This is a genomic window from Ochrobactrum sp. C6C9, from assembly GCF_022627935.1.
Classification (GTDB): domain Bacteria; phylum Pseudomonadota; class Alphaproteobacteria; order Rhizobiales; family Rhizobiaceae; genus Brucella; species Brucella teleogrylli.
Genome location: NZ_JABXGB010000019.1, coordinates 1 through 57,671, shown reverse-complemented (window position 1 = coordinate 57,671; position 57,671 = coordinate 1). Strand labels below are relative to the sequence as shown.

Below are 57,671 nucleotides of genomic sequence, written 5' to 3'. Positions count from 1 at the left end.
TGCAACCCGCGCCCTCGCTTCGCCTTTGCCCATCATCTTGTGGGCCAGAATGGGTTCGGCAATCGCCGCGCCAATGCGGATGCGCGGATTGAGCGAGGCAAAAGGGTCCTGGAAAATCATCTGCGCATTGCGCCGCATTTCGCGCAACTGCGACGCACCAAGCTTGGTCACGTCCTGTCCATCAATGACGATACTTCCAGATGTCGGCTGCAGCAGACGCATGATCGTGCGACCGGTTGTCGATTTCCCGCAACCGGATTCTCCTACGAGTGCCAGTGTCTCTCCGGGGCGAAGGTCGAAAGAAACATCTTCAACGGCGTGAATGCGACCGTTTGGAAGTTCAAACCGAACCACAATATTGGTGGCTTCGAGAAGCGGTGCTCGATCCGCAGGCAGGGGCTTTGTCTGCGAGCCCTCGGCAGCTTGTCCGGTTTTCGGATCGACTGCCGGGAACCGTTTTGGAGCCGTTGCGTCTCCCATGGTTCTCAACCGGGGAATGGAAGCGAGCAGAGATTTTGTGTATATTTCTCTCGGCGCAGCAAAGAGTTCTTCCGTACGACCAGTCTCGACCATATCGCCACGGAACATGACCACTGTGCGATCTGCGACCTCTGCAACCACGCCCATATCATGCGTGATGAAGAGAACGGCCATGTTCTCTTCCTGCTGCAATTCACGAATGAGATGGAGGATTTCGGCCTGTATTGTCACGTCCAGCGCTGTCGTCGGTTCATCGGCGATCAGAAGCTTTGGGCGGCACGCAAGCGCCATCGCAATCATTACCCGCTGGCGCATGCCACCGGAAAATTTATGCGGATATTCTTTCAAGCGGGATCGGGCTGCTGGAATGCGAACGCGCTCCATGAGGCGAACAGCTTCCTCTTCAGCCTGCTTCCAACTCAGTTTTTGATGAAGCACCAAAGCCTCGGCCAATTGATTGCCAATCGTGAAGACGGGATTGAGCGATGTCATCGGTTCCTGAAAGATCATGCCTATGGAGCCGCCGCGCACCGAACGCATTTCCGCTTCCGATACTTGCAGAAGATTGCGCCCATTGAGCAGAATTCGGCCTTCTGACTTTGATTTTGCAGGCGGCAGCAATCGCATCGTGGAAAGCGCGGTGACACTTTTTCCTGATCCGCTTTCGCCGACAATGGCAACCGTCTCGCCAGCATTCACATGGAAATTGATATCGCGGATGACGGGCCGCCAACCCTCTGCGGTCTTGAACGAGGTCGTGAGGTTCTCAACCAATAAAACCGGGCGGGTATCACTGCTGGACTCTAGATGCATGGTCAGCTTTCCTTCGCGAGACGCGGATCAACCAGATCGCGCAGGCCATCGCCGACAAGTTGCAGCGAGAGGACGGAGAAGACGATGGCAAGGCCGGGAAACAGCATGAGCCAAGGCGCGTTGTTCATATATTCCCGTCCCGATGCCAACATGGTTCCCCAGGTCGGCATATCCGCCGAAACGCCAACGCCTAAGAACGACAGGCTTGCCTCTGCCAGCATTGCCGATGCGAAGACGAATGTTGCCTGTACCAGAATGGGAGAGGCCAGATTGAGCAGGACATGACGCAACAATATCTGCCAGGTGGGAAGTCCCAGCGAAATTGCCGCCTCGATATAGGGCATCTCGCGGATCACCAATGTCGAGCCGCGGACGATACGCGCAAGGCGTGGCGCATAGGTGATCCCAAGCGCAATGATAACGGTCATCAACGAAGGGCCAAGTGCTGCAACAAGCGCAATCGCAAGCAGAATATCCGGGAAGGACATCATCGCGTCGAGCAGTCTGGAGATAGGCGTATCCAGCTTGCGGAAATATCCGGCCGTTACGCCGAGTATGACGCCCAGAACGGTCGAGATTACAACCACGCCAAGACTGACGAGCAGCGAAACGCGTCCTGCAAAGATCGCGCGCGAGAAAATATCGCGTCCGAATTCATCAGTGCCGAAAATATGCTTCCAGGAAGGGCCCTGAAGCTTGTTCACGATAGAAAGTTTGTTCGGAGCATAAGGCGCAACCCAAGGTGCGAGAATAGCTGCCAGCACCACGGCGAGCAGGATCAGCGCACCGAGCAAGATCGCCCGATTGCCGAACAGACGTCGAAAGCCCGACGCAAAGGGCATGGAGAAAGAAGCGAGCGTCACAGGCGTACCCTCGGATCTACGAGAATATAGAGCATATCGACCACAAAATTGATCAGCACATAGATAGCGGCCACGACCAACAGCGTTCCTTGGATCACCGGATAGTCGCGGCGCAGCACCGCCGATACCACCAGATTTCCAATGCCCGGCAGACCGAATACCGTCTCCGTAACGACCGCCCCCGCGACCAGCATTGCGATGGAAAGTCCAATGACGGTGATGATGGGTACAAGTGCATTCTTGAAGGCATGCTTCAGGATCACGCGGCCTTCGGTGGCGCCCTTTGCCCGCGCCGTACGCACATAATCGTCCCCCAGCACATCAAGCATGGCTGCCCGGGTAAAGCGGGTGATGAGTGCGGAATTGACCACGCCAAGCGCCACGGCAGGCAAGATCAGATGGTGCAGGCGTTCCAGAAAGCTCGTGTCGGGACCACCATAACCGGATGCCGGGAACCAGCCATATTGAACCGCGAAAATCTGGATAAGGAGCAAGCCCAACCAGAAACTTGGCACGCTTGCAGCCACCATGGTCAGCACGACTACAGTCTGATCGAAGAAGGTTCCTCGTTTCACGGCTGAGAAAACCCCGACCGGCAAGGCGATCAGCACCGCGATCAATATGGAGAACAGCGTGAGAAAGAATGTCGGCTCCGCACGCGAAGCAAGGGCTTTCGTCACCGGCTGGTTGAGAAAGATGGACTGACCAAGATCGCCTTGGAAAATGCCCAGCACGAACTGGCCGTATTGCACCAGAAGGGGCGCATCCAGCCCCATCCGTGCTCTCAAATCTGCAATGTCCTGCGGGGTCGCGTCAGACCCCAGCATGACGGCAGCGGGATCGCCTGGCGTAACCCGGACAATGACGAATACAACTGTCACGACAAGGGCAAGCACGACGGCCATGCCTATCAAGCGGTGCAACAGTGCCCGGGCGATCCTCGACATGGTCTGCCTCACTTCTTCGGGACTACATTCCAGAAATGCGGCCAGTAGGTTGGCGTATAACCGGCAACCCCATCCGCAACACCGGAAACTGCATTGAAATTGCCGACCTTATAGAGCGGTGCGTCATCATAGATGACGGTCTGGATGCCTGCCCACGCCTCCTGCTTTGCTTCATCGGTCGTCGCATCCATATAGGTGGCGACGGCTTTGGCTTTCTGGTCCGACACATACCAGCCCGGATATGTATCCGTGATGGTGTTGATCGTTGTCGGATCGCCTGGGAAATTCGAATGGGTGATGAAGATATCCCATTCCTTCGGATCGGCGCGACGCGTCGTCAGCGTAGCCCAGTCGACAACCTGCATATCAACCTTGAAGCCTGCCGCTTCAAGATAGACTTTCGCCACCTCACCGATCTTGTAATGGAACTCATATTGACGGCTGGTCAAGAGCCGGATCGGCGTGCCATCATATCCGGCATCCTTCAGGAGCTTGGCAGCTGTTTCAGGGTCGCCTTCGCCATAGCGGGCCACGCCGGCTTCAGTGTGCCAGAACGACCCTTCAGGGAAGATGGAGCCATCGACGCTGTAAAAACGGTCATCGGAGAAAGCTGCGAGCATCATGTCGGATGCATTGAGCGCGGCCTGAACCGCCTGACGCAGTTCCTTTTTGACGAGCGCGCCTTCCTTCATGTTGATATTCATGGAGGCCCAGCCCGAGTTCTTGAAGATGACTGGTTTGGCCTTCCCGCTTGCTTCAACACGCTCATAGGCGCTGACGGGAAGCGAGTCTGCGAAATCAAACTGTCCGGAAATCAGTCCTTCAACGCGGGTGTTGGCATCGGGAACGGGCACAAAGCGCAGTTCCTTGGCAATGGCCTCGCGTTTGCCCGCATAATTGCTCGGCTCGCCTTCCGGAGACTTATAGTCGTCAAAGCGCACGAGCTGCGTATACTGATCGGGCTTGCGCTCCTTGAGCGCATAGGGGCCGGTGCCGACGAACTGCGTCAGCGTGTCGGCAATAGTCTCGGACGGAATGATGATCGACGCTTGCGACAAGGTCGCCAGCAATGGCGCATAGCGCGACTTGAGTTTGATGATGACCGCACGGTCGCCATCTTCGCTCAGGCTTTCTACGATGCCAGCAACCTGCTTGCCCTTGGAATTGATTTCCATCCATCGCTTCAAGGATGCGACGACGTCCTTGGAGTCAAAATCGCTGCCATCGTGGAACTTCACACCTTCTCTCAAGGAAATCTTGTAAGTCAAACCATCTTCGGAGATTTCCGGCATGCCAGCAGCGAGCAACGGAACCGACTTCCACTGTTCATCATAGGTATAAAGCGTCTCAAAAATATGCTGGTCAATCGTCAGGACAATATCGGTTGGGGTCTGCATCGCATCCAGTGTTGGCGGCTCGCCGATGGTTGCGATGGTCAGAACGCCATCCGACGATTGCGCGAAAGCCATCACGCTTGAACATAGAAGTGCTGCAGTAGCCCCCAGCAGAAAACGTTTTTTCATGGTTACTCCCCTTTTATGTAATCGAACCGACTGAGTGTTCGCTGTGGTTAGTCCAGCCCGAGCGGGTCGGCGACCCGTGGCCAGAGTTCCAGACTTGCTTTCCGATATGGTGTGACCGCTGGATTGGTCGGGTACGAAGTTGGAGCCGCTATATAGACAATCTCCGAGGCGACAGGCTGGAAACCGGCCTGAAAGTGGTTGGTCGATTTGACGACAAGGAAATCCTTTCGCGCAAAATCGATCCCCAGATTGGAGAAGATGTCCGGCTCATAGGTCTGTGAGCGGCTGGTAATCAGAATGATATCGATCTGTGTTCCGACAGGACGGATTACCGCGACACGTCCCAGATTGACCCGGCTGTTGCGAAAGCTTTGCCAGCCTGCGTCCACGACCTTCTCGATGGTCACACGCAGATCGAGCGGCTCGCCGCCTTGCCATGACGACTTTCCACCGACACGGATTTCGAGCTCAGCCCCCTCGCCTGCCGCATGACAGAAAGCCACCGCGACAGGATCCCAGATGGTGGCTACCGCGAAATTGTCGAGCTTGCGCTCCAACATGCGGCGCAGAATATAGGTAGCGTCGCCCGCCACGCCCCCGCCCGGATTGTCCCAGATATCGGAAACAACAACGGGACGCGATGGGTCACTGGCGCGACGTTCCAGGACGCGATCCAGACCGGTTTCCGTATCAAGCATCTCCATGGCCGTAAGCTTTCGCATACGGTACAGTTCATGGCCCAGTTGACGCGCAAGCTCGTCGCCTTTGGCTTTGTCATTATCGGTAACCACGATAATCCGTGTCCCCATGTCGGGCGTGTCGCCAGCCATGAAACCATGGATTACGGAAATGGAAAGGATGCCATTCTTGCCCTGCAGGGCCACAAGGCGATCCACATAAGACCGCATTGGCTCGCGATTGGTGGGATAAATGGTGATCATGCGGCAATCGAAGGTCGAAATGACAGGCTCGATTTCCCCACGCAGAGTCCGGAGAGCCAGATCAACGACATGTTCTCCGCGCTCTTCGAAATCCGTATGCGGGAACTCCAGAAACGTTGCCATGACGTCGAGATTGGCCACACGTTTTGCAGTTAGGTGACTATGGGGATCAAATTCCGCCGCGATCAGAACATCAGGGCCGACAACTGCGCGTACTTTTTCCAGAAAGTCCCCTTCCGGATCATCGTAGCCCTGCGCCACCATCGCGCCATGCAGTCCGAGAACAACCGCATTCAAGGGAAGCGCGGCCTTCAGTTCAGCCAGTATGGTATCGCGCAATGTCTCATAGGTCTGGCGTTGAATGAGACCCGCAGGCTCGGCCCAGCACGAGGTGCCTTCGACAACGGTAAAGCCCTCAGCTTTGCCGCGACGGCGCAAAATCGGCACAACGGATGAACACAAGGTCGGCGTTTCCGGGTGCTCGCCGGGCTTGGCGTAAAAGGCTGCCTTAAACGCCTCCATATCCGTTGGAACGGGTGAAAACGTATTTGTTTCCGTAGCCATCGAGGCCGTGAATATGCGCATGGTATGGTTCCAGGTGTATGGCTTGATCAAAAGTCGTGTCGGCATCTGTTCGCGCGGAAAACTCGACGCCCGTGCGCGCGCTCGTTTCAGGTTTGTCACTCACGTCGCGTCGCAAAAACAGTTCACGCAGACCGGCGACAATGCCGACGCAACAATTGAAATCGGGATATGATGGTGGTCTCCGCCTCGTGTTCGCCCTTTGATTATTTTTGTAATTTATTTTCTTGATAATGCGTCGAATAATGTCCATGTCAACAGGATATCGCGCAATGAACTGCGCCGTCGGCGTTAAGATGAAAAGTTATGAAATTGATTTTCATGAAGCGGCGGCGGATACACCGCGATGATGAGCGGAAAATGCATGCCCATTCAATGCCTTTCAGGCGGCTCTCAATGCTCCATGTGATATAAATTTACTTATCAGATGAAAAAGGAGCCGAAAAATTCGGCTCCTTTTTCATGTTTTCCGCGCACTTTTTTCAGCGTTAGGCCGTCATTTCACGCCACCATTGGCGCACAGTTCACCAAACGGTCCCACGTGCGGCAACATCTTCAACACGAGTCACCACACCGTCACGATGAAAAACAATGCGATCGAACAGGTTGCTGACGACACACGTGTGATTGGGGATGACCCGAACAACAGCCCGCACCGGCGCGAAATCTTGTTTGCAATCCGTCAGATCGACCACACCGTGCTCTTCCGAAAGGGAAACAATCCGCGCGCCCTCAAAGCCTTCGATAACACCATGGTCAACAAAATCAAGCAGGTCCGATGTCAGAGCTTTGGAACCGCAATCCAGCACGGCCCTGCCCGGCGCGGGTCTGGAAACTACAGTTGCAAGAATATGCATGGCAAGATTCTCATTGGTGCAGTGCCCTGCCCTAACCATGCTGCGGTCGTTATAGACATAGGTGCCAGCGCGGTGTTCAGTCGCTGACGGTACGAGATGCGCGGAATAGAGGTCCGGCGAGCCGCCATTCGACCGGATCGGGCAATCTATTCCTTTCGCGGCCAGCTTTTCCATCGTCTCGACGATGAAATTTTCGACTTGCGCCGCGCCTCCCGCCGCCGGGTAAGTCAGGATGCCTGCAAAACGAAGACCGGGCTTGGCGGAGATCACTTCAGCCAATGCCACAACGGCATCCGGCGTCTGGGCACCGCATCGCTTGCCACCTGTGTCGCATTCCACCAGCACCGTCAGCGGTCGCTCGGCATCAAAGATTTCAGCAAGTCCCTTGATCGTGACTTCACTATCGACAGTCACTTTTAAAGCGCCGATTTTCGCATTGAGCACTTTCAACCGCGCGAGCTTTGCAGCTCCGAGAATATTGTAGGTTATCAGAATGTCATCGAAACCGGCCTCGGCAAAAACCTCCGCCTCGGTGATCTTCTGGCAATTGATGCCTTTGGCGCCCGCTTCAAGCTGTAGCCTTGCGATGGAAGGTATCTTGTGCGTTTTGATATGCGGACGAAAAGCCTTCCCGTGCTGGTCGAAATAAGCCTGCGCGCGCGCAATATTCGAGGCCATACGGTCTTCATCGATGATGGGCATTGGGGTCGGGATATTTTCAACAGGCGTGCCTGCTTCTGGCCAAGGGAACGTCATGGATTGCCTCTTCGGGTACGGTGCGCGATTGTTGTCGACGGTGTATATTATTTTCTTGATTAACCTCGTGTGAGAGATAACCATTGATCAGAACGTGGAAAATTTCCATAGTCATGTAATTATTTTTCATCAGCAGGGATATGGAAAAGAGACCGCAAAGCGCTGTTTCCTTCTCGACCGGAGTTCCAATGGACGTCATTCACGCATTGTCGGACAAGGAAGGCAAACTTTCCGGTCTCGAAAAAAAGCTCGCAGCCGTGGTGCTGGAAAATGTCGATTTTGTCGTCAATTCCTCGATTGGTGAACTGGCGGAGAAGGCAGGCGTTTCTCCGCCAACCGTAACACGGTTTTGCCGGCGGATAGGCTGTCAGGGTTATTCCGACTTCAAGGTGCAACTGGCAAAGATAACCTATGTCGGATTGCGCTATCTGATGCCGGAAACCGAGACCAGCTCGGTGGAAGAAGTCGCCGAAGACATTATAACCAAGGCGCAAAATGCGCTCTTCCAGTTACACCGGCAACTCGATCTCGCCGCAATAGAACGGGCCGCCCACCTGATCCGTGGGGCTGAGTTTATTCAGGCCTTCGGCGCGACGGGCAACTCAGCCATGATTGCCAATGAACTCCACAACCGGTTGTTCCGCCTCGGTTGTCGCATCAATGCATCGACGGACCACAGCATGAACCACATGCTCTCAGCTGCTGCGCAGCCGGGAACGGTTGTCATCGGCTCATCGATTACAGGGCGAGATCGAGAGCTGGTGAATTGCATGAATTTGCTGCGCGCCCGGGCCATTCCCACCATTGCGATAACGCAGAGCAATTCGCCTGTCGCACAGGCTTCCGATGTGTTGATTGCAATTGATCTGGACGAAGGCAAAAATATCTTCCGTCCCACATCCACCCGCTACGCCTATCTGGCCACAATCGACATTCTGGCAAACATGGTTGCCTATGCAGACCGTAACCGCTCCGCGCATGTTCTCCGACAGATCAAGGAAGAGCTTGTCCGCTCCAGGGATGGCGACGACAAACAGGTGCTGGGAGATTAAGCGTTTGTCTCTCAGGCCGCAGTGGTTGCGGCCTGAGAGTTTTAAAATGCGCAGGCGTTAGCGCTGCGCCACCGGCCTGACCAGCGGTGTCACTCGGCGAATGGTAACACGGCGGTTTTCCTGCTCTGGCCCGTCGGTCTTGATCTTCAGAAAGCGCTCACCATAGCCCTGCGTGACTAGATTTTCGGCAGGAATATCATAGACTTCCGTTAGCAGGCTTGCGACTGACTCTGCGCGCTTGTCGGAGAGAACGAGGTTCGATCGATCAGAGCCGACAGCATCCGTGTGGCCTTCGATGAAGAAGGTTTCACCCGGGTCCTTGGAAAGAACCTTCTGCATGGCATCAGCCACTTTGCGCAGCGTCTTGGCCTGTGAAAGCGAGACTTCCGCGCTCCCGGTGGCAAAGTGGATGGTGTCCAGATCAATGCGGCGCACCTTATCGCGCAGACGTGCCGAATGACGCACCTCGTCAATCGTATAGACGCGTTCAACCCGTTCTACCGGAGGCATGGCCAGGAAGTCATAGAAATCGCGGTCGCGGTCGTCTGTGACGTCAATGATATAATCGCTGACAGGAATTGTGAGACGCATCGGCGGTAGCTCGTAGCCGACATCGGCAATAGCTGCACGGGGTGTATCTTCATAGTCGGGTGCGTAGACCATGAGATATTCGTTGCCGTCGCGATCAATACGGGAACGTTGCACAACATCACCATAACGATCATAAACAGTCACCACGCGATAGCCGCCGGGGCGCACAATCGTTTCGCGCGTGCGGCCGCGCGGAAGCTCATCATAATAGGCTTCTTCAGCGTTGCGGCGCAGACGTGGGCGGTCATCGCCGCGCACAAAAATTCGATCTCCCACATTCATAACAACGCGGTTGTCGATTTCTTCAAGCACTTTCACATTGCTGACGTTGTTCGTCACATTGTTGACTGTCGTGTTATTGACGACCGTGTTGTTAACAACGGTGTTGTTCACAATGTTTGTGGTTTCCGGGACAACGAAAGCGGGTGCTTCGTCGACGCGCTTTCCCTTTTCCTTCAGATTGGCTTCAATCTTCTTGGGAAGATCGGCTTTGATTTCTGCAGGAATAGCAACCTGAGCGGATGCGTCGTCTGCGGGGGGCGGCGCTGAGGCTTCGGCTTCGCGCTGTTGTCCACGCTGCTTGCGACGTTCCTCGCGAGCCTGATTGCCACCGCTATTGTCGGCATCCTTGTCGCTGTCGAGAATCGCAGCACCGTTCTCGACCGGAAGAACCACCGTTTCGTCCGTCTTCGACGGATCTTTCGCGATCGCTTCCTTTTCTGCCGCGGAACGCTCGTCGACGATTGCAGGAACAGGCTCTCGCTTCTTCTCAGCCTCCTGCGGCTCCTCCGCTGGTTGCTGTTCTACCGGCGACGGCTCGCGCTTTTGCTTTCCACGCGGTTCTTTGACGGGAGGCTTTTCGGATGGCTGAACGGGGTTCGTTTCGCCGGTCTGCGGTTCGGTCGGTTGCACCGAAACAGGTGCAGATTCCGGCTGTGGCGATGGCTTCTGGGCCTGTGCATCGTCGGCAGGAGCGGGCCTCTTCTTTGGCCGTTCCGCAGGCTCCTTCGTGGTCTCTTCCGATGCATCGTTTGCATCGGGCGTCTTCGCTGCTGGCTTCTTGTGGGCAGGAACCTGTTGTTCTGGTTCAGCCTCGCCTTTCGGCGCGCTTTCTTCCGATGCAGGCTTCTTCTCTTGGGCTTGGCGCTGCGTCTCTTGCTCTGCCGCCTTCTTTTGCTCGACAGCCTGCTTTTCAGCTTCGTCGGCAGCAGCCTTCGTCTCAGCCTGGCGTTCCGCTGCTTCCTGCTCAGCTTTACGCTGTGCCTGTTCTGCCGCCTTCTGCTGTGCGGCAGCTTCTTCTTCGGCCTTTTTCTGTTCAACCGCCTGATGCTGCGTTTCCGCTTCAGCCGCCTTGCGTTCTTCAGCCTGCCTTGCAGCCTCTGCCTTTTCCGCCTGCTGCTTTTCTATTTCCTGGCGCTGCGCTTCCGCACGTTCAGCCTGCTTCTGCTCCTCAGCCTGACGATGCCCCTGACCTTCCTCAGAAGGACGCTCGCCTTCTGCCTGTGGCTGTTCAACGGGCTGTTCCTGCGGCGCTTGCTCCTCGCTGTTTTCCTGAGCCACTTGATAGGACTGCGACAGCCTATCCGCGAAAGATGGCTGCGCCAGAACACAGACCGATATCACCGGGATCGCAACAGTAGTGCGAAGCTTGGAACGAATAGACATATATCCTTCTCCTTCTGGAAGGCAGAACTGATAAGCAAAAGGGCCTGCTTCCGATTCCGCACATGCTGGAATGCGAATAGAGGCAAATTGCGGCAACTTCACAGAAGCGTTACCGCTGTGATCATGAACCGAGGCTGAATGCCGTTTTGGGAGCATTATGTTTGGCAACCGATGCACATCGCATCGATTTACGAGGCGCGGCGATGGCCACATCGTGCTTTCGTCATGGTCATCAAAGTGTGAGAATCTGCTCCGCGTGGGAGCAATCACCGACCCAGCAACTGATGTTCCGTTGCGCCATTAATCAAATGTCTTTTTTGTTTTAGCTGCATGGCCGTTCGCTGCCATGCCCGCAGAAAAATTCTGCGCAATATCCGCAAGGGTCACACCCTGCAATCGGCTCAAAAGCAGTTGCTCTGCTTCCTTGAAGACACTTTCAAGCTTTTTATTAACCGCTTGTTCTATAACGCAACCGGGCATGTCATAGGCGGGGCCGACAGCGAAAATAGAAGGTTCCCCGACCGCGCGGTAAATGTCCAAAAGTGTCAGCTGGTCGAGTGGCCGCGCCAGTGTCCAGCCGCCTCCGTGCCCCTTCTCTGAATGCACATAGCCCTCTTTACGTAACCCTGCCATCGTGCGTCGGATCACCACCGAATTGGTATCCAGCATCGCTGCAATTTCTTCAGACGTCATCGCGCCATCATGATGATCCATGTGGATCAAAACATGCAACATGCGAGAGAGCCGACTATCCTGCCTCATATGCGTTCACTCTTTATATCTGCCTGATAGGACTGACCCGTTTATCGAACATTTCCTGTCAGAAAGCAATTTGACACACCGTAAGTTACATGACTATTGACTCGAGGATATCATGTAACTTATGGTGTGCCATGTCCATTTTAACCCGCTTGATGTCCTGCCGAGGAGGTTCGTGCAGACAGCTCTGGCGCGCCATCGTCAACGGCTATCAAATGACCGGATAAACAATCATGCAAAATTACGAGACCATCATCATTGGCGGTGGCCCTGCGGGGCTTTCCGCAGCCTTGATCGCAGGACGCGCTCTGCGCAGAGTGCTTGTCATCGACGGAGGCGAGCCTCGAAATCAGAAAGCTCCCGCCATGCACAGTTATCTGTCGCGGGATGGGATTCTGCCACAAGAATTTCGGAAGGTGTCGCGTGGAGAGCTGTCGCGTTATGACACAGTGACCTATCGCGACGGTCTTGCCCAGGCGATCTGGCCAACAGATGGGGGCTACTCAGTAGAATTGGTCGATGGAGACATTGTTTCTGCGCCCAAAATTCTCCTCGCTCTTGGCGTGATGGACCAGCTTTCGGACATTGAAGGCCTTGCGAACAACTGGGTCCGCGGCGTTCATCATTGCCCTTTCTGCGATGGCTTTGAGCATCGCGGCGAGCATTGGGGTGTACTTGCGGAAACAACAGCAATGCTGGATCACGCCGGTTTCTTCAAGAACTGGGCGAATCGCCTGACCGTCTTCACCAATGGCGCTGACCTACCAGCCGATAAACTGTCAGATCTGTCACGCGCAGAGATCAATTTGGTAACAATGCCCATCAAAGAAGTTCTTAGCGGTGATGGTCACACCATCGGCGGCATAATGCTCAAGGACGGTCGTCGAGAGGATATCCAGTCGCTATGGATCAGACCATTTCAAAGCCAAGCACCCATCGTCACGGGACTGGCACTCAATTTGCGCGAGGATGGGGGCCTGTGGCGCAATGAGATGAATGAGACTTCGTTGAAGGGAGTCTATGCCGCGGGTGATTGCGCGGCAGGGCCAATGCAGCAGGCCATCCTTGCCGCAGCCGATGGCGCCCGCACGATGTTTTCGATCATTCATAGCCTTGTGACCGCGCATTAAAGACATGCTTCACGAAGGCAGCTTGAAACGGCTGCCTTCGGGTCAGATAATGCTTGAACTTAATCCAGCACGTAGCAGGCTTTTCCTTTGCCCGGTGCCGGATCTCCGAACGAATAATTGTCGCAATCGACTCCGTCACGGAAAGTCCGTTCGATAAAGCGACCTTTCGCGCCATAGCGAACCCGTTTGCGCCCGTAGAAGTCGCAATATCCGCCTTCCTTCGCGCAAGGCCGCCAATCGCGATCCCGATCATAACGGTCGGGGCGATCCGGACGACCGGGGCGGTCGTAACGGTCACGGACAACGAAAGAGCAGCTCTTCTTCTTGCCCGGTGCTGGATCGTTAAAGACGCGGTTCGAGCACGGCACTTCCGGACGATCGATAAAGCGAGAGGTGTTGCGTCCGCCTGTCCCATAGACCACTTCAGCCGGGTAAGGCAGCCGGCAAATACCGCCTTCACTTGCACAACGCTGCAATTCTGCCGCCGACGCGGATGTTGCGAGCAGCGGCGAAACCATTGTCATCACACCGCCCAGACATAGCGATGCAACCATCTTTTTAACTACAGATACCATACTGGGGTCCCTCCATATGCGCCGGACTATGCTTTAAATCCAACAGTTTGAATAGAGGATGAATGAGGTCGTACGCTTTGCGCTTAAGATAATTGCATCGCCATATGGCGCAGACCTTTTACGGCACCTAAAACAGAAAAAGCCCCGCAAAACGGGGCTTTCCTGAAAAGACTAGAGCTGAGTTCGCTTAGCCCTTCGGGCTCAAATTCATGGAGAACCACTTTTCCGACATCTTGGCGAGCGTGCCATCTGTCCGCATTTCGCCCAGTGCATTGTCGAGCTTGGCTTTCAGTTCTGGCTCTTCCTTGCGCAGGCCGATGCAGACATTGGTAGCCTGAATGCCACCAACCAGAAGCGGCCCGGTGATCTTCAGCCTGCCATTGCTCTTCTCAGCACGGTCACGCGCGAAAACCACATTATCGTACTGACCGTCAACACGACCGGATTCGAGATCCAATTTAACCTGTTCCGATCCCTTATAGGTGCGGACCTGAACGGCATCACCGAAGTTCTGTTCGACAAACTGCAACTGGCTGGTCGAAAGCGACGCACCAATTGTCTTGCCTTTCAACGCTTCTTTGAGATCAGCAATCGCCTTTTTGCCTTCATCTGTATCTGTGGAAAGGCTTTCACCCGTATGCGGCAGATTGGCCAAAGGTCCATCAGCTGGCACCAGGAACGTATTCGGCGTAATCACATAAGGATCGGAGAAATCGATGACCTTGCGACGCTCTGGGTTTGGGCCCATCGTCAGTACTACGTCGAATTTTCCGGCCAGCAGCGACGGAATCTGGCTGTCCCAATCCTGCGCGACAATATTGCATTCAAGCTTGGCGCGCTTGCAAACTTCCTTAATGACATCGAGGTCAAGGCCCTGAAGCTCTCCGCCCGGGCTTGTAAGGTTGAAAGGCGGAAAGGCGCCCTCGACACCAACGGTCACAGCTTTCCAGTCTTTCGCCAAAACGCTGCCACTGTAAAGCATCGATAAAGTGCAAAGGCCAATGGCCGCAATTTTCTTCAGCATAGTTCCCTCATGCTTATTTGTGTTTTTTATCTGCAATGCGGGCGGCGATTACGCGCTTTTCTCTGCCCGGTTGCAAAGAGTTTGAACCCGCTGATCAGCGATGAAAAGCGGAATTTGGTTCATATATATGAACTTTGTTCTGCTTTATGAAATCCCTGCATGACCGGCACACGTAAACACACCCGGTCCAAAAATCGGGCCAAAGTTAGTTTCAGCTGCACCGCAAAGTTCTACTTATCAACCATTTAGCTTGGCATAGCATGCAATATCCGCGTGGGTCGCAAACCATATATCCTTATGGGTGCTAATATGCGCAATCAGTTCTTTCAGTATCCAGATTCTCGAACGGTGCCCGATGATATCCGGATGCATGGTCAGCTGGAAAATGCCACCCTCTTCGTAAGCTGCATCGAACTCCCGGAGAAATATCTGGAGAATATCGTGCGGTGCGATCTGCGGGCGTAACCCACCCCATCTGTCCATGACGAGATAGGCTGCGTCATCTCGAATCCATTCCACAGGTAGTTCGGTGACACCACACGGCTCGCCATTAAGCAAAAGCTCGTAGCAATCTACATCCGCCATAAGCGATGAATCGTAGATCAATCCCATTTCAGAAGTGATCTGCAATGTGTTGTCGCTGAAATCCCAGGACGGCGTACGAATGCCGACCGGGCGAACACCGGTGATCTTTTCCAGCGTATCAGCGGCACGATGTTGAAGATCGCGCTCTGTTTCACCGTCAAGCAATGTGTTGCGCTCGTGTATCCAGCCATGAAGGGCAATTTCGTGCCCCTCGCCGATCAGGGCGCGTTGCTCATCAGGATAATGCATGGCCGAAATGGCAGGCACGAAGAATGTGGCCGGGATGTTATCGCGGCGCAGAATTTCGCGGATACGAGGGATACCCTGCCTTGGGCCAAACTGCCCCTGCGACAAAGCCGATATCGATTTTCCGCCATCACGCAGTTCAAACGTGTCATGGTCTGAATCGAAGGACAAAGCGACTGCGCATCGAGCGCCGCCTTGCCAGGAAGACGGTTTGAAACTGCGGCCAGCGCGGGCACGATTCATGATGGTCTGAAGCCGTTCTTCAGACCATGTCCAGGTTGGAACAGGCGCGTCAGTTGTCATGATGTCGGCCCTCCACTGACCGATAATGTCTGGCCCGTGATCCAGCTCGCAAAAGGAGATGCGAGAAAGAGCACAGCATTCGAGATGTCTTCCGGCAGTCCGATCCGACGCAACGGAATTTCGTTTAGCATTGCGGCCTGCCCCTCATCACCATAGGAAGCCCACTGACGCTCATAGTCTGGGCTGGTGCGCAAAAAGCCGGGAGCAACGGCGTTGACGTTGATCCCGAATGGTCCAAGCTCGTGACCCAGCTGGCGGGCAAGACTGATCAACGCAGCCTTCGCGCTCGCATAAGCCTGAATGCCAGTGAGGCTAACGCCAAGACCGGCGCCGCTGGAAATGAAGACCATTTTGCCCGTGCCCCGCCGCTTCATGGCCGGGACAAGTGCCCGCGCGACCAGAAATGCCCCGCGCACATTAATGTCGTAGATGCGATCCCAATCAGCGGCTGGAACGTTTTCCACCGCACGCTTCTTCTGTCCGAGGACACCACCGGCAACATGGACGAAGATATCAAAGCCTCCACTGGCCTCTTCTACCGCCGCCAATGCGGCTATCGCGGCTTCATCGGTCACATCCAGATGTACTGTTCTGATCGAGCCGCCACGCCCGGGCTGTGCCTCACGGGCCAATTCTGTCAGTTCATCGTCCAAAACATCGGTAGCCGTGACGATTGCACCGTCCGCAGCAAATGCCTCGCAGATAGCCCGCCCAATTCCCCTTGCGGCTCCGGTCACCAGAACCCGCTTTTCTTTGAATTCTATATCCATGTTATTGCTTGTCTGCTGTTGTTGGTTTGTATCCAAGGCGCGCGCTCAACTCTGCCGCATGCTTGACGACAGCGTCGATCATGCGCTGACGGCATGCGGTAAAGCGCGATGAGATGGTGGCCATATTGAGCGTTGCGACCACTTCGCCGCTGGCATCAAAAACTGGAGCAGCGACGCCGGACCCGCCGACAACCGCCTCTTCGTCACAAATTGCAAAGCCGTCCTCACGGGCAACTTCAATGATACGACGTATCTGTACGCGATCGATCACGGTCTTATCCGTCAAAGGAACGATCCGTTCTTTGGCCAGATAGGAAGATGTCTTTTCCGGCTGCCAATGCGCCAGAAGAACCCGCCCCATTGCCGTGCAATAGGCAGGATCAGACCCTGTCAGATCGGAATCGAAGCGGACCGCCTGATGACTGACGCTCTTGGCGAGAAGCTTAACCCGCCCATCCTTGCGGCGTGTGCCGAGAAAAACGGTTTCGCCCTCACTGTCACGCATGGCGTCCATAATCGGCTGAGCCGTCGCGATCAGATAGGCATCGCTGCCGCTCGACCAGCCCGGCCCGTCACGAAACGTCTCATGGATGCGATAGGACTCGGTATCGTCCCGCACCACATAGGCGCGGGCTACCAATGTAGCCAGCAGATTGAACGTGCTGCTTTTGGGATAACCAAGCTCAGCGACAATTGCTTTGAGCGTCACCGGCTTATGCGCACGACCGAGGAATTCGAGGATCTCGAGAACCCGAACGGCCGACTTAACTTCACCACTGTTTTCAATGTTCATATATGTGAACCAAATTCCTATTGTGGAATAATGTGGCAGACATACGATCAAGTGGCAATACAAAAAGGAGCGCATCTGGAAATGAACTCACAAAACAAGGTTGCCATTGTTACTGGCGGGGCAAGAGGCATCGGAAAGGCTTGCGCTCTCGATCTGGCGCGTGCGGGCTATGACATTGCGCTGGTTGATCTGCTGGAAGTGGAACTGGCGGCAACCGCAGCCGAAATTGAAGGCCTCGGCGTCAAGGCGATCTCCTGCGTGGCCGATGTTTCCAGCCACAAGCGGGCTGGTGAAGTCGTCGCACAAACCGTTGAAACATTTGGCCGTCTTGACTTTCTGCTCAACAATGCAGGCCGTTCTGCCCCGGTTGGCATTCTCGACATTTCGGAAGATGAGTTCGACCGCGCGATCGCCATCAACCTGAAAAGCTGCTTCAATTATATCCAGCATTCGGCGCCACATATGCTGAAACAGGGCGGCGGCCGCATTGTTTCCATGTCGTCGCTCAATGCACTTTCCGGGGGTGTGACCGCAGCCGTCAGCAGGTTTGCCTATGCTGCCGCAAAAGCCGGCATTCTGGGCATGACCCGCTCGCTCGCCAAGGAACTCGGCCCGAATATCGCCGTAAATGCGATCTGCCCCGGCGTCATCCGCACCGAGATCGACACGAATGTTACCGAACGCGCCGATGAAGTCATCAAGGGCATCGCGCTCGGTCGCCTTGGTTGTGCTGACGACGTGGCACGCCTTGTCACGTTCCTTGCCACATCCGAACCGTGCTTCATAACCGGTCAGGCATTCACGGTTGATGGCTTTCAATTCAATGTTTGACATGAACGCAGAAGGAAGTAATCAGCACCACTTCAGATTACTCCCTTCGACGGGATTGCGCTGAAAAGCGCAATCCCGAACATAAGGGCGACAATAACGGACCTCAATACAATGGGAGCCAGACGATGGAGGGTCGAGCTATGGCGAAGAACCATCACGATATCTGGGATATTGTGAACGGCAAAAGTGCCGCTTATTTCGAACTCAGCGACACGGTTTGGGATCATCCTGAGACCAATTATGAAGAATATGAGTCCAGCGCAGCTCATGCTGCAATGCTTGAAGCTGAAGGGTTTCGCGTCTCGCGCGGCATCGCAGGACTGCCGACCGCCGTCATGGGCGAAGCAGGTGACGAAGGTCCGGTCATTGCCATTCTTGGCGAATTCGATGCCCTTCCCGGCTTGAGCCAGATCGCGGGCATTGCAGAAGAACAGCCCATCGAGGCAGGCGGACACGGCCATGGCTGCGGCCATAATCTGCTTGGCGCCGGTTCACTTCTGGCAGCGGCGGCAGTGAAGCAGTATCTCAAAACACATGGGATTAAGGGACGTGTGCGCTATTACGGCTGCCCGGCGGAAGAAGGCGGATCAGCCAAGGGCTTCATGGTGCGCGAAGGCCTTTTTGACGATGTCGACGTCGCCTTTTGCTGGCACCCGGCACCTTTCGCAGGCGTCAACGACCCCGTATCGCTGGCCTGTAACGAAATAAGCTTTCATTTCACCGGTCGCGCGGCCCATGCAGCCTCCGCCCCCCATTTGGGACGCAGCGCTCTCGACGCCGTTGAGTTGATGAATGTCGGCGTCAATTACATGCGCGAGCACATGCCTTCTTCGGCCCGCATTCATTACGCTGTGACGGATACCGGCGGTTTCGCGCCCAATGTCGTGCAGGCCAAGGCCAGCGTGCGCTATCTCATCCGCGCGCTGAGCCTGCCCGTGATGCAGACCTTGTTGGAGCGGGTTAAGAAGATCGCCGACGGCGCAGCGCTTATGACGGAAACGACGGTACGCAGCGAAATTGTTAGCGGCGACGCCAATCTGATCGGCAACAAGCCGCTGGAACGGCTTATGCAGCGCGAGCTGGAGCGTTTGGGACCACCCGTATTCGACGCAAAAGATCAGGAAATGGCACAGCGTTTTCAGGCCACGCTGACCAAGGAAGACATTTCTGACGCATTTCGCCGTTTCGGCGTCGAACCGAAGGAAGGCCTTGCTCTTTGTGAAGATGTTTATGAACCCTATAAGGGAGACAATTCCCTCGTTGGTTCGACAGACGTTGGTAGCGTGAGCTGGGTTGTCCCCACCGTGCAGATGCGTGGCGCTACCTGCGCTATTGGCACGCCGCTCCATTCGTGGCAAATGGTGGCGCAAGGTAAATTACCTGTGGCTCATAAAGGAATGGCTCATGCTGCAAAGGTCATGGGAAGCACGGCAGTGGAACTGTTTTTGCATCCCGAACGGATTGTAGAAGCCAAACAGGACCACGTGAAAAGGCTTAACGGCGATGTTTTCGTCAATCCTATTCCAGATAGTGTGCAGCCTGCCCTGCCCGTCGCAGCGAAATGAAACATGGTCCAGCGCGACCGCCGGAAAGTGAAATGAACTTCAATCAATCCTTCAAGAATTGGCCTCTCGCATCATGAAGGCTTTTTTCGACATTCTAAGCTTCGGCCCCGACGGCTGGGGCTATGTTCTCGTGATGGCGGCTTTGGTAACGGTCTCGCTGGCCGTTGTCGGTTTCCTGCTGGGTGCAACCATTGGCGTATTCGCCGCCTGGGCAAAGATTTCCGGCGGACGCACACTGCGCGGCGTTGCTGATGGCTACACCACCATCATTCGTGGCGTTCCCGATCTTCTGGTGATCTATCTGTTTTATTTCGGCGGCAGCGCCGCCGTTACGGCGCTTGGAAAGTTCTTCGGCGCTCAAGGCTTCATCGGCTTTCCCGCTTTTCTGGCTGGCGTGCTGGCCATTGGCATTTCCTGCGGTGCGCATCATACGGAAGTGTTTCGCGGCGCATTCAGAGCCGTATCCAAGGGAGAGCTTGAAGCTGCATCGGCCTGCGGCATGGGTCAGGCGCTCAAATTTCGTCGTATTATCGCGCCACTGGCCCTGCGCCATGCGCTGCCCGGTCTTGGCAATGTCTGGCAGGTTGCGTTGAAAGAATCTGCTCTGATCTCTGTTGTCGGCGTGGTCGATATTCTGCGTCAGGCGCAGATCGGCGCAGGCTCGACTGGACTCCCTTTCAACTTCTTCCTGATTGCAGGCGCACTCTATCTGCTGATTTCCTCGGTTTCCGGCAGCATCCTGCAAGCTGCTGAACGTCATTTCTCGCGTGGCGTCAGGAGGGCAAAATGAACCTTCAATTCTACACAGAATCCTTTCTGGCAATGATGGGCGGGGTGCCATTGACGTTGCAGCTTGCGGCCATATCCATCGTGTGCGGCGCAATTCTTGCCCTGCTGTTTGCTATGATGCGGTTGTCGGGAATAAAGGTCCTCGACTGGATTGCTCGGCTCTATGTGTTCGTGTTCCGTGGAACGCCGCTTCTAGTGCAAATCTTCATCATCTATTATGGTCTCAGCCAGTTTTCGACGATCCGCTATTCGTTCTTGTGGCCCATTCTCCGTGAGCCATACTGGTGCGCAATCATCGCGCTGACGCTGAACAATGCAGCCTATGCCAGCGAGATTATTCGCGGCGGTCTGCTGTCTGTGCCGCACGGCCAGATTGAGGCGGCAAAAGCCTGTGGCATGTCGCGTTTCACCTGCTTCCGCAGGATCGTGATGCCGCTTGCTATCCGACAGGCGCTACCCGGCTATGGCAATGAAATGATCTCGATGATCAAAGCAACCTCGCTTGCCTCCATCATCACGCTCATGGAAGTCACCGGCATTGCAGCCAAGCTCATTGCCGAAAGCTACCGCGTGATTGAGGTGTTCGTGATTGCGGGCGCGATCTATCTTGCTATCAATTTCGTTCTGACACGCTTGCTGCTGATCGCCGAATACAGGCTCACGCCCTATTTGCGCCAGCCCGTCGCTCGTATCTCCACCGAAGGAAAAACATCGTGAGTAAAGCCATCTCTCCCAACGCACCGGTGGCGCTAAAAGTCGAAAACCTGCGTAAAAGCTTTGGCGCGAATGAAGTGCTGAAGGGCATTTCGCTTGAAGCGCGCGAAGGCGAAGTCATTTCTATCCTTGGCTCTTCCGGCTCCGGAAAATCCACTTTGCTGCGTTGCATCAACCTTCTGGAAATTCCAACATCCGGCACCGTCACCGTTTCTGGCGAAACGATCCGGATGGCCAAGAACTCCAAGGGCGAAGCCTATCCCGCAGACAAGAAGCAGGTCTCGCGAATCCGCTCCGAACTGGGCATGGTATTCCAGAGCTTCAATCTCTGGTCACACAAGACTATTCTTGAAAACATCATCGAAGCGCCGATCTATGTTCAGGGTCGGCAGCGCGCGGAATGCATTGCAGAGGCCGAAGCGCTACTCGCCAAGGTTGGCATCGCAGATAAGCGCGACTTCTACCCCTCACATCTCTCCGGTGGTCAGCAACAGCGTGCCGCCATTGCCCGCGCATTGGCAATGAAGCCAAAGGTGATGCTGTTCGACGAGCCAACCTCCGCGCTTGATCCCGAACTCGTCGGCGAGGTACTGCGTGTCATGCGCGGCTTGGCCGAAGAAGGACGCACCATGCTCGTCGTCACCCACGAAATGGGCTTTGCCCGTGATGTGTCGAACCGGGTCATCTTCGTCCATCAGGGGCTGGTCGAAGAAGACGGCGCGCCCGAAGATGTGTTTACAAACTCCAAATCAGAGCGTTTTCGCAAGTTTATCAGCCATGAAAACGCTGGCTGATTATTTCAAACGTCACTGATTTATGCCAAAAGACCGCTCAGCACTTAACTGCAGTAAGGTAATTAAGATGAAGACCAAGGGATTGTTCAAAGCCCTTCTCGTTTCGGCCCTCGTTGTGACCGCTGCTTCGGCCCATGCCGAAGAGAAGAAGTGGACCAAGCTCACCATCGCGACCGAAGGCGCGTTCCGTCCATATAATTTCACCAAGCCAGACGGTACGCTGGACGGTTATGAAATCGAACTGAGCAAAGACCTCTGCGCCCGCATGAAGGTTGAGTGCACCATGATTGCACAGCCTTTCGACGGCATCATCCCGGCCTTGAATGCAGGCAAGTTCGACGCGATCATGGCTGGCCTTACCGCTACGCCGAAGCGCGAAGAAACCATCGACTTTTCCGTCTCTTATGGCTTGACCCCGCAGACCTTCGCCACGCTGAAGGATAGCCCATTCGCAAAGCTGCCACATACGGGCGAAACGCTCTATCTGGCCAAGGACGAAGCTGCGGCTCAGAAGGCGATTGACGACGTCAAGGCTGAAATCAAGGGCCGCACAATCGGTGTACAGACTGCCTCGCTCGGCCTCTCGCTGCTCGACAAGTATTTCAAGGATTCTGCCGATATTCGTGAATACAAGACCACCGATCAGCACGACCTCGACCTCAAGTCGGGCCGCGTCGATCTTGTCGTCGCTTCATTGGCTTATCTGAGCGATGCGGCCAAAAAGCCCGGCAATGAAGATATTGTCATGACCGGTCCTTTCTTTAAGGGCGGCATTCTGGGTCGCGGCGTCGCCGTTGGTCTTCGCAAGAACGAACCTGAACTTCAGAAGATGTTCAATGAAGCCATTGAAGCCGCTAAGGCCGATGGCACCATCAAGCGTCTTTCTGAGAAGTGGTTCGGTTTCGACGTGACACCGTAATCGATTCGTCAGCGATACTGTTGAAAGGCCGCCTCAAGGGCGGCCTTTTTTATGTCAAGAAGCCGCTTGATCAGGCGCCGTATTTCGACTCCACCGGCCACACTGACTGGAGCTTTTCACCACCTAGAATACGGTCACGGGCCGAAGCTTCGTTTGCGCCCAGCTTGTCGGCCTGATCCGCGACTGCAGCAACCATGTTCTTAGGGATGACGACAACGCCATCGATATCCGCGAAGATGACGTCGCCCGGCATGATCTTCACGCCGGCGATTTCGATTGGAACTTGCGAGAGCTTCGGTTCCATCTTGCCGGATACCGAAACCGGAGACCGCGCGCGACCGAAAAGCGGATAGCCAAGATGGCGAACCTGCGCGATATCACGCACCGTTCCGTTGACGATCGTGGCAGCCGCGCCCCGCGTTTTCGCGCCTGTGCTCATCAGCTCTCCCGAGCAGGAACCCTGCGCGCAGGACGCATCAACGACAACAATACCGCCCTTTGGCGCGTTGTCGATGGCATTGTGATAGACATCCTGCGGCTGATTGCGTCGTTCGCTTGGCGCAAACTGCACCGTGACTGCGGGACCGCAAACCACTTCGCCCGGCTTCAATTCACCCTGTAACGATATACCGTCCAGATAGCCCCAGCCACCCAGTTGTTCAAGACTGTCATGGACATCGCCGGAATACCATTTCGAAAGACGCTCGATCGACGCCCAGTCTGTATCGGAATAATCGAAGTTGCTCATTTGGTTTTGACCTTGTTCTTGAGATTTGAATTGTCTAGCGCCACCTTGAGATAACGCGAACTTTCATCGATCTGTCTGCGAATGGATTGCCGGGCGGTCTCGGGTTCTCTGGCCTTGATGAGGTTGTAAATTTCCTCATGCTCGGCAAACCCATCTTCCAGCGATTTGTTCGGCACGCGGCTCGTGACCCGGATGACGTCGATGATGATCGAGAAAAGATTGTCATAAACGACATTGAGGATTTCGTTGCCCACGGAATGTACGAGCCCAAGATGAAAAGCGGCATCGCTGTCGGTAAAACGGGCCATGTCATTGGCGTCAGCCGCAGCCCTCATACTGGCAAGCGCTTCGTCAACTTCCGGCGTCATCACCAGGTCTTCCGAACTCAGTCGCGTCACGACTTCCGTCTCGATGATCCGGCGCACATCCATGAGTTGGACGAGATAGTCGGAATTATTGGCAAAGAGCTGTTTGACAGTCGTTGCAAGCGAACCGAGAAATTCTCCGACATCGTCACGTACAACAAGCGCTCTTTCACCGTGTTTGCGGCGAACGAGCCCCTTTGTTTCGAGGATTTGAAGCGCTTCACGAACAGATCGCGTGCTTACATTGAATTCACGCGCCATTGCGGCTTCGGCAGGCAGACGATCGCCAATCTTGAGCTTGCCGGAAAGTATCTGAGCTTCCAGCGCCTCAACGACCGAGACGTGCAGCTTGTCACGATCAGGTAACGCGCGCCTCGTCAGATATCGATTGTCTGCCTGTTCTGTCACCATGCCGTAAAGCCTCCATCCACAACGACATTCGAACCTGTCATATAGGACGAGGCATCGGATGCCAGAAACTGTATCACGCCATTATATTCATCGATCTCTGCTTGTCGGTTCATCGGAACGCGTTCGAGAAACGCATCCACAAATTCCTTGTCAAAGTTTGCAGTTTTCACGCCACCGAACGAAATCAGGTTTACTCGGACATTTTTGGTTCCCCAATAGGTGCCAAGATAGCGGGTCAAGTTGACAAGACCGGATTTGGAAGCCGCATAGGAGACGGCCTTGATGAAAGGCTCGCCATCTCGTGCTTCGCGATATGCATAGAGCGCCTGATTGGGCGACACGATGCCGTAGATCGAACCGACATTGATGATGCTGCCGCGTCTGGCGTCGGCCATCTTCGAGCCGATGACCTGACAGCACAGCATCACACCCGTCAGATTGGTCTCGATGATCTCGTTCCAGTATTTCTGCGGGTAAATTTCAAAAGGGCTGTTCTGGTCGGCAGAGCCAGACGGCTTTGAATCAATGCCAGCATTATTGACGAGAATATGCGGTACACCCCAATCGGCGATGAGCTGTTCGGTTGCCTGCTCAAGGCTGGCCTTGTCCGTAACACTCGCGACATAAACGCGAATGTTCTTCGTCAAGCCCGGAAACTTCGCTTCGAGATCGGCAGCGTCGATTGCCCGACGGCTGAAGATCGCCACCTTGGCGCCAGCTTCGGCAAGCGACTTGCTGAACTGGGTTCCGAGCTGCCCCAACCCGCCTGTTACAATGGCGATCTTGTCTCTCACACTGAACTTGTCTGTCATAATTTCATTCCTGCACCTTAGAGCTCGTTTCGATCTGACCGGATCAGATCGGCGCTCTAAATGTTTGTTTTAACGCGCATCTTTTCCAAAAGCTGTTTCATGCTTTTCGGGATGCGCTCCAATCTGCTGGCTTCGGGGTCGTCCAAGTTCTCAAGAGCAAGGTTCCGTTCCATCAGTATTCAGACCAGCACCGTGGCGGGTCGTGTCTTTCACAGCCCCGCCACGGCAGTTGTGTCACGACCGAGGCAAGTCACTGGCCAGCAGTTTCTGCGGGTCCAGACGAGCGCCATGATATTTTTCGTAAATGTCGATCAGCTTGCCGTTGTCGAGATTGGTCTTGATCCACGCGTCGATCCATTCCTTGAGCTTCGGCTCGTTCTTGCGGAGTGCAATACCCAGCGGGTAAGCCTTGGCTACAAACTTTTCTTCGAGGTCGAGCTTGGGATTGGCCTTGATCAATTCCGTCAGAAGCGGGCGGGACGTTGCATAAATTGCAATCTGGCCGCTGGTGACTGCCGCACTCGATGTTGGATCATCCTCAAACCGCACGATCTGCACGCCGGCAACATCCGCCGTCTTTTCCGTCAGATTGGTGTCGTTGACCGTACCGCGCGTGACCGCAACCGATGCATCGGTTAGATCCGCATAGGATTTCACTTTTGCTTCTTTGGGTGCTGCAACGACAATTGCGGTTTCAGCATAGGGAATGCTGAAATCAACAACCTCCAGCCGCTCCTTTGTTATTGAAAGCGTGGACACCGCCAAATCTGCCTTGCCTGAGACAAGAAACGGAATGCGACCTGAGGTTGGAACTGTCAGGAACTCCACATCCACGCCCAGGTCCTTGGCCAACAGCTTCGCTGTTTCGACTTCCGAGCCTGTCGGCTGGAACTGTGCATCGCGCATCGCATAGGGCGGATTGCCAAGATCAATGGCGACCTGCAGTTTGCCTTTCTGGCGGATCGTATCCAGTTGATCGGCAAAAGAGGTCTGGGGCATCATGGCCGCCATACCGATGCCAAGTCCCATTATTGCCAGAAATCTTCTCTTGTTCAGAATAGTCATATTTCCTCCTCCTGTTGTTGATGATGTCGCTCCTCATCGACACCACATGCTTATGATCGGATGTTCAGTGATGCGCGCCAACGAAGCTGCGCAATTCAGGTGTTTGCGGGCTTGCCAAAATTGTCGGCTCGCCCTGTTCGCAAATCTGGCCCTGATGCATGAAGACAATTCTGTCTGCCACGCGCTGGGCAAAATCCATTTCGTGGGTGACGAGCAGCATCGTCATGCCACCCCGCGCCAGATCTTCGATGACCTTCAGCACTTCTCCGGTCAGTTCAGGGTCCAGCGCCGAAGTGACCTCGTCGAACAGCATGACCTTCGGCTTCATCGCGAGTGATCGGGCAATGGCTACACGTTGCTGTTGTCCGCCGGACAATTGCTCGGGATAGGAATCTATCTTTTCCGCCAGTCCAACCTGCCGCAAAACCGTCTCGGCTATTTCGCGCGCGGCGGGTCTTGTCAGTTTCTTGACCCAGCGCAGCGCCAGAGTGATATTTTGTTCAACCGTCAGATGCGGGAAGAGGTTGTAGCTTTGAAAGACAATGCCAACATCCTGTCGGAGCGCGCGCAGATTGATATTGGGATCACTGACACGATGATCGCAAACCCAGATATCCCCGCTGTTGACGGTTTCGAGCCGATCGACACAGCGAAGCGCTGTGCTTTTGCCGGAACCGCTTCGTCCGATCAGAGCAACAACCTGTCCCTTCTCAATTTCGAGATTGATACCTCTGAGCACTGGCAGCGAGCCATAGCTTTTATGAACATCAACAAACTTAACGACGGCTGACACTGTACATCCTCTCGAATTTCCGGCTGGCCGCTGAGAGCGGGAAGCAAATGCAAAAGTAGAAGAATGCGATCACGAGATAGGTCGTGAAGGGCTGGAACGTCGAAGCGTTGATTTCCTTGCCGATATAGGTCATCTCGGCCATGCCGATGATCGATGCGAGCGACGTGTTCTTGACGATCTGGACCATGAAGCCGACTGTTGGCGGCGTTGCGATGCGAATAGCCTGGGGCATGATGACGAAGAACAGCCCCTGCAATCCAGTCAAGGCCAGACAATCCGATGCTTCCCACTGCGTGCGTGGCACGGATTGCAGGCTACCTCGCCAGATGGCGCCAAGGAAGGCGCTCGCGAAGATCGTCATCGCAACGCTGGCCGCAAAAAGTGACGAAACTTCAATGCCGAAGACCGGCAAACCGAAGTAAACGATGAACATCAGGATCAGAACCGGTGTGCCCTGCACCAGAACGGTATAACCATCGACCAGAGCAACCAAAGCCTTGTTCTTTGCTATTCCAGCCAGCGCCACGGCAAAGCCAAGCAGGCCGCCGAATATGAAGGCGATGATCGAAAGCAGAACTGTCCAGACCAAGCCTTGAAGCAGAACTTCGATGTGAATCCAGGAGAAATTCGTAAACATCCCGACCTCCTAAAGATTGGTGCCAAGACGGCGTTTGCGTGGAAACAACGCCAACCCCAGAAGCTTGAACAGTCCCCGCATCAATAGGGAAAGAACGAGATAAATCACCAGAATGACGAGATAGACTTCAAAAGAACGAAAGGTCGTCGACTGGATTCTGGACGCAGCTCCGGTCAGCTCTTCAGCCGATATCTGCGATGCAACACTTGTTGCCAGCATCAACAGCACATACTGACTGACGAGCGCGGGATAGACCTTCTCAAGTGCTGGCGGCAGCATAATCCCTGCAAGCATTTGCAGCCGGGACAGTCCCAGTGTGTCAGCAGCTTCCAGCTGGCCGGGGTGAATGGCCTGCAAGCCCGCGCGAATGATCTCGCTGGAGTAAGCGCCAACATTGATGGTCAGGCCGATTAGCGCCGAGGTCTGGGCGGAAAATTTGACGCCCATGGAAGACAGTCCGAAATAGACCAGAAACAGCTGCACGAGCAGAGGTGTATTGCGGATCGCCTCGACATAGATCGCCACGAGAATGCGCAGGAACTTGTATTTGCTGATGCTGGCAACCGCACAGATCGTGCCCAGCACGAAGCCCAGCGCCGTGACAATCAGGGACATTTGGATCGTCGCCAAAGTACCTTTGAGCAGCAGCGGCCAATACTGGCTGAGGAAGCTGAAACTGAACTCGTAACTCATAGAAACTTCACCAATTCGGACGAAGAACCCTGCAAGGCACAAGTCAGTTTCTGATCCACGCCCTGCCACAGACAGGCAGATGCTGCGCCTGAAACACAGCCGCACGCGATCACGCAATCCAAGATTGCAGTGTACAATCCAGTCACAAATATTTCCTCCCAAGCTCGATGTGCTCCACCCTCACAAGGGTCTCCTCGAAGCGACATCTGCTCAATTTCAACCAAGCTAATTCCAACTTATGACATATGTCAAGATCGCGGGCGGATTTCTTTGCTATGGGGATGAAACTTACATTTCCACCCGAAACTTATTCCGCTTTTGGTCGAAAAATCGCCGTGTGCGCCATAGGCAGACGGTACAAAAGCAAACCAACCGGCAATAACCGGTTGGCTTACTTTGCTAACAACTCATTGAAATATTTTAGTAATAGCGTATCCGCCATCAATCACAACGGCTACGGACGAAAAAGAATATCGCCCGTTTTCCGTTCACTCCCATTTAGGCAAGTGCGGCACTTAAATCATGGGAGAGATCATTGATTTCCCGCAGGTCGAGCTCGGATTCCACATGTTCAAGGTGGTGTGCCATCAGATCGGCGGCCTTTGTGACGTCGCCATGCAGAATCGCTTCCACAATCTCCGCGTGTTCATCAGGCCCGCAGTTGAAGCGGTTGGTATTGCGGTAGACAGCCGTGATGAGAGAGGTGCGCGAAATGAGATCGCGCATCGTTGTGAACAGAAAATCAGAGCCCGTCAATTCGGCCAGCAGCAGATGAAAACCACCTGACAGCTTGATAATATCTGTCGTGACATTGTTCTTGTTGGCGACACGTTCTTTCGCAACATGTTCGCGCAAAATCTTGATCTTGTCCTTTGACGGAGAACGCCCAAGGCGCTCGACCACACAACGCTCAACAGTCCGGCGTACGAAGAACACATCCCGCGCTTCTTCCACGGTCGGCTTGCAAACAAAAGCGCCGCGATTGGGAATAATCGTGACAAGCCCTTCCCGTTCAAGCGCGGCAAGCGCCTGACGGATACGCGCACGGCTGACGTGAAAAATCGTCGCCATCTGCTCTTCTTTAAGCTGCACCCCCGGACGCAGACGGCGCTCGGCAATGGATAGCCATACTTTCTCAACAATCTGCTGCGTCGAGACACCTGTCTGATCAGTCATGGTCTTGCTCCCGTTCCGATTCAGGAAGCGTGATGCGACCGAAAAAGTCAACTATTGCAACCGCAAAGCGCCTACAAAATTGTCAACAATACATCGTGATGCATCTAATTCAGGCACAAATTCCGCAGATGGCGTCCGTATTGCCCGTCTTCACACGCGGATAGTCATAGGTGTTCACCTTCGAAGTCGCGTAGCCCGCTCCGACCAAAGCTTCGGCAAGCTTCACCGCCGCCGCAACGCCGTCGATCACCGGAACGCCCGTTGCATCCCGCAACCGGTCGCACAAGGACGTCATGCCCGCGCAGCCGAGAATGATCGCCTCTGCCCGATCTTCGCGCTTGGCGAGTTCGATCTCGTTGATCAAAAGCCGTTCTGCTTCCGCAGGATCATCTTCCAAGCCGAGTACCGGCAAATTGATCGCACGCACTTTTCTGCAATGACGTTCTGCGCCGTAATCACTGACCAGATCTTCGATGATCGGAACCGACCGCGGCAAGGTCGTGATAATTGAAAAGCGCCGGCTGATCGTCATGGCCACCTGTACCGCCGCCTGACAAATACCCAGTACCGGACCCTTCGCGATCTCTCGCGCCGCATGCAGGCCGGGATCGTCAAAGCAGGCGATCACATAGGCGTCCACACCTTGCGCTTCACCTTTTCGGATTTCCGCAAGCATGCCCGGCACAGCCAGTGCTTCGTCGGTTCCGCCTTCAATGCTGACAGGCGTGTCGGCAGGATTTGAGGCTGAGACCGTGGTGCTGCTGTGTTTGACGAGCAGAGCACTATCAAGAGCTTGCGCTGTCATAGACGCTGTTGAGTTAGGATTGATCAGATGAATGTGCATGGTAAAAATTCTCGAAGAACCGTCGTTCTGGCCTAGTTTTCCGGCTTCACGAAATCGGCGATGGTCGGTGCCTTCAAAACGAACTGACGATCTGAAGTGATGTAATTGTCGGCGTGAAGCCGGGCAATCGGTTGATAGAATTCGGGATCGACGTAGTGGCCGTCGGCATCCAGACAATTGCGACGAACGTGCATATGCACCACCTCACCCAGGATAAGCGCGCGACGCGGATAATCGATCACACGTTCGACACGGCACTCGAAGGTGCAAGGTGCCTGCTCAGCAAAAGAGACATCGATTTTCTGGCAGGGTGTCGCTGACAGCCCGGCCATCTCAAGCTCATCGACTTCGCTGTCGAAACCCAATCCGCAGATCAGCATCTGTTCCGACAATGCCATGTCGACCATGCTGATTGCGAACTCGCCGGTGCGACGGATATTCGCCAGCGTGTCCTTCTCCTCACCGGAAAGACGTGGTTGAATGCCCAGAACGACAATGGCCGGGTCGTGCGAAAACACGTTGAAGAAACTCATCGGCGCGGCATTGCTATGGCCTGCTGGTGAACGGGTTGTCACAAGTGCTATCGGTCGTGGACCGATGAAATTCGTCAGGAGCCTGTAACGGCTTTGAGGGTCCAACTCTTCAAAATCGAATTCCATCACGTCCCCAGAACCTGATTTATTATCTACAATAATGTTTCATATTGTCGACAATTTAACAACCCGCTTTAATCCCGACTGGAGCACTTATCCGCAGATCTCGGCACCTGCTTTAAACGTGCAACAGTAGCCCAATGCGGTGCCTGAACACCCTACCTATATCAGGCAGCTGCTGCGGCCTCTTCCACCAAATGACAGGCGACGCGTGTGCCATTCGACAAAGTCTGCATCTTCGGCGCTTCTTGCGCACAGCGCGCCACCGCAAACGGACACCGCGGATGGAATGTGCAACCCGAAGGCGGTTTCAGCGGGCTTGGAACTTCACCGCTTGCCGGTGTGCGGTTGCGATTGGGAGATCCAATGTTGGGGATCGTCTGCAACAAAAGCTGCGTATAGGGATGACGCGGCTGCGCGAAGAGTTCTTCCGTATTACCCTCTTCAACAATCCGCCCCAGATACATGACCGCGATACGATCGGACATGTGGCGAACGACGCTCATATCATGGCTGATGAAGAGGTAGGTCAGGCCCAGCTCATCCTGCAAGCGGCGCATAAGATTGAGCACCTGCGCCTGCACCGAAACGTCCAGCGCCGAAGTCGGCTCGTCGCAAACAAGAAACTCAGGCTCGCTCGCCAAGGCACGCGCAATTGAAATGCGCTGCCGTTGCCCACCGGAAAACTCATGCGGAAACTTTTCGCCGTCGGAGGGTGAAAGCCCGACAGTACGCAGAAGTTCCTCCACGCGCTCGGAGACTTCCGCCGCTGTTTTGCGCAGTTTCAATTCGCGCAATGGTTCAGCGATGATGTTCTTGACGCGCCAACGAGGATTGAGCGAGGCATAAGGGTCCTGAAATATCATCTGCGCCGTCAATGGCGCACCACTTTTGCCGGGCGCAAACCGCATTTGGCCGCTTGTTGCACCATGCAATCCGGTGACCAGTCGGGCCACGGTTGACTTTCCGCATCCACTTTCACCAACGATACTCAGACAACCACCTGCTGGCACCGTAAAGCTGATATCGTTGACAGCCTGGAGGTACTGGCGCGGCTTGCGCTCTATCACTCTGTTGAGCCATGGAGCCGAGACATCAAATGTCTTGACCAGACGCTCGACGGTCAAAGCCGCAGTTTCTTTCGACGGGTTCGTCATACGCTGCTTCCTGTGTTGAGCCAACAAGCGCTAGCGCCAAGATTGGGGTTTTGACTGATAAAGTTGAGTTCGGGACGCTCCTGAAGGCAACGTGGCACCGCCACCTTGCAACGTGGATTGAAAGCGCAACCCTTGGGAATAGCGTCAAGACGCGGCATTGAGCCATCGATCTGATTCAGCTTTTCCACGCGCGCACCAAGCGACGGGATCGAGGCCATCAAGCCCTGTGTATAGGGGTGACGCGGCTGATGCAGAACCTGTTCGACAGGCCCGATCTCAATCAGTCGCCCCGCATACATTACGGCAATGCGATCAGCGGCTTCGGCAATCACGCCCATATCGTGCGTAACGAGCATAACAGCGGTTTGCTTTTCCTTGCAGAGTTTCCGCAGGAGCGAAATGATCTGTGCCTGGATCGATACGTCCAGCGCCGTCGTCGGTTCATCGGCGATGACGAGCTTAGGGGAAGCGGCAAGTGCAAGTGCAATCACCACGCGCTGCCGCATACCGCCAGAGAACTGATGCGGATACTGGTTGACGCGGTCCTCCGGCGAAGGAATGCCAACATCGCGCAACAACTGGATAGCCCGTTCACGCGCCTGAGCCTTGCCAAGACCAAGATGCCGCCGGATTGTTTCGACAAGCTGCGCGCCCACCGTGAACAGCGGATTGAGCGAGGTGAGCGGATCCTGAAAGATCGCGCCGATTTCACGTCCGCGAATTTTCTCCATGGCGCGGTCATCCAGTGTGTCTATCCGGCGCTTGCCAAGCCACACTTCACCGTCGGCGATATGCCCAGGCGCTTCCAGCAGGCCCTGAATGGCCAGACCGGTCATCGACTTGCCAGCACCGGATTCACCCACAACACCAAGGATTTCACCGGGCCGGATCGACAGGCTGACATCTGACAGAGCGGTAACCGTGCCATGACGCCCTGGAAAATCCACGCGCAGATTGCGCACTTCCATGATTGGTTCTTGCATGTCATGCATTGAAATCACCTTCTATCGGATAGCTGGAAGGGAAGATTTCCGCGACAGGAGGATGGTTCCAGCTGCGCTCGGGATATTTGGCGATAAGTCCGTCGAACTGGGCCTGTGCCTGACGACGAGCTTGTTCCATATCCAACCCTGCAAGCTTTCGATTAATCATGGAAGCGCGGCCATCGACAAAGACCGCGCGCGTGATCTTGCCCGAACCGCCTGTGACAATGGTCGTGATGGGGTCAACCGTCGCGGCCATGATGGTATCGCCGAGATCGAAGATCGCTATATCCGCTCTCGCACCCGGTGAGAGGTGACCGAGATCACCGCGTCCGAGTGCTTTCGCGCCACCTATGGTCGCCGCGTCAAAAAGATCCGCTGACCGCAAACGATCCGGCGCGCCATCGGCGATGCGGCCAGCGATAAGGCCCGTCAGCAAATTCATGAGCATATCTGGCGGCGTGGTATCTGTGCCCATGGCAATATTGATCCCCCGCTTGCGGCAAGCAGAGAAGGATTTGAGGATCGAACCGCTGCGTGCCGATACCAGCGGACAATGCACAATGGAAACGCCATTGGCCGCATAGAGGCCCAGATCTTCATCCGTTGCGTTCGTCGCGTGAGGTGCAATCATCTGGTCGCTGAGCAGACCATGTTTCGCAAGCCAGACCGGAGCAGTCGAGCCATGCAGCATCCGCACAGTATCGACTTCCATCGTGCCTTGAGCCATGTGAAGACGGAACTTGCAGCCAAGATCGCGCGCCGCTGCATCAGTGCGTTGCAACAATCCAAGTGTCGAAGTCTCGACCCGATCCGGGGCCAACATACCGCGCACCAGATCGCCGTGACGCCCATTCTGGCGCTCGATATAGGCAATGGCGTCTTTCAGCCCCTGAAAACCACGCTCTTCGTCGAAAACCGGAATAATCTTTCCCGGTTCTTCCAGAACCATACCGCCGGAACGGTAGGCAGGACTCAGGTAAACGCGTAGCCCCAGTTCACCAGCCGCCTCGGCAGCAGCATCGAACTCGGCAACTGTTTCGCCCCATTCTCGATAGAATAGAGAGGCGATAGGCGCTGCCGTGGTGATCCCGTTCAACAGGAGTTGGCCGAACGCAAAGCGCTTTTGAAAAGCCAGCTCGTCCTGACTGTACATCTCATAAGGGCCAGCCTCGACATAAGACCGTGGCCAGACGCGACCCTTGGCCCAACCAGGATGGTTGTCTATGCCAAGAATGGTGGTGTCGAGGTCCGACAAGGCATCAAGATCAATGAGACCCGGCGAGATTAGCGCATTGCCGAAATCGATGCGGCGCGCCAGTTCTCCGGTGAAGCCATGTCCAACAAAGACAATCTCGCCATTGTCGAAAACGACTTCACCATTGCGTAAAAGCGTATGGTTGCCATCCTTGTGCCCAACCACCCAACTGGCGGTAATCAGAGTCCGTCCATCAGGACGCTGACCGAGGGTTAATGTGTCAATAGCATTGTTCATCACGGCATCTCCACCACAGCAACGCCGTTGCGTGCAGTGACGCGACCGTTTTTGACCACCAGAGGGCGCGGCGCGATATCCACCACGGCATGGGCCAGTGTTTCACCCGTCAAAAGGGTGAAGTCGGCATTGCAGCCCACATCGAGACCATAGTTTTCAAGACGCATCACATCCGCGCCGCCTTGAGAGACGATGTACAGGAGATGTTCGAGATCATGGTCCGAGCGGACACCGTTTTTCATGCCAATGATCTTGGCACGGTCTAGCATATCCGGCTGGCCCCAAGGTCCCCAGGTGTCGCGAATGCCATCACAACCACCACCAACGCGCACGCCCGCTTCCTTCAGGCGTTTGATCGACGGCACCGTGGCCGATGGCGCGCCGGTCGTCAAAATTGCGACATCCAGAGCCGCGATCTGTTCGATCAACTGGCCGACGCGCAAATAATCATTCATGCCGAGCGCGAAAGCATGGCTGATCGCCACCTTCCCTTCCATACCGTTGGCGCGGATACGCTCAAAGATGAGTTCCATCGTGAACGCGCCAAGATCGCCGGTCTCATGCAGATGAATATCAATCGGTACGCCGTGCTTGAGTGCGAGCGCGAACAGAATATCGAGCTGACCCTTTGGGTCGCGATCAATACCGCATGGATCAATACCACCCAGAACTTCACAACCCTGACGCAAGGCCTCATCGAGCAATTCTTCCGTACCAGGCATGACCATCAGACCCGACTGCGGGAATGCAACGATCTCGATATCGATGATGCCTTTCAGCTTCTCGCGTGTTGCCCAGACGCCTTCGACCAATGACAATCCATGAGTGGGGTCGATATCGACATGGCTGCGGATATGCGTTGCGCCATGGGCAGCAAGACCGATGGCATGACGCATCGACTGGCGATGCGGATCAAGGCCGATTTCCAGCCGGTGCTCGCGTTCGAAGTCGATACGTTCGCGCAGAATCGCGGCACGATTATTGACATGCCAGGGCATGCCCCAGGTCGTCTTGTCGAGATGCGTATGCGCATCAATCAGGCCGGGCGCCATGATTGCATTACCACCATCTTCGATGGCCATGCCCGGCTCTGCCTCGAACCGTCCGAAACCCGCAATCTTCCCATCCTTGATCAAAACGTCGCACGTATCGCCAGCCTTAGGGCGCACATTGCGGAGCAAAAGATTGTTCATCAATATTACCTCAGTTTCGGATTGAGAGCATCGCGCAGCCAGTCGCCAAGCATATTGACGGCCACGACCAGCAGGCAGAGCTGAATGACGGGGACGAGCACGATCCACCAGGAACCGGAAAACAGGAACTGGTTGCCGATACGGATCAGTGTCCCGAGAGAAGGCTGGCTCGGCGGCATGCCGATGCCGAGGAAGGACAGCGTGGCTTCGGTAAGAATGGCCATGCCGAAATTAAGCGTAGCCGCCACCATGATTGGGGTCAGCGTGTTCGGCAGGATATGTCGCGCCATAATGCGGCGCGCCGGAACGCCGATCAGACGGGCGGCGGACACATAATCCTTGCCGGTTTCAACGATGGCCTGAGCGCGGACAGTACGGGCATATTGCACCCATGCGGAGAGCGCGATGGCCAGAATGAGAACCGCGGATGCTCCGACCTCGCGCAGGCTGACAGGCAACATCTGTCGCACGACGGTTGAAACCAGAATGGCGACCAGAATGGTCGGGATCGACAGCGTGATATCGCCGATGCGCATCAATAGATTGTCGATAAAACCGGCGAAATAGCCGGAGACCAAACCGGCACTCATGCCGATGAGCAAGGAAAGCACAACGGAAGCGATGCCGATAACGATGGAAATGCGCGTGCCATAAAGAATGGCTGACAGCATATCGCGCCCTTGCGTGTCGGTGCCCAGCAGGAAGGGCCATTCGCCGCCGTCTTCCCAGATAGGCGGCAGCTCTGCTTTCCACATATCGAGTGCAGCGCCATCATAGGGGTTTTGCGGTGCAATGAGGGGTGCAAACAATGCCGTCAGGATCAGGATTGCGAGCAGTGCTGCGCTGATCATTGCGGTCTTGCTGTGTGTGAACGACCACCACAAGTCGCTTTTACGAATCCGCTGTACAACCGACGGGCGGGAGATGGTAGTGGTTTGCGTGGTTGGGGTGCTCATCGGCTTTGACTCCACAATCGGTTCCATGGGCAACTCAACGCGCCGTGCGCAGGCGTGGATCGATCACCGCATAGGCAATGTCCACGAAAGTGTTGAGTACAACGAAGATGAAGGAAATGATGCAGAGATAGGCTGCCATAACCGGGATATCGAGGAAGGTAACGGCCTGAATGAACAACATGCCCATGCCCGGCCATTGAAACACGGTTTCGGTGATCAGCGCGAAGGCGATCAGCGAACCGACATTCATCGCTGTCATCGTCACAACCGGCATAAGGCAGTTGCGAAGAGCATGACGGAAATAGATACGCCAGCGCGGAATACCGCGGGCACGGGCGAATTTCACGTAGTCCGAACGCAGCACTTCCAACATTTCTGCGCGAACCAGACGCATGACAAGCGTGACTTGATAAAGCGAGAGCGCAATGGCCGGTAGCAAAATCGCGATACGACCGGAATGCGTCAACAATCCCGTGGACCACCAGCCAAGCTGTACGACATCACCCCGTCCGAATGCCGGGAACCAGCCAAGCGTGACCGAAAAAACCAGAATGAGCAGTATACCGACCACAAAACTTGGCAGCGAAACACCGACAATGGAGAGAAACTGCAATCCCTCCGTATACCATTTGCCACGTTTAATTGCTGTTAGCACGCCAAGAGGAAGGCCAAGCAACAACGAGATCAAGGTGGCCACCAGCACCAGTTCCAGTGTTGCCGGAAACCGCTCGGCGATAAGGCCAAGCACATCCTGACCATTGCGATAGGAAATGCCGAAATTGCCCTGAGCGGCGTTCACCACGAACCGGGTATATTGTGTCATCAGGCCATCGTTAAGCCCCAGACGCTCACGCAGATTATCGCGGTCGGCCTGTGTCATCTGTTCGTTGGCCATCATCTCGACGGGGTCGCCCGCCAGACGAAAGATCAAAAAGGCCAGCAAGGCAACAGCCAGCATGACCATGATGGCATTGGCCAGACGCTTGATGATAAAAACCAGCATGTGAATTCCTTGGGAACAGGACGCTCCGGAACGGCGTGCCCCGGAGCGTCTTGATGAGACTATTCGGCAAAATGCGTCAGCCAGTGACGCGGCTTGTTGTCTGGCAACTGGACGATATGATCAATCTTATTCGACATGACCCACGCCATCGGCTGTTGATGCAGCGGCAACATGACGATCTCGTCCTTGACCATTTGCAAGGCCTTTGTCTGCAACGCTAGCCGCTTGCTGCGATCCATCTCCGTGGATGCCTCAATGATCAGCTTGTCGATTTCCGGATAGCTCCAGCCACCCCAGTTGAAAACACCAGCATTGTCTGTCTTGGTTTCAATCATTTGCAACAGAATGGAATAGCTGTCGAGCATGGGCTCTGTCGCCCAGCCTATGATATAGACATCGGCCTTGCCGCCCGTGCGTTTCGGTGCCTGCGCAGCCGTTGGTGCAATATCAAGCTGCGGCTTGAAACCGCCCCGGCTCAGCATGTTCACGAGCCCCTGGCACAGTTCTTCCTCGTTCACATAGGCATCAGTTGTACAAACCAGTGTGAACGGAAAATCCGTGGCGCCAGCCTCGGCCAGAAGCTTCTTGGACAAGGCCGGATCATAGGCCAGAGTGGTATCCAGTTCCGGCGTGTAGCCCGGAATTTCCGGCGCAACCACCGCACCTGCCGTGCGCGACTTGCCGCGCATGATGCGCTTCTGTATCAAATCACGATCAAGCGAATGTGCGAAAGCCTGACGCACACGCAAATCGTTGAATTTATTTTCCGATCCATTATCGAGCTTCGGCTTGCGATTGAAACCCATCATGACCGTACGCAAATCGGTACGTTCCATGACCTTCAGGTCAGGCTGTGCCTGAAGGCGCGGCAAATCCTGCGATGGCGCACTTTCCGTAAAATTGACTTCTCCAGAGAGGAGCGCCGCCACGCGTGTCGCAGCCGAAGTGATCGGATTGAACTCGATGCGGTCGATGTTTGATTTCGACGTTTTGTCCCACCAATCCGGGTTCTTAACCAGAATGGTTTTGGAATCCGGTACGCGGCTTTCCAGCTTGAACGGACCCGTACCATTGGTGTGGTAGGTTGCATAACCTTCAATCTTGGCACCAACGTCAGTCGGCTTTTCCGAATTATTGGTCTTCAGCCAGCCCGCATCGAAGATGTGAATATTGGTGAGGTCGTTGAGGAGCAGCGGATAAGGGCCGCTCAACTCGATATCGATTGTGTAGTCGTCCACTTTCTTTGAGGACTTGTAGGCAGGCAAATTACCACGCAGCGGCGAAACCGGATCGCTCACGCGCTTCAATGAAGCAAGCACATCGTCGGCATTGAAATCAGCGCCATCATGAAACTTGACGCCCTTGCGCAGATGAAAGCGCCAAACCGTCTCGGAAACATTTTCCCAGGATTCAGCAAGGGCAGGCTCGATCTTCAGCTCGGCGTCGTAGCGCACGAGGCCTTCATAGATGTGATTGAGGAAGGACAGTGTATAGCTGTCGCCATAAGAATAGGGATCAAGCGAATAGATATCGCGCGCAGCGCCCCATTTGAGCGTTTCGGCGTGGCCAGCCAAAGTCAGCCCGGCCAGCATTGTGGCCGCGAGGCCAAGTTTTCTTAACATAGATTTTGCTCCGCTTCTGGAAATTTGCGCCTCCTTTTTGGAGGTCTGTTTTCATGCATCGCCGCATCCGTTTCGGTGCTGCGTTTCAGTGTCTGCTCACGCCATGCAGGCGGGTAATACTGATTTCTCCTTTTTTGGGGTGACCTGCCTCCCAGATCACGAAATGGAGTATTGCCAGTCGATATAAGGTTGTCAACGTAATTGTAGACAATTTTTTGGGTTTCAATAACCTATTTGTCGACAACTATGCTCTACAATTGGTCAGGCGCTGCCACATTTCTGAGCAGCAATCAAAGTGCGGCTTTTGAATGAGCGTCGTCGCATCTCCAAATTGTGCGCCACATAAAAAAAGCGCCTCACCAAGGTGAAGCGCTTTTCGGTTTTCTCTTTGCTGGCCTTACTCGGCCATTTGCGTGCGCCAATGACGCGGCTTGTTATCGGCCCGGAAATCCACGCTCTTGACCTTGTCCAGCATGCCCCAAGCGATAGGCTGCTGATGAAGCGGGATCAGAATAGCCTTGTCCTTGGCAACTTTCAGCGCCTGTTCTTCCAGCGCCAAGCGCTTCGCCGTATCCGGCTCCTGCGCCGCTTTTTTCATCAGCTCATCGAGTTCAGGATAAGACCAGCCACCATAGTTGGATACGCCGGTCGAACCGCTGCGCGTAGAAAGCACCTGCGAAAGCAACGAATAGGCATCGAGCGTCGGCTCATTGGCCCAGCTCAGATTGAACATATCGGCCTTGCCATTGGTGCGCTTAGGCTGCTGAACGGCACGCGGCCCCATATCGATGGACGGTTCGAACCCGCCACGTTTCATCATATTGGCGATGCCCGAGCAGATATCTTCCTCGTTGATGCTCTCATCATTCATGCAAAGATAGTTGAAAGTCAGGCCTTTCTGACCAGCATCTTCAAGCAGCTTTTGTGCGAGCTTGGGATCGGCTGGCTGATAAGTGTCGAGCGCTTTCGAATAGCCTGCGATTTCCGGCGCAATCAGCGAACCGGAAGGACGCGCCAGACCGCGCATGATTTTCTTGTTGATGAGATCACGATCGATACTTGCCTCGACGGCCTGACGCACGCGGACATCGAGAAACGGGTTCGGACGCCCATCCTCAAGCTTCTCCTTGCCGTTAAAGCCGATAAACACCGTGCGCAGCTCGGTGCGTTTGTCGACCTTGATGCCCGGCGTCGATTCCAGACGCGGAATATCCTGAATGGGTGCTGAATCGACCAGGTCAATTTCACTAGAGAGAAGCGCCGCAACGCGTGTCGCAGCCGAAGAAATCGGAATGTATTCGATGCGATCCAGATTGTGCTTTTTCTGGTCCCACCATTGATCATTGACGATCAGAACCGTCTTTGAATCAGGTACACGGCTGTCGAGCTTGAACGGGCCCGTGCCGTTGGTGTTATGCGTAGCATAATTCTCGGTCTTGGACGCGATATCGGTCGGCTTTTCGGCGTCATTATCCTTCAACCACTTCGCGTTGAACATGAAAATATTGGTCATGTCATTGAGGAACAGCGCCGACGGTGCCGAAACCTCGATATCCACCGTGGAATCGTCCACTTTCTTGACACCAACATAGAGCGGAATATTGCCGCGCAGAGGTGATGTCGGGTCGGAAACACGGTTCATCGAGGCCACAACGTCATCAGCCGTAAAATCTGCGCCATTGTGGAACTTCACGCCCTTGCGAAGCGTAAAACGCCAGAACTTGTTATCGACGAGCTTCCATTCGGTAGCCAGCGCGGGCTCGATCTCGAAGTTCGGGCCGTAACGGATCAGACCTTCGTAAATGTGGTTCAGGAAAGCCAGATTGGATGTGGATGGAACAGAATCTGGATCGAGCGAGTAGATATCCGCACGACTGCCCCAACGTAACGTAGCCGCGTCGGCAGAACTGGCCAGCGCCGGCGCCGCAATAGCAGCTGCCGTCAAGGCCGATATAAAAAACCTATTTAAACGCGACATGCTTTTCCCCTCATCTATAACGATAAGATTGTTGGACTGAATTTCGTCGCAGTATCTTAATCCATTCTTTTATTGTCAACGATATTGTCGCCAATTAAGTTCAAAAACATCGACACATCGATATGAGACCGCACAGTGTCAAACGCTGTCGTCTTGGACATTTAAAAGGAGAAGATATGACTGGATTGCTGCTGCTTCACGGGACTGTCGTGACAGTCGATAAAACACGGCGGATCATCGAAGATGGAGCTGTAGCAATCGAGAACGACAGAATTGTCGATATTGGCACATCGCAGGAACTCGCTCCTCGCCATACTGACAAGAATGCAATCGACTGCCGTGGGAAGATGCTCATTCCGGGCCTCATCGACGCGCACGGCCACGCTGGTCACGCGCTGATACGCAGCATTGCCGCCGACACCAATTCACTCTGGATGCGGATCGTCACACCAACCTATTATCATTATGTAACCCGCGACTACTGGTACGCCGATGGCCTCGTTTCCGGTCTGGAGCGACTGCGCGCAGGCGTGACAACCTCTGCCAGCATCATCACCTCCATGCCGCGCAGCGACGATCCGGTCTTTGCAGCCAATCACGCGCGCGCCTATTCGGAACTCGGTCTGCGCGAGATCATCTGCGTTGGCCCCGCTGGACTACCCTGGCCGCAATCGGTGACGCGATGGGAGAGCGGCAAGCCTGTGCGTCACACTGTTTCATTCGAAGAAATGATTGAGGGCGCTGAAGCCACCGTCGAAAGCCTTAACGGAACAGCCGAGGGCCGCATTAAGGTTTTTCTGACGCCTTTCACAATCGTCCCTTCGGTCGAGCCTTCTAACGCTTCCACACCGGATTTCGCGGTCAATCTGACGCAGAACGACCGGATGCAAGCGCGTCGTATTCGCGAAACGGCGCGCAAATGGGGTGTGCGCATCCATTCGGATGCCTTTGCCGGGCAAATTCGGATGGCTTATCAAGATAAGGAAAACGCGCTGCTGGGTCCTGACGTGCATTTGCAGCACTGCTGGGGCATCTCTCATGAGGAAATTGATATCCTCGCCGAAACGGGCACCCACGTCACCCATGCGCCGCCCGGACGTTCCACGCCGATTATGCAGATGCTGGCGCGGGGCGTGCCTGTCGCTATTACGTCCGATGGCGCAGCGCCGAGCCGCCATTTCGATATGCTGCAGGTCGCGCGGATCGCGCAATCGACCCAGCATATATTGCACAATCACGACCGATACCTTCTGCCGCCCGGCAAAGTGTTCGAGATGATCACCATCGACGCAGCGCGTGCGATTGGTATGGATCATGAGATCGGTTCTCTTGAAACTGGCAAGAAAGCGGATATCGCGATCATCGATATGCGCAAACCGCATCTGACACCCAATTGGATGCCCGTCCATCGGCTGGTTCATCAGGTTCTTGGCAGCGATGTTGATACCGTCATCGTCGATGGCAAGATTATCATGCAGGACGGCGTGGTCCTAACTGCTGATATGCACGAGGCGCTTGCCTTCGGTGAAGCAGAGGCGCGTGCGCTGGTTGCAAGAGCCGGACTGGACGCCCATATGCACGATGCGGGCTGGGGTCAGTTGCAGCGCACTTTCGAACAGCCGGTCGTACCGCCCTCACCGCCCGAATGTTGAAGGTAGCGGCCTTAATCCGTCAGTCGATAGCGCTTACTGAATAGGTTTCAGCTATCCACAATATTACTCAATGGCGAGCCAAAAGCGCCGTTGAACCCGCGATAGCGCTGATGGCTGCGATTGAGATGTGCCTGCATGGCTTCACGTGCCTGCTCTGCATTCCCGGCACTGATCGCTTCACAAATGGCGCGATGCTCGATGACCGTGTTCTGGATATAATCAGGCGTGATAAGGGAGGGGTTCAGATCCCGCGAAAATGCTGGCTGCGGCAGTATTTTCAGGCTCATGACGCTGAAAAACTCGATAAACGCCAGATTATTGGTTGCCTCCGATATGGACCGGTGGAAAATGAAGTCCAGTTCATCCAGCGCTTCTTCATTTTCAATAGAAGCCTCGAACTGCTTCAGCGCATCCCACATGTTTGCTTCCTGCGCCCATGACCGGCGCTGTGCGGCCAATCCGGCGGCATGGACTTCAAAAGCCATACGCAACTCAAGCAAATCCATAAATGGAAGCGAAAGCCGCGCCAACGGCTCCAGCATGGAATCGTCTGAAACGGGAGATGCTGCCTTTCCGGGATCGCGAATGAATATTCCGACCCCGTGCTTTGCTTCCAACAATCCGTCAGAGCGCAGAGCCGCCACAGCTTCCCGGATAACCGTGCGGCTGACACCAAGCTTGTCCCCAAGTTCGACAAGGGTCGGCAACTTGTCGCCGACCTGAAGCGTACCGTCACCGATCAGTGTCTTGAGGCTCTCAATCGTTCGCGCAGTCAGTGTTTTCAATATGAGCCTACCCCGGTGAAAATATCGTCTTTCCATGGTGATACGCGGTAAGCACGCTCAAGACAAGATACTATCATTATATCAGTGATAATATCACTTAAAATCACGCTTCGCTGTGCCACTCAATCTGGTGCCCCGTGGAGCGCCTAACAGGCACTATCGGAACAAAATGCCTCGACAAAAGTAGATATTCAGCCACTTAGCCCAGCCCTCTGAATTCGTTCAAAGATTGGTCAACATGCTGTTTTCCATATCGTAATGTCCAGTATCAATCGCTTTTTTACCAAAATAGACGCCCGAGATTCATTCTTGACAAGTGATATTATTTCAGCAAACCTAACATCACAACAAGACGCCATGTGATATTATCACTACGCAGTTGCAGGTAGTTCCATGCTACAGCAATTGCAGAACAGGCGAACAAAAACAGGGGAATTCGAGATGGGAATCGTTTCTTCCAGACTGGCGGAGTTGGGCCTTGCCCTGCCCAGTGTGACGGCCCCGAGCGGAACCTATGTTCCGTTTCGGTTGAGTGGAAGCACACTCTACATTTCCGGACAGGTGCCGCGCGTCAATGGCGTTGACCGTTATCTGGGCGTCGTCGGCGACACTATGGATATAGCGGAGGCGTATCAGGCAGCGCGTGTCTGCGCGCTCAATCTTCTGGCACGCGCCTCAATGGCCGTTGATGGCGATCTCGACCGCATTTCAGCCTGTTTGCAGGTGCGCGGCTTTGTAAATGCCGTGCCCAGCTTCAAAGACCATCCCGCCGTTATCGATGGCGCCTCCGATCTTCTGGTCGAAGTTCTCGGAGAGAAAGGCCGACATGCCCGCACGGCATTGGGAGCAGGCTCTCTGCCACGCGGATTTGCTGTCGAAGTCGACGCCATTTTTGAAGTTCAGCCCTGAGCGGGCAATTTCCGTTCTGCCTACACATATGAAGCGAGAGATAGATGTCTGAACAAGCCATCACGATGAGCGCGGTCAATAAATGGTATGGCCAGCTTCACGTACTCAAGAATGTGGATCTACACGTGAATCGGGGCGAGCATATCGTTCTGTGCGGCCCTTCCGGTTCGGGTAAATCAACGCTTATTCGCTGTATCAATCATCTTGAAGAGATTCAGGACGGCACCATCGATGTGAATGGAACAAGACTGGGCAACAAAGGGGCCAATGTCGATCATATCCGGCGCGACGTCGGCATGGTGTTTCAACAGTTCAACCTTTTCCCCCATATGACCGTACTCGAAAACTGTATGCTGGCGCCGCGCCGCGTGCATAAGGCTTCAACAGCCGAGGCCAAAGAAAAGGCCATGCATTTTCTCAAGCGGGTGCATATCGCCGAACAGGCCAACAAATATCCAGCCCAGCTTTCCGGAGGTCAGCAGCAGCGAGTGGCCATTGCTCGCGCGCTTTGCATGGGGCCAAAGATCATGCTGTTCGATGAACCCACATCAGCGCTTGATCCTGAAATGGTGAAAGAAGTTCTCGATACCATGATCTCGCTTGCGGACGACGGTATCACGATGATCTGCGTAACACATGAAATGGGTTTTGCGCGCGCCGTTGCGCACCGTGTCATCTTCATGGATCGCGGGGAGATTATCGAAAGCGCCCCTCCTGCAGAGTTTTTCGGCAATCCCAAGCACGAACGCGCCAAGGCATTTCTGGGCCAGATCCTCAATCACTAACCACAAAGGGGAACCAGACGAAATAACGGGAGCTTGCCAATGCAATATAGTTTCGACATGGGGCCGGTTCTGGCGGCCTGGCCGCTGCTGCTAAGCGGCGCATTACAAACCCTAAAGATATCCTCCATCTCGATGGCGCTTGGTTTGATGCTCGGCATTGTCTTTATGTTGATGCGCATGAGCTCGATACGAACCGTATCCCGGGTGGCATTTGCCTATATCGAATTGATCCGCAACACGCCGTTTCTGGTGCAGGTATTTTTCATCTTCTTCGGAATGCCTTCCCTTGGCGTCACCTTGACAGCCACACAGGCGGCAATTCTCGCCATGACGCTCAACTGCGCAGCTTATGCAGCCGAAATCGTGCGCGGTGGGGTGGAGTCCATCAAGAAGGGGCAGGTGGAAGCAGGACGGGCGCTTGGTCTTCACACACTTGAAGTCTATCGCTTCATCATCTTTCGGCCAGCCATTCGCGCGGTTTACCCAGCGCTTTGCAGCCAGTTCATTTTGATGATGCTCAATTCCAGCCTGGTGGCTTCAGTTTCCGCGGAAGAACTCACCTATGTCGGTCAAATGATCGATTCCGAGACATTCCGCAGCTTCGAAGTCTATTTCGCAATCGGCGTTATCTATCTCGCGCTTTCGCAGTCCTTTTCCCTTGTTCTCCAACTCATTGGCAGAACTTACTTTTCCTATCCGACGAAGTGAGGCAGACCGATGATACGCAGTTTCGGCTTTGCAGAATTCTTGTTCATTCTTGAAGGGGCTCGCTGGACAGTAATCCTGTCACTCCTCGCTTTCGTCTTCGGTGGTGCCTGTGGTCTCATCGTGGCCCTTGGACGCACCAGCAACAAGAAATGGCTTCGCTATTTCATGGCGACATATATCCAGATCTTTCAGGGTACACCGCTGCTGATCCAGCTTTTCTTCGTCTATTTCGGCCTGCCGTTGCTCGGCATTCGTGTCGACGTATGGGTCGCGCTGATCATCGGTCTTTCACTCCATACCAGTGCGTTTCTCGGTGAAATCTGGCGGGGCAGCATCGAGGCCGTATCGGCAGGGCAGGATGAAGCGGCTCGCGCGCTTGGTATCGGCTATATCCGCCGCATGTCGGATGTCGTGCTTCCCCAAGCCTTTCGCATCGGCCTGCCCGCAACGATTGGCTTCCTCGTCAATCTGATCAAAGGCACCGCCCTTGCGGCTCTGCTCGGCCTGACCGAACTCACACGCTCGGGGCAGCTGATGGCCAACATCACTTTCGAGCCACTCAAAGTCTACGGCGCTGTCGGTCTTGTCTACTTCGTGATCTGCATTCCGCTCACCTATTACAGCGCCCGGATTGAAAAGCGGATGAATGCATCCCGTTGAATAACAATAAAACAACCAGAGGTAAGGACATGTTCAATTCTAGTTTCGCTCGTTCCAAAGCTTCACTCGGCTTCGCGCTCGGCCTGCTCGCGTCCGTGTGCATCGCCACAGCAGCTGGCGCCGCTACGCCCGAGGAAATCAAGGCCAAGGGCACCGTTACCATCGGCGTGCAGATGGACCAGTTTCCATGGGGCTTTATCGATGAGAACGGCAAAAATGGAGGCTATGACGTCGATGTTGCTGACCTGATCGCAAAGGAACTGGGCGTTCAGATCAAGTTCGAGCGCATTACCGGTCAGAACCGTATTCCGCTTCTCACCAATGGCATGGTCGATTTTCTCGTTCCATCTATGACCATCACGCCAGAGCGTGCCAAGGTCATTCAATTCGCCATTCCCTATTCCTCCAATGACATCACTGTCTGGGGCAAGAACGACGTTGATATTAAGGGCAATGATGATCTGGGTAAATACATCATCGGCGTCAATCGCGGCAGCGTTTTCGAGCCGGTCCTGAAAAAGGTCGCGCCCGCCAACACGCAGATCAAGCGCTTCGATGATGATGCGACTACCGTGCAGGCGCTCCTGTCGGGTCAGGTCGATGCCATTCTGGGCAGCGTGACCTACGGGCTGGTGATCGACAAAACTGGCAACAGCGGCAACTACGGTCGCAAATACAAAGTCGCTGACAATTTCCAGGCAATGGCGGTACGCAAAGGCGATCAGGAAATGCTCGACTATCTAAATGATTTTGTCACGCGCCACACGGCGGACGGTTCACTCGACGGTCTTTACAAAAAGTGGATCGGTGTGGATCGCGCAAAGCTGCCGACCACTCTTGATGGAGTTGACTTCACCGGCAAGAACTAACCACAGACTGACTGGTGGACGTTTGAACGTTCCGAGTTAACCGAGACACCGCAAACAACATTTATGAACCGGCAGGCACCGCCTGCCGGTACGAGGAAACACGTGCCTGAACCGTGGCCTTCCAGCCCGGCCCCGCACTTAACGCATAGAATCTGATCTTGGGAGTTAGGCAAGACATGACGATAAATGGCAAACTGATCAGGGTTGGCGTCGACATTGGCGGAACCTTCACCGATGTGGCGATGGAGGTTGGTTCGACACTGCACTCAACCAAGGTTCTGACCGATTACGCGTTTCCTGAAAATGCAATTGTCAAAGCCATTCGCGAGGTAGCGGAAAAGGCTGGGATAGCGCTGAACCAGATCGATACGGTGATCCATGGCACCACTCTTGCGACAAACGCTCTGATCGAGCGTCGCGGTGCAAAAACGGCGCTCGTCACGACCAAAGGCTTTCGCGACGTGATCGAAATGCGCACCGAAAGCCGCTTCGAACAATATGATCTTGATATTGTCCTCCCGGCCCCGTTGGTCAACCGTAGCGACCGGTTCGTCCTTGATGAGCGCATGGGCGCAAGCGGCGAAGCGCTTAAGCCTCTGGATGAGAGCGAGATGGAAGCGCTTTGTGATCGCATCGTTGCGCAAGGCTATGAGAGTATCGCTGTCGGCTTCATCCACTCCTATCTCAATGGCGAACATGAGCGCCGTTTCCGCGACAGACTGCTGGCCAGAAAGCCTGATCTTTCCGTATCGATTTCGTCGGAAGTCTCGCCGCAGATGCGTGAGTTTCAACGCTTCAATACCGTCTGTGCCAATGCCTATGTCAAACCTTTGATGGCGTCTTACCTCAATCGTCTGGTAGGCCGTCTTCACGATGAAGGGCTTGTTGCACCGGTCTTTATGATCCACTCGGGCGGCGGCATTATCAGTGTCGAAAGTGCCATTGAGTTTCCCGTTCGCCTGCTTGAATCGGGTCCGGCGGGCGGCGCGATTTTCGCAGCCCATATCGCAGCCAATCACAAGCTTGATCAGGTCGTGTCCTACGATATGGGCGGCACTACCGCAAAAATCTGCCTGATTGAACAGCAGACGCCGAAAACGTCGAAGACCTTCGAAGTGGCGCGTACCTATCGCTTCAAGAAGGGCAGCGGCATGCCAATCTCTATCCCGGTCATCGAAATGGTTGAGATTGGCGCAGGCGGCGGTTCGATTGCAACCGTCGATTCCATGCGTCAGATCCGCGTCGGTCCTCATAGCGCAGGCTCCGAACCGGGACCGGCTTGCTACGACCGCGGCGGTGTCAACCCAACCGTAACCGACGCCGATGTTATCCTTGGTCGCCTCGATCCCGACAGCTTTGCTGGTGGGTCGATGAAACTGTCGCGCTCGGCATCCGAAAACGCCATGGATGCAGATATTGGCAGCAAGCTGGGTTCAGATATCGCAACCTCGGCTTATGGTCTTAGCGAAGTTGTCGATGAGAACATGAGCAACGCCGCGCGTATGCATGCGGTGGAAAACGGCAAGGAACTTTCCGAGTTCACCATGATCGCCTTTGGCGGCGCGGCCCCAGTTCATGCCGCGCGGCTTTGCGAAAAGCTTGGTGTCAATGATCTGCTGATCCCGCCTGGCGCCGGTGTCGGCTCTGCAATCGGCTTCCTGCGTGCGCCTTTTGGTTTTGAATCGGTCCGCAGCGCTTATAGCCGCATCAGCCGCTTCGACGCCAATGCGATCAATACTGTGATTGCCGAGCTGGTGAAGGAAGCAACCTCCTTCGTGCGCTCGGGCGCACCCAGCGCCAATCCTTCACTCGAATGCACCGCTTATATGCGCTACGTTGGTCAGGGATGGGAAGTGCCGGTCACCATCGAAGTTCGTGATTATACTCAAGCGGATGCCTCACTTTTCAGCTCGCTTTTTGATGAGTGCTATGAACGCTTCTTCGGTCGCGTAATCGATGGGCTGGATGTCGAAATTGTCAGCTGGTCGCTGCGCGCCAGTGCAGATGCTGCGGTACCAACCCCCGCCAAACCTGTCACGAAACACTCAACCGCAACAATATCCGGCAAGCGCAAGGTGTTCGACGTTCTCGAAGAACGTTTCCTTGACGCAAGCGTGGTTGATCGCAGCGATATGAAGCCGGGTGACTGGATCGCCGGGCCAGCCGTCATCACAGAACGCGAGACATCGACCATCGTGACCTCAAGCCGCGAAGCGATCATGCAGGCCGATGGTTGCCTGTTGCTGCGCGCCAAGGCTGCCTGAAGGAGTTTACCCATGTCAGTGAAACCTATTTCCGATGTCCACATGCAGATCATGTGGAACCGCCTGATCTCGGTCGTCGAAGAACAGGCCGTAACGCTCATTCGTACAGCCTTCAGCACCAGTGTGCGTGAATCCGGCGATCTTTCAGCTGGCGTGTTCAATCGCGCCGGGCAAATGATCGCGCAGGCCGTGACCGGCACGCCCGGACATGTGAATGCGATGGCGGAAGCGGTTGGCCATTTCATCAACGATATCGGGCGCGAGAATATCTTCGAAGGTGATGTCTACATCACCAACGACCCGTGGAAAGGCACCGGTCACCTGCACGATTTCACCGTCGTATCACCAAGCTTTCGCGATGGCGCGCTGACAGGCTTTTTCGCTTGCACCGCCCATGTGGTGGATGTGGGCGGACGTGGTTTTGGCCCCGATGCCAACGAAGTTTATGAGGAAGGCATCTTTGTACCGATCATGAAATTCGCGGCACGCGGGGTGGTCAACAAGGATCTCGTGAACATTTTGCGCAACAATGTTCGCGAAAGCCATCAGGTCGTCGGCGACGTCTATTCCCTCGCCGCCTGCAACGAAATCGGGCATCGCCGCTTGATGGATATGATGGATGAGTTCCAGCTCGACGATCTGGAAGGGCTGGCCGAATTTATCTTCAAACGCAGCTATGATGCAACGCTTGAAAAGCTGGCGGCATTGCCGCACGGCACTTATTCCAACGTGATGCGGGTTGACGGTTACGGCGATCCTATCGATATCGCGGTGCGTATCGATGTCTATGCCGATCACATACTTGCGGACTTCAACGGCACATCTGCGCCTAGCCCCAAAGGCATCAATTGTCCGCTGATCTATTCGGCTGCCTATGCCTGTTACGGCCTGAAATGCTCGATTGCACCGGAAATACCGAACAATCATGCATCGCTTCTCCCCTTCAAGGTGATTGCGCCGAAGGATTGTATCTTGAACGCGCAGCACCCTGCCCCCGTTTCCGTCCGCCACGTGCTCGGCCATCTGGTGCCCGATGCAGTGCTTGGTGCTGTCCATAAGATGCTGCCCGGTCGAGTACCGGCGGAAGGCTCAGGCGCGCTTTGGAACCTTCATGTTAGTGCGCGTCCGCTTTCCGGCGACAAGGCCCCAAAAGATGGCGGCCAGCGAGCCGAGGTTCTTCTGTTCAACAGCGGTGGAGCTGGTGCCCGCTCCCATATCGACGGGCTGAGCGCCACCGCTTTTCCAAGCGGTGTTCATTCGATGTCCATCGAGGCGACGGAACATGTCGGTCCGGTTATTTTCTGGCGCAAGGAATTGCGCGACGGTTCCGGCGGCGCCGGAAAATTCCGTGGCGGGCTTGGTCAGGTTGTCGAGATTGCGCCGACTGACGGACATGAGATCTACTTCAATGCCATGTTTGATCGCATTAAACACCCGCCGCGCGGGCGTGAAGGTGGCGAGAACGGCGCACCGGGCGCCGTCCTGCTCGATGATGGTTCGGTGCTCAACGCCAAGGGCCGGCAGCATGTCCCAGCAGGACGCAGGCTGATCCTGCAATTGCCGGGCGGCGGCGGCTATGGCGCTGCAGATGAACGTTGCCCGGATGCCAAGCAGCGCGACAGAGAATTCGATTATGTCGTGAATGGTTGACCAGCAGATCCTGTCAGAAGCCGCCTTTAGGGCGGCTTCTCCTTTTCCCGACCCACAAACAAGAGCATTGTAATGCAATATGAAAATAGAAGATCGGCGGGCATCCAGTCATCGCCGAGCATGGCTGTTTCGATGGCCGCCAAAAAGCTGCGTGCCGAGGGGCGAGACATTATCGATTTGTCGCTGGGCGAGCCGGATTTTGAACCGCCGCGCCATGTTCTCGATGCTGCCTGCACAGCGGTCAATGCCGGCGGTGTTCGTTACGGAGCAGCAGCCGGAACCGAAGCGCTTCGCGCCGCGATTATCGCCAAGTTCAAGCGCGACAACGGTCTAGATTTTTCACAGGAAGAGCTGACCGTCGCCAATGGCGCAAAACAGATCTTGTTCGATGCGTTCCTCGCCACGCTCGAACCGGGCGACGAAGTGGTTATCCCCACACCTTGCTGGGTTTCTTACGGCGATATCGTTTCCTTGCATGGCGGCACGCCGGTCTATGTTGAATGCGGGCAGCAAGATGATTTCAAACTGACGGTCCAACATCTTGAGAAATCCATCACCCCACGCACGCGCTGGCTGATGCTGAACTCACCATCCAATCCCACCGGCGCGATCTACAGCGCTGCGGAATATCAGGCGCTCGCGACAGCGCTGGAAAAACACCCCGGTATTCTCATCCTTTCCGATGAGATTTACGAGCACATCTTGCTAAGCGACCATCCCTTCGTTTCCTTCGGCAGCGTCTGCCCGCAATTGCGGGAACGAACTCTCATCGTCAACGGCGTCTCGAAAGCCTACGCGATGACGGGCTGGCGAGTTGGCTATGCAGCAGGTCCAAAGGCGCTCATTGCAGCAATCAACAAGATGCAGTCGCAAAGCGTCACATCCGTTTGCAGCATTGCGCAGGCGGCCGCAAAAGCCGCACTCGATGGCGACCAGAGCTTTGTGCACGAAGCGGCACAGACTTTTCGTCTTCGCGCCGAGCTTGTCACAGCCCATCTGTCGGAAATACCCAATATCGACTTCCGCCAGCCGGACGGCGCATTTTATGCCTTCATCGGTGTCACCAAACTGATTGGCAAAACAACGCCAACGGGCGTGACCTTGAAAAGCGACACTGATGTTGCGGGATATCTGCTCAATGATTTTGGCGTATCCAGCGTGCCTGGTATCGCTTTTGGCGCGCCCGGCTTCATCCGCTTGTCAATTGCCGCTTCTGAAGCAGAACTGACCAAGGCCTGTGAACGCCTGAAAGAAATGGCCGCGTCACTGTAAACGCGGCCTTTATTGCGTCTTATAAAGAAACCGCGGGTGATGGACCCGCGGTTTTTCCTTTTGATCGTTCAAGCCGCTTCTTTGCGGCTGTACTTACCGATGAGCGCTTCGAGAAGGACTTCTTCCTCTCTGGTCAGATCGCAAAGCGGAGAACGAACCTTCCCGGCTTTGAAGCCCTGAAGACGCACGCCTGCCTTGATGGCAGCCACCGCATACCCCTTCTGCCGGTTACGGATTGCCATGAACGGATAGAAGAACTCGTTGAGAATACGCTCGCATGTGGCGCGTTCCCCCGCCCTCAGCGCACGATAGAATTCCACCGCCAGACCAGGAACGAAATTGAATACGGCTGAAGAATAGGTCGTGAACCCGGCACCGAGATAGGCTTCGGCGAAGAGTTCCGCCGTCGGCATTCCGCCCAGATAGGTCAGGCGATCTCCCATCTTGGCCGTAATCTGGCGAACGAGCCCGATATCGCCCACACCATCCTTGAAACCGACAAGATTGGGGCACTCATCACACAAGCGAGCCAGCGTGTCGGCCTGAAGAACAGCATTATCACGATTATAGACCATGACGCCGATGCCAATCGACTGGCAGATACGCTTGACATGTTCGTAAAGACCCTGCTGAGGCGCATCGATCAGATAATGTGGCAGAAGCAATATGCCGTCCGCTCCAGCCTTTTCAGCCGACTTGGCAATTTCAATCGCCATTTCCGTCCCATAGCCGCAGCCCGAAACAATCGCTGTGCCACTGTTGCCAACGGCCTCCTTTGCCGCAGAAACGATGGTCGGAATTTCACTCGGGCGCAGAGAAAAGAACTCTCCGGTGCCGCCGGCGGCGAACAACACCGGTGCATCGAAGCCCGAAAGCCATTCTACATGGGCTTTATAGCTTTCCGGCGCAAACTGCCCCTCGGCATCGAAATGCGTTACCGGGAAGGAGAGCAAGCCTGCTCCAAGCTTTTCCTTGATCTGCTGCGGTTCCATATGTTGACCCCTTTTTTGATGTCTGCATATGACCTAGCGCATTCAGATATTATATGTCAACAACTTATATTATAAGTTAGAGCGAACTTGCCTGAGAATGCTGCGGTATCGCATCTGACTCCCCTTCAAGTGCCGCCGCATTGCCGACCGTGCAGCCTCTTCGTCACCATTGGAAATGGCCTCGATGATCTGGGAGTGCTCCTCATGAATACGCGCGATATAATCGGCAGAATTTGTATCTGACTGGGACTGTAAAGCCGCACGCGGAATAACACCGCTGCCGATCATCGTCAGGAACTCGCGAAAGCGAGGATTGTTGGCCGCATCAGCAATCGCCAGATGCAACGCGAAATCCGCCTCCGCTGTCGGTTGCCCAGCTTCCAGGCAGGTGACTACTTGCCGGTGGCAGTTGATGATAGCCTCTTCCTGTTGGGGAGAGCGACGCAGCGCTGCAAGTCCTGCAGCCTCTACTTCTACGCCTGTGCGCAGCTCGAGCAGCTCGATGACCGATGAAACCCGGTCATAATCTAGGTTGTGAAATGGCAGAGTTTCCGCTGATTGCGCCTCAAGCACAAAAACCCCGGCTCCCTGCCGGGCCTCGACGAGCCCGTCGGCTCGCAGGGCAGCCACCGCCTCGCGAATAACCGTGCGGCTGACCCCATAGGCTTCGGTCAGCTTCGCTTCGCTGGGCAGTTTCATTCCCGGTTTGAACTCACCGGACTGGATCAGTTTTTTCAGCTCGCCACTGACTTTGACAACAAGATTGCCCGCAGTGCGGGCGGAAATTTCATTGCTTCTTGTTGCCATCATCGCGGTCCTGCACATTGTTTTCCGTACTCCTGTGGTAGCAGGCCCGTGGAGTGCTCACAAGTCAGGTGATACGAGTTATCAGTGTTATCGTCTATTTCGTCAAAACTTGTATGATGAATTTGGGGCGCCTCATGAAAACGCCGATCTGCGTGAAACAGACCGGCGTTTTGGTTTCAAAAGGCAGCGTTGGCTCAAGGCCAAGCCGCACTAGATCATTTCTTGGATTTGAATTCCTTTTGATAGACTTCGTCAGCCATCGTCCGCAATGCGCGCCCGATGGCTGCATATTCATACTCGTTGAGATTGGCTAGAGATGCGCGGCCAGCCGGCTGCTGCGTACCAAAGCCTGTGCCCGGCAAGAGAACGATACCGGTTTCGTCGGCGATCCGGAACAAGAGCTCAGTCGGCGATATGTTCTTCTTGACCCATGCAGCAAACTCGTCGCCATAGAGTCGGCCCGCGATGTCTTCCAGATCGAGAAGTGTGTAATAATCCACTTCATTGACGTCGCTCTGCGGTTCCAGTCCAAGCTCGCGATACAATGCAGCCTCGCGATTGCGGATCAGTTTCTTCAACTCTGCCTTGTAGGCATCCTTTTCATCCATCAGACCGAATAGGGAAAACAGAACCATCTGGACCTGCTGCGGTGTAGAAAGACCCGCAGTGTGGTTGAGGGCGACTGTGCGGCTATCGGCGACAAGACGGTCGATGAATTTCAGTTTTGAAACATTGGGCACCAGCGATGAATAGCGCTGATCCAGTTCCTTCCTGGCCGATCCCGACAAATCCTTCAGCTTTGCGTCCAGCACGTTGTCCTTCTGCATCGCGATTGCGCCGAGGCGCCAGCCCGTTGCGCCGAAATATTTCGAGAACGAGTAAACCAGCATGGTGTTGTATGGGCATATTGCGAAGATCGATTTGAAATCATCGGCAAATGTGCCGTACACATCGTCGGTCAGGATAATGAGATCAGGACGCTTTTCCTTGACGATCTTGGCGATCTGCTCCAGCCCGCGCTGATCCATTTTAACCGAAGGTGGATTGCTGGGGTTAATCAGGAAGAAGACCTTGACCGATTTGTCGAGCAGCTTGTTCAGCTCGGCTTCGGGATATTGCCAACCCTGTTTCGGGTCCGCGTTGATGTGCACTTCTTTCAGCCGATAATTGTTGAGTTCTGGAATTTCGATATAAGGCGTGAAGGCGGGCATACCGATTGCAACCGTGTCGCCTTCGGCAAGAATTTTGTTCTGCTTCAATGTGTCGAAAATGTAGGTCATGGCGGCCGTTCCGCCCTCGACCGCAAACAGATCGAGTTTATCGGAGCTCATATAGCCGCCGATCATTTCGCGGACGAGATAATGCTTCACTATCTCTTCGCTGATTTTCAGCATACGCGGCGGCACCGGATAGTTACAGCCGAGAATGCCTTCCACCATTTCATGAAGATATTCGGATGGAGAAAGGCCCAGCTGGTCACGGACGTAGGAAAGCGACCGTCCCAGAAACTGGACGCCCGGCTGATCGCTATGGTCGGAAATAAAGCGCTGAAACCGCCCTTCGATACCCTCGATCTTGGGAAGTCCGCCGACGCCCGTCGAGAGATAGGAATAAGATAGCTCGGCTTCTGCGACAGCGAACAGGCCCAGACGCAGGAAAGCCCGGCGGGGCAAGGTGGCCAGAAAATTCGGATTGCCACGACCCGCATTCAGCATGGCATGGTTTGCTTTGCTGGAGGCAAGTTCGATCAGCGCGTCCTTTAGCTCAAACGGGCTCAGCTTCGCATATTTGCTATATTCATTCTTCGCCATGATCTATTCCTCAGGAAAACGCGACTACCAGTGGCCCGAGCAAGGTCAGGAACACGTTGGCAAGTGCATAGGTGATTGCGAATGGAGTGGTTGGTATCGAGTTGCCGGCCTTATCCAGAATTTCGCCAAAGGCAGGATTTGCGCTGCGCGAACCAGACAGCGCACCGGCGAAAACGGCTACGTTGTCATATTTGAGAACATAGCGCCCAAATAGCATGGTGATGATGAGCGGGAGAATGGTCACCACCACACCAATCAGGAAGATCGACAGACCGCTGCTGACGATCGTTTGAACCGCCTGTAACCCCGACTGGAGACCGACAACGGCGACGAAACCGGCAAGACCGAGATCGCGCAGAAGGGTCGAAGCCGCCGTTGGCATATTGCCGATTGCCATATTGCGGCTGCGGTACCAGCCAAACAACAGGCCCGACAACAGAGCGCCGCCGCCACTTCCCAGTGTCAGCGGGATCGACCCAAACCGAATGACGGCAAGGCCAATCAAAAGGCCAACAGCAATTCCAAGGCCGTGGAAGACAAAATCCGTCTTGTCGCTGACGACGATAACCGGCCCGATTGAGCTTGAAACACGCTGCAAGTCCTGGTCCGTTCCGTAAAGAGAAACGACATCGCCAGCCGCGATAACGGTATCGGGCTTGAGCGGCAGTGGTTTATCGGCCCGCTTGACACCAATCACATAAATACCGTGACGGAGGTCGGCACTTATATGTTGTTTGATATCGGTAACCGACTTTCCGACGAATTCGGGCGCTGTGATGGTCACATCGCGAATAGCGACGATGACATCCATACCATCGGATGATTGTAGTTCGGAACCAAGCTCATTGCCCAATGTGACAACGCCGGTGCGGCGTCCGACAATCAATATGATATCATTGGTTTCGAGCTTGAGATCCGGTGCAACACCGATGATCTTGTTTGCACGTTTGACGCGTTCAATCGTGATGGAATTGTCTATAGAGGTGGCTCGGTTTGTTTGAACAGTTTCGGGCGTTTCGCTAAGTGGATTTCCGCCTCGATTATGCCGCCACCATC

The 57,671-nt window shown here is 54.9% G+C and carries 53 protein-coding genes (1 of these 53 running past the window's edge); 17 read left to right on the top strand and 36 right to left on the bottom strand.

Translation table 11 applies throughout. The features are described 5' to 3' along the window. The 6 genes from HWD97_RS15895 to HWD97_RS15870 form a co-directional block, all read right to left on the bottom strand. On the bottom strand, nucleotides 1–1,293 hold the 5' portion of the coding sequence (locus HWD97_RS15895; protein WP_371835245.1) for an ABC transporter ATP-binding protein. The gene continues 543 nt to the left of window position 1, outside the view; the window shows 1,293 of its 1,836 coding nt (coding positions 1–1,293); its start codon is at nucleotides 1,291–1,293; its stop codon lies off the left edge, out of view. A 2-nt stretch (nucleotides 1,294–1,295) separates the two neighbouring features. Then, a complete protein-coding gene (locus HWD97_RS15890) occupies nucleotides 1,296–2,156 on the bottom strand; it encodes an ABC transporter permease (RefSeq protein ID WP_371830808.1) in 861 nt (286 codons plus the stop codon). After that, complete coding sequence (locus tag HWD97_RS15885) at nucleotides 2,153–3,103, bottom strand: ABC transporter permease (RefSeq protein ID WP_371830807.1); 951 nt, start codon at nucleotides 3,101–3,103, stop codon at nucleotides 2,153–2,155. The genes HWD97_RS15890 and HWD97_RS15885 overlap by 4 nt, the downstream gene beginning before the upstream one ends. Before the next feature lie 8 nt (nucleotides 3,104–3,111). After that, nucleotides 3,112–4,626, bottom strand: coding sequence for an ABC transporter substrate-binding protein (locus tag HWD97_RS15880; protein ID WP_371835244.1), 1,515 nt, complete (start codon nucleotides 4,624–4,626; stop codon nucleotides 3,112–3,114). 47 nt (nucleotides 4,627–4,673) lie between these two features. Further along, nucleotides 4,674–6,152: a M81 family metallopeptidase gene (locus HWD97_RS15875; RefSeq protein ID WP_371835243.1), complete on the bottom strand. Its 1,479-nt coding sequence runs from the start codon at nucleotides 6,150–6,152 to the stop codon at nucleotides 4,674–4,676. A gap of 521 nt (nucleotides 6,153–6,673) precedes the next feature. Beyond that, nucleotides 6,674–7,762 (bottom strand): D-TA family PLP-dependent enzyme, encoded by a 1,089-nt coding sequence (locus HWD97_RS15870; protein WP_371835242.1) that lies wholly within the window; start codon nucleotides 7,760–7,762, stop codon nucleotides 6,674–6,676. Between the two features lie 188 nt (nucleotides 7,763–7,950). Here HWD97_RS15870 and HWD97_RS15865 point away from each other — a divergent pair, with 188 nt between their 5' ends. After that, nucleotides 7,951–8,814, top strand: a complete 864-nt coding sequence (locus tag HWD97_RS15865) for a MurR/RpiR family transcriptional regulator (protein ID WP_109366010.1) — start codon at nucleotides 7,951–7,953, stop codon at nucleotides 8,812–8,814. A 57-nt stretch (nucleotides 8,815–8,871) separates the two neighbouring features. Here HWD97_RS15865 and HWD97_RS15860 read toward each other — a convergent pair whose 3' ends face one another. After that, nucleotides 8,872–11,070: an OmpA family protein gene (locus HWD97_RS15860; protein ID WP_371835241.1), complete on the bottom strand. Its 2,199-nt coding sequence runs from the start codon at nucleotides 11,068–11,070 to the stop codon at nucleotides 8,872–8,874. 300 nt (nucleotides 11,071–11,370) lie between these two features. Beyond that, nucleotides 11,371–11,832: an Rrf2 family transcriptional regulator gene (locus HWD97_RS15855; protein WP_109366012.1), complete on the bottom strand. Its 462-nt coding sequence runs from the start codon at nucleotides 11,830–11,832 to the stop codon at nucleotides 11,371–11,373. A 230-nt stretch (nucleotides 11,833–12,062) separates the two neighbouring features. On the opposite strand from HWD97_RS15855, the gene HWD97_RS15850 reads away from it, so the two are divergent. Further along, entirely contained in the window at nucleotides 12,063–12,959 is an 897-nt protein-coding gene (locus tag HWD97_RS15850) for an NAD(P)/FAD-dependent oxidoreductase (RefSeq protein WP_371835240.1), read from the top strand. 59 nt (nucleotides 12,960–13,018) lie between these two features. On the opposite strand, the gene HWD97_RS15845 is transcribed toward HWD97_RS15850, so the two are convergent. The 5 genes from HWD97_RS15845 to HWD97_RS15825 all read right to left on the bottom strand — a co-directional run bounded on the left by HWD97_RS15845 (nucleotide 13,019) and on the right by HWD97_RS15825 (nucleotide 17,255). Next, on the bottom strand, nucleotides 13,019–13,534 hold the full coding sequence (locus HWD97_RS15845; RefSeq protein WP_121537854.1) for a hypothetical protein: 516 nt from the start codon (nucleotides 13,532–13,534) through the stop codon (nucleotides 13,019–13,021). Between the two features lie 187 nt (nucleotides 13,535–13,721). Beyond that, entirely contained in the window at nucleotides 13,722–14,558 is an 837-nt protein-coding gene (locus HWD97_RS15840; RefSeq protein WP_371835239.1) for a transporter substrate-binding domain-containing protein, read from the bottom strand. Between the two features lie 237 nt (nucleotides 14,559–14,795). Continuing rightward, complete coding sequence (locus HWD97_RS15835) at nucleotides 14,796–15,692, bottom strand: polysaccharide deacetylase (RefSeq protein WP_371835238.1); 897 nt, start codon at nucleotides 15,690–15,692, stop codon at nucleotides 14,796–14,798. Beyond that, nucleotides 15,689–16,462: an SDR family NAD(P)-dependent oxidoreductase gene (locus HWD97_RS15830; RefSeq protein ID WP_371835237.1), complete on the bottom strand. Its 774-nt coding sequence runs from the start codon at nucleotides 16,460–16,462 to the stop codon at nucleotides 15,689–15,691. Before HWD97_RS15830 ends, HWD97_RS15835 begins: the two co-directional genes overlap by 4 nt. Nucleotide 16,463: 1 nt before the next feature. Beyond that, complete coding sequence (locus tag HWD97_RS15825) at nucleotides 16,464–17,255, bottom strand: IclR family transcriptional regulator (protein ID WP_371835236.1); 792 nt, start codon at nucleotides 17,253–17,255, stop codon at nucleotides 16,464–16,466. Between the two features lie 81 nt (nucleotides 17,256–17,336). Here HWD97_RS15825 and HWD97_RS15820 point away from each other — a divergent pair, with 81 nt between their 5' ends. From HWD97_RS15820 to HWD97_RS15795, 6 genes are all read left to right on the top strand, one after another. Further along, complete coding sequence (locus tag HWD97_RS15820; protein WP_109366426.1) at nucleotides 17,337–18,086, top strand: SDR family NAD(P)-dependent oxidoreductase; 750 nt, start codon at nucleotides 17,337–17,339, stop codon at nucleotides 18,084–18,086. A gap of 140 nt (nucleotides 18,087–18,226) precedes the next feature. Continuing rightward, nucleotides 18,227–19,651, top strand: a complete 1,425-nt coding sequence (locus tag HWD97_RS15815) for a M20 family metallopeptidase (RefSeq protein WP_371835235.1) — start codon at nucleotides 18,227–18,229, stop codon at nucleotides 19,649–19,651. Nucleotides 19,652–19,724: 73 nt separating this feature from the next. Beyond that, entirely contained in the window at nucleotides 19,725–20,441 is a 717-nt protein-coding gene (locus HWD97_RS15810; RefSeq protein ID WP_109366020.1) for an ABC transporter permease, read from the top strand. Further along, nucleotides 20,438–21,157: an ABC transporter permease gene (locus HWD97_RS15805; protein ID WP_109366021.1), complete on the top strand. Its 720-nt coding sequence runs from the start codon at nucleotides 20,438–20,440 to the stop codon at nucleotides 21,155–21,157. The genes HWD97_RS15810 and HWD97_RS15805 overlap by 4 nt, the downstream gene beginning before the upstream one ends. Beyond that, complete coding sequence (locus HWD97_RS15800) at nucleotides 21,154–21,948, top strand: ABC transporter ATP-binding protein (protein WP_140025262.1); 795 nt, start codon at nucleotides 21,154–21,156, stop codon at nucleotides 21,946–21,948. Before HWD97_RS15805 ends, HWD97_RS15800 begins: the two co-directional genes overlap by 4 nt. Nucleotides 21,949–22,015: 67 nt before the next feature. Further along, nucleotides 22,016–22,867 carry a transporter substrate-binding domain-containing protein gene (locus tag HWD97_RS15795; RefSeq protein ID WP_283735278.1) on the top strand — a complete coding sequence of 284 codons (852 nt, stop codon included), beginning with the start codon at nucleotides 22,016–22,018 and terminating at the stop codon, nucleotides 22,865–22,867. Nucleotides 22,868–22,937: 70 nt separating this feature from the next. Here the strand turns inward: HWD97_RS15795 and HWD97_RS15790 are convergent, their stop codons facing one another. From HWD97_RS15790 to HWD97_RS15705, 18 genes are all read right to left on the bottom strand, one after another. Then, entirely contained in the window at nucleotides 22,938–23,615 is a 678-nt protein-coding gene (locus HWD97_RS15790; RefSeq protein WP_109366024.1) for an RraA family protein, read from the bottom strand. Continuing rightward, the gene (locus HWD97_RS15785) at nucleotides 23,612–24,391 is read right to left on the bottom strand and encodes a FadR/GntR family transcriptional regulator (RefSeq protein WP_078337161.1); all 780 of its coding nucleotides are present in this window, start codon (nucleotides 24,389–24,391) and stop codon (nucleotides 23,612–23,614) included. The genes HWD97_RS15790 and HWD97_RS15785 overlap by 4 nt, the downstream gene beginning before the upstream one ends. Beyond that, complete coding sequence (locus HWD97_RS15780; protein WP_121537848.1) at nucleotides 24,385–25,203, bottom strand: SDR family oxidoreductase; 819 nt, start codon at nucleotides 25,201–25,203, stop codon at nucleotides 24,385–24,387. Before HWD97_RS15780 ends, HWD97_RS15785 begins: the two co-directional genes overlap by 7 nt. Nucleotides 25,204–25,437: 234 nt before the next feature. Further along, nucleotides 25,438–26,268: a transporter substrate-binding domain-containing protein gene (locus tag HWD97_RS15775; protein WP_283735275.1), complete on the bottom strand. Its 831-nt coding sequence runs from the start codon at nucleotides 26,266–26,268 to the stop codon at nucleotides 25,438–25,440. Between the two features lie 64 nt (nucleotides 26,269–26,332). Continuing rightward, entirely contained in the window at nucleotides 26,333–27,061 is a 729-nt protein-coding gene (locus HWD97_RS15770) for an amino acid ABC transporter ATP-binding protein (RefSeq protein WP_371835234.1), read from the bottom strand. Then, on the bottom strand, nucleotides 27,045–27,698 hold the full coding sequence (locus HWD97_RS15765; protein ID WP_140025258.1) for an amino acid ABC transporter permease: 654 nt from the start codon (nucleotides 27,696–27,698) through the stop codon (nucleotides 27,045–27,047). Before HWD97_RS15765 ends, HWD97_RS15770 begins: the two co-directional genes overlap by 17 nt. A 9-nt stretch (nucleotides 27,699–27,707) precedes the next feature. Further along, nucleotides 27,708–28,391 (bottom strand): amino acid ABC transporter permease, encoded by a 684-nt coding sequence (locus tag HWD97_RS15760; RefSeq protein ID WP_339441292.1) that lies wholly within the window; start codon nucleotides 28,389–28,391, stop codon nucleotides 27,708–27,710. 498 nt (nucleotides 28,392–28,889) lie between these two features. Then, entirely contained in the window at nucleotides 28,890–29,567 is a 678-nt protein-coding gene (locus HWD97_RS15755; RefSeq protein WP_078337166.1) for a GntR family transcriptional regulator, read from the bottom strand. Nucleotides 29,568–29,676: 109 nt separating this feature from the next. Continuing rightward, entirely contained in the window at nucleotides 29,677–30,411 is a 735-nt protein-coding gene (locus HWD97_RS15750) for an aspartate/glutamate racemase family protein (RefSeq protein ID WP_339441289.1), read from the bottom strand. 32 nt (nucleotides 30,412–30,443) lie between these two features. After that, nucleotides 30,444–31,070: a flavin reductase family protein gene (locus HWD97_RS15745; protein ID WP_339441288.1), complete on the bottom strand. Its 627-nt coding sequence runs from the start codon at nucleotides 31,068–31,070 to the stop codon at nucleotides 30,444–30,446. A 161-nt stretch (nucleotides 31,071–31,231) separates the two neighbouring features. Continuing rightward, nucleotides 31,232–32,221 (bottom strand): ABC transporter ATP-binding protein, encoded by a 990-nt coding sequence (locus HWD97_RS15740; RefSeq protein WP_371835233.1) that lies wholly within the window; start codon nucleotides 32,219–32,221, stop codon nucleotides 31,232–31,234. After that, nucleotides 32,218–33,213 carry an ABC transporter ATP-binding protein gene (locus HWD97_RS15735; RefSeq protein ID WP_371835232.1) on the bottom strand — a complete coding sequence of 332 codons (996 nt, stop codon included), beginning with the start codon at nucleotides 33,211–33,213 and terminating at the stop codon, nucleotides 32,218–32,220. The genes HWD97_RS15740 and HWD97_RS15735 overlap by 4 nt, the downstream gene beginning before the upstream one ends. After that, nucleotides 33,206–34,699, bottom strand: coding sequence for an amidohydrolase family protein (locus HWD97_RS15730; protein WP_371835231.1), 1,494 nt, complete (start codon nucleotides 34,697–34,699; stop codon nucleotides 33,206–33,208). Before HWD97_RS15730 ends, HWD97_RS15735 begins: the two co-directional genes overlap by 8 nt. Next, the gene (locus HWD97_RS15725) at nucleotides 34,699–35,892 is read right to left on the bottom strand and encodes an amidohydrolase family protein (protein WP_371835230.1); all 1,194 of its coding nucleotides are present in this window, start codon (nucleotides 35,890–35,892) and stop codon (nucleotides 34,699–34,701) included. The genes HWD97_RS15730 and HWD97_RS15725 overlap by 1 nt, the downstream gene beginning before the upstream one ends. A 5-nt stretch (nucleotides 35,893–35,897) precedes the next feature. Continuing rightward, nucleotides 35,898–36,848 carry an ABC transporter permease gene (locus HWD97_RS15720; protein ID WP_371835229.1) on the bottom strand — a complete coding sequence of 317 codons (951 nt, stop codon included), beginning with the start codon at nucleotides 36,846–36,848 and terminating at the stop codon, nucleotides 35,898–35,900. A 34-nt stretch (nucleotides 36,849–36,882) separates the two neighbouring features. Beyond that, complete coding sequence (locus tag HWD97_RS15715; RefSeq protein ID WP_078337171.1) at nucleotides 36,883–37,851, bottom strand: ABC transporter permease; 969 nt, start codon at nucleotides 37,849–37,851, stop codon at nucleotides 36,883–36,885. A 59-nt stretch (nucleotides 37,852–37,910) separates the two neighbouring features. Continuing rightward, nucleotides 37,911–39,473 carry an ABC transporter substrate-binding protein gene (locus tag HWD97_RS15710; RefSeq protein ID WP_109366035.1) on the bottom strand — a complete coding sequence of 521 codons (1,563 nt, stop codon included), beginning with the start codon at nucleotides 39,471–39,473 and terminating at the stop codon, nucleotides 37,911–37,913. A gap of 397 nt (nucleotides 39,474–39,870) precedes the next feature. After that, entirely contained in the window at nucleotides 39,871–41,451 is a 1,581-nt protein-coding gene (locus HWD97_RS15705; protein ID WP_109366036.1) for an ABC transporter substrate-binding protein, read from the bottom strand. Between the two features lie 176 nt (nucleotides 41,452–41,627). Here HWD97_RS15705 and HWD97_RS15700 point away from each other — a divergent pair, with 176 nt between their 5' ends. Continuing rightward, entirely contained in the window at nucleotides 41,628–43,103 is a 1,476-nt protein-coding gene (locus HWD97_RS15700) for an amidohydrolase family protein (protein ID WP_319080242.1), read from the top strand. A gap of 47 nt (nucleotides 43,104–43,150) precedes the next feature. On the opposite strand, the gene HWD97_RS15695 is transcribed toward HWD97_RS15700, so the two are convergent. Beyond that, on the bottom strand, nucleotides 43,151–43,888 hold the full coding sequence (locus HWD97_RS15695; RefSeq protein WP_109366038.1) for a FadR/GntR family transcriptional regulator: 738 nt from the start codon (nucleotides 43,886–43,888) through the stop codon (nucleotides 43,151–43,153). A gap of 441 nt (nucleotides 43,889–44,329) precedes the next feature. Between HWD97_RS15695 and HWD97_RS15690 the strand changes: the two genes are divergently transcribed. The 8 genes from HWD97_RS15690 (at nucleotide 44,330) to HWD97_RS15655 (ending at nucleotide 53,005) form a co-directional block, all read left to right on the top strand. Then, nucleotides 44,330–44,797, top strand: a complete 468-nt coding sequence (locus HWD97_RS15690) for a RidA family protein (protein WP_109366039.1) — start codon at nucleotides 44,330–44,332, stop codon at nucleotides 44,795–44,797. A 44-nt stretch (nucleotides 44,798–44,841) separates the two neighbouring features. After that, nucleotides 44,842–45,582 carry an amino acid ABC transporter ATP-binding protein gene (locus tag HWD97_RS15685; RefSeq protein ID WP_109366040.1) on the top strand — a complete coding sequence of 247 codons (741 nt, stop codon included), beginning with the start codon at nucleotides 44,842–44,844 and terminating at the stop codon, nucleotides 45,580–45,582. A gap of 39 nt (nucleotides 45,583–45,621) precedes the next feature. Beyond that, nucleotides 45,622–46,290, top strand: a complete 669-nt coding sequence (locus HWD97_RS15680) for an amino acid ABC transporter permease (protein ID WP_371835228.1) — start codon at nucleotides 45,622–45,624, stop codon at nucleotides 46,288–46,290. 9 nt (nucleotides 46,291–46,299) lie between these two features. Then, a complete protein-coding gene (locus HWD97_RS15675) occupies nucleotides 46,300–46,950 on the top strand; it encodes an amino acid ABC transporter permease (RefSeq protein ID WP_109366042.1) in 651 nt (216 codons plus the stop codon). A gap of 29 nt (nucleotides 46,951–46,979) precedes the next feature. Beyond that, nucleotides 46,980–47,819 (top strand): transporter substrate-binding domain-containing protein, encoded by an 840-nt coding sequence (locus HWD97_RS15670; RefSeq protein WP_109366043.1) that lies wholly within the window; start codon nucleotides 46,980–46,982, stop codon nucleotides 47,817–47,819. 176 nt (nucleotides 47,820–47,995) lie between these two features. Further along, on the top strand, nucleotides 47,996–50,083 hold the full coding sequence (locus HWD97_RS15665) for a hydantoinase/oxoprolinase family protein (protein ID WP_109366044.1): 2,088 nt from the start codon (nucleotides 47,996–47,998) through the stop codon (nucleotides 50,081–50,083). Nucleotides 50,084–50,095: 12 nt separating this feature from the next. Beyond that, nucleotides 50,096–51,733, top strand: a complete 1,638-nt coding sequence (locus HWD97_RS15660) for a hydantoinase B/oxoprolinase family protein (RefSeq protein WP_319080243.1) — start codon at nucleotides 50,096–50,098, stop codon at nucleotides 51,731–51,733. 72 nt (nucleotides 51,734–51,805) lie between these two features. Next, a complete protein-coding gene (locus tag HWD97_RS15655) occupies nucleotides 51,806–53,005 on the top strand; it encodes a pyridoxal phosphate-dependent aminotransferase (protein WP_371835227.1) in 1,200 nt (399 codons plus the stop codon). A 68-nt stretch (nucleotides 53,006–53,073) separates the two neighbouring features. On the opposite strand, the gene kdgD is transcribed toward HWD97_RS15655, so the two are convergent. The 4 genes from kdgD to HWD97_RS15635 form a co-directional block, all read right to left on the bottom strand. Beyond that, nucleotides 53,074–53,997, bottom strand: coding sequence for a 5-dehydro-4-deoxyglucarate dehydratase (kdgD, locus tag HWD97_RS15650; protein ID WP_109366047.1), 924 nt, complete (start codon nucleotides 53,995–53,997; stop codon nucleotides 53,074–53,076). 69 nt (nucleotides 53,998–54,066) lie between these two features. Then, nucleotides 54,067–54,807, bottom strand: a complete 741-nt coding sequence (locus HWD97_RS15645) for a FadR/GntR family transcriptional regulator (protein ID WP_371831079.1) — start codon at nucleotides 54,805–54,807, stop codon at nucleotides 54,067–54,069. A gap of 212 nt (nucleotides 54,808–55,019) precedes the next feature. Beyond that, complete coding sequence (locus HWD97_RS15640) at nucleotides 55,020–56,615, bottom strand: bifunctional aspartate transaminase/aspartate 4-decarboxylase (RefSeq protein ID WP_109366048.1); 1,596 nt, start codon at nucleotides 56,613–56,615, stop codon at nucleotides 55,020–55,022. Between the two features lie 10 nt (nucleotides 56,616–56,625). Next, nucleotides 56,626–57,671, bottom strand: a 1,046-nt coding sequence (locus tag HWD97_RS15635; protein WP_371835226.1) for a TrkA C-terminal domain-containing protein, incomplete at its 5' end; no start/stop codon positions are given.

What these genes read in the sequence shown, in the direction of transcription:
- HWD97_RS15775 (WP_283735275.1), bottom strand. Translation starts at nt 26,268, where the DNA reads ATGACTATTCTGAACAAGAGAAGATTTCTGGCAATAATGGGACTTGGC.
- HWD97_RS15805 (WP_109366021.1), top strand. Translation starts at nt 20,438, where the DNA reads ATGAACCTTCAATTCTACACAGAATCCTTTCTGGCAATGATGGGCGGG.
- HWD97_RS15745 (WP_339441288.1), bottom strand. Translation starts at nt 31,070, where the DNA reads ATGGAATTCGATTTTGAAGAGTTGGACCCTCAAAGCCGTTACAGGCTC.
- kdgD (WP_109366047.1), bottom strand. Translation starts at nt 53,997, where the DNA reads ATGGAACCGCAGCAGATCAAGGAAAAGCTTGGAGCAGGCTTGCTCTCC.
- HWD97_RS15820 (WP_109366426.1), top strand. Translation starts at nt 17,337, where the DNA reads ATGAACTCACAAAACAAGGTTGCCATTGTTACTGGCGGGGCAAGAGGC.
- HWD97_RS15815 (WP_371835235.1), top strand. Translation starts at nt 18,227, where the DNA reads ATGGCGAAGAACCATCACGATATCTGGGATATTGTGAACGGCAAAAGT.
- HWD97_RS15880 (WP_371835244.1), bottom strand. Translation starts at nt 4,626, where the DNA reads ATGAAAAAACGTTTTCTGCTGGGGGCTACTGCAGCACTTCTATGTTCA.
- HWD97_RS15710 (WP_109366035.1), bottom strand. Translation starts at nt 39,473, where the DNA reads ATGTTAAGAAAACTTGGCCTCGCGGCCACAATGCTGGCCGGGCTGACT.
- HWD97_RS15760 (WP_339441292.1), bottom strand. Translation starts at nt 28,391, where the DNA reads ATGAGTTACGAGTTCAGTTTCAGCTTCCTCAGCCAGTATTGGCCGCTG.
- HWD97_RS15670 (WP_109366043.1), top strand. Translation starts at nt 46,980, where the DNA reads ATGTTCAATTCTAGTTTCGCTCGTTCCAAAGCTTCACTCGGCTTCGCG.
- HWD97_RS15845 (WP_121537854.1), bottom strand. Translation starts at nt 13,534, where the DNA reads ATGGTATCTGTAGTTAAAAAGATGGTTGCATCGCTATGTCTGGGCGGT.
- HWD97_RS15700 (WP_319080242.1), top strand. Translation starts at nt 41,628, where the DNA reads ATGACTGGATTGCTGCTGCTTCACGGGACTGTCGTGACAGTCGATAAA.
- HWD97_RS15790 (WP_109366024.1), bottom strand. Translation starts at nt 23,615, where the DNA reads ATGAGCAACTTCGATTATTCCGATACAGACTGGGCGTCGATCGAGCGT.
- HWD97_RS15855 (WP_109366012.1), bottom strand. Translation starts at nt 11,832, where the DNA reads ATGAGGCAGGATAGTCGGCTCTCTCGCATGTTGCATGTTTTGATCCAC.
- HWD97_RS15735 (WP_371835232.1), bottom strand. Translation starts at nt 33,213, where the DNA reads ATGCATGACATGCAAGAACCAATCATGGAAGTGCGCAATCTGCGCGTG.
- HWD97_RS15680 (WP_371835228.1), top strand. Translation starts at nt 45,622, where the DNA reads ATGCAATATAGTTTCGACATGGGGCCGGTTCTGGCGGCCTGGCCGCTG.
- HWD97_RS15830 (WP_371835237.1), bottom strand. Translation starts at nt 16,462, where the DNA reads ATGGATATAGAATTCAAAGAAAAGCGGGTTCTGGTGACCGGAGCCGCA.
- HWD97_RS15675 (WP_109366042.1), top strand. Translation starts at nt 46,300, where the DNA reads ATGATACGCAGTTTCGGCTTTGCAGAATTCTTGTTCATTCTTGAAGGG.
- HWD97_RS15640 (WP_109366048.1), bottom strand. Translation starts at nt 56,615, where the DNA reads ATGGCGAAGAATGAATATAGCAAATATGCGAAGCTGAGCCCGTTTGAG.
- HWD97_RS15665 (WP_109366044.1), top strand. Translation starts at nt 47,996, where the DNA reads ATGACGATAAATGGCAAACTGATCAGGGTTGGCGTCGACATTGGCGGA.
- HWD97_RS15835 (WP_371835238.1), bottom strand. Translation starts at nt 15,692, where the DNA reads ATGACAACTGACGCGCCTGTTCCAACCTGGACATGGTCTGAAGAACGG.
- HWD97_RS15795 (WP_283735278.1), top strand. Translation starts at nt 22,016, where the DNA reads ATGAAGACCAAGGGATTGTTCAAAGCCCTTCTCGTTTCGGCCCTCGTT.
- HWD97_RS15860 (WP_371835241.1), bottom strand. Translation starts at nt 11,070, where the DNA reads ATGTCTATTCGTTCCAAGCTTCGCACTACTGTTGCGATCCCGGTGATA.
- HWD97_RS15725 (WP_371835230.1), bottom strand. Translation starts at nt 35,892, where the DNA reads ATGAACAATCTTTTGCTCCGCAATGTGCGCCCTAAGGCTGGCGATACG.
- HWD97_RS15685 (WP_109366040.1), top strand. Translation starts at nt 44,842, where the DNA reads ATGTCTGAACAAGCCATCACGATGAGCGCGGTCAATAAATGGTATGGC.
- HWD97_RS15690 (WP_109366039.1), top strand. Translation starts at nt 44,330, where the DNA reads ATGGGAATCGTTTCTTCCAGACTGGCGGAGTTGGGCCTTGCCCTGCCC.
- HWD97_RS15660 (WP_319080243.1), top strand. Translation starts at nt 50,096, where the DNA reads ATGTCAGTGAAACCTATTTCCGATGTCCACATGCAGATCATGTGGAAC.
- HWD97_RS15785 (WP_078337161.1), bottom strand. Translation starts at nt 24,391, where the DNA reads ATGGTGACAGAACAGGCAGACAATCGATATCTGACGAGGCGCGCGTTA.
- HWD97_RS15740 (WP_371835233.1), bottom strand. Translation starts at nt 32,221, where the DNA reads ATGACGAACCCGTCGAAAGAAACTGCGGCTTTGACCGTCGAGCGTCTG.
- HWD97_RS15750 (WP_339441289.1), bottom strand. Translation starts at nt 30,411, where the DNA reads ATGCACATTCATCTGATCAATCCTAACTCAACAGCGTCTATGACAGCG.
- HWD97_RS15645 (WP_371831079.1), bottom strand. Translation starts at nt 54,807, where the DNA reads ATGATGGCAACAAGAAGCAATGAAATTTCCGCCCGCACTGCGGGCAAT.
- HWD97_RS15720 (WP_371835229.1), bottom strand. Translation starts at nt 36,848, where the DNA reads ATGAGCACCCCAACCACGCAAACCACTACCATCTCCCGCCCGTCGGTT.
- HWD97_RS15825 (WP_371835236.1), bottom strand. Translation starts at nt 17,255, where the DNA reads ATGAACATTGAAAACAGTGGTGAAGTTAAGTCGGCCGTTCGGGTTCTC.
- HWD97_RS15850 (WP_371835240.1), top strand. Translation starts at nt 12,063, where the DNA reads ATGCAAAATTACGAGACCATCATCATTGGCGGTGGCCCTGCGGGGCTT.
- HWD97_RS15730 (WP_371835231.1), bottom strand. Translation starts at nt 34,699, where the DNA reads ATGAACAATGCTATTGACACATTAACCCTCGGTCAGCGTCCTGATGGA.
- HWD97_RS15865 (WP_109366010.1), top strand. Translation starts at nt 7,951, where the DNA reads ATGGACGTCATTCACGCATTGTCGGACAAGGAAGGCAAACTTTCCGGT.
- HWD97_RS15780 (WP_121537848.1), bottom strand. Translation starts at nt 25,203, where the DNA reads ATGACAGACAAGTTCAGTGTGAGAGACAAGATCGCCATTGTAACAGGC.
- HWD97_RS15715 (WP_078337171.1), bottom strand. Translation starts at nt 37,851, where the DNA reads ATGCTGGTTTTTATCATCAAGCGTCTGGCCAATGCCATCATGGTCATG.
- HWD97_RS15885 (WP_371830807.1), bottom strand. Translation starts at nt 3,103, where the DNA reads ATGTCGAGGATCGCCCGGGCACTGTTGCACCGCTTGATAGGCATGGCC.
- HWD97_RS15810 (WP_109366020.1), top strand. Translation starts at nt 19,725, where the DNA reads ATGAAGGCTTTTTTCGACATTCTAAGCTTCGGCCCCGACGGCTGGGGC.
- HWD97_RS15765 (WP_140025258.1), bottom strand. Translation starts at nt 27,698, where the DNA reads ATGTTTACGAATTTCTCCTGGATTCACATCGAAGTTCTGCTTCAAGGC.
- HWD97_RS15655 (WP_371835227.1), top strand. Translation starts at nt 51,806, where the DNA reads ATGCAATATGAAAATAGAAGATCGGCGGGCATCCAGTCATCGCCGAGC.
- HWD97_RS15840 (WP_371835239.1), bottom strand. Translation starts at nt 14,558, where the DNA reads ATGCTGAAGAAAATTGCGGCCATTGGCCTTTGCACTTTATCGATGCTT.
- HWD97_RS15875 (WP_371835243.1), bottom strand. Translation starts at nt 6,152, where the DNA reads ATGCGCATATTCACGGCCTCGATGGCTACGGAAACAAATACGTTTTCA.
- HWD97_RS15705 (WP_109366036.1), bottom strand. Translation starts at nt 41,451, where the DNA reads ATGTCGCGTTTAAATAGGTTTTTTATATCGGCCTTGACGGCAGCTGCT.
- HWD97_RS15870 (WP_371835242.1), bottom strand. Translation starts at nt 7,762, where the DNA reads ATGACGTTCCCTTGGCCAGAAGCAGGCACGCCTGTTGAAAATATCCCG.
- HWD97_RS15755 (WP_078337166.1), bottom strand. Translation starts at nt 29,567, where the DNA reads ATGACTGATCAGACAGGTGTCTCGACGCAGCAGATTGTTGAGAAAGTA.